Origin of the sequence: Leucobacter sp. PH1c, from assembly GCF_000633415.1 — a bacterium.
GTDB lineage: Bacteria > Actinomycetota > Actinomycetes > Actinomycetales > Microbacteriaceae > Leucobacter.
In genome coordinates, this window is the sequence record NZ_AYMV01000015.1 from 1 (window position 1) to 56,926 (window position 56,926).

At 72.6% G+C, this 56,926-nt stretch carries 45 protein-coding genes, 2 tRNA genes and 1 riboswitch (1 of these 48 cut by a window edge); of the genes, 23 read left to right on the forward strand and 24 right to left on the reverse strand.

From position 1 onward, the window contains the following. Positions 1–34: 34 nt before the first annotated feature. On the reverse strand, positions 35–1,441 hold the full coding sequence (locus U874_RS0104795) for a dicarboxylate/amino acid:cation symporter (RefSeq protein ID WP_025133410.1): 1,407 nt from the start codon (positions 1,439–1,441) through the stop codon (positions 35–37). A 131-nt stretch (positions 1,442–1,572) separates the two neighbouring features. On the opposite strand from U874_RS0104795, the gene U874_RS0104800 reads away from it, so the two are divergent. The 3 genes from U874_RS0104800 to U874_RS0104810 all read left to right on the forward strand — a co-directional run bounded on the left by U874_RS0104800 (position 1,573) and on the right by U874_RS0104810 (position 3,349). Continuing rightward, a complete protein-coding gene (locus U874_RS0104800; protein WP_025133411.1) occupies positions 1,573–2,061 on the forward strand; it encodes a YajQ family cyclic di-GMP-binding protein in 489 nt (162 codons plus the stop codon). A gap of 61 nt (positions 2,062–2,122) precedes the next feature. Continuing rightward, positions 2,123–2,899 carry a hypothetical protein gene (locus tag U874_RS0104805; protein ID WP_025133412.1) on the forward strand — a complete coding sequence of 259 codons (777 nt, stop codon included), beginning with the start codon at positions 2,123–2,125 and terminating at the stop codon, positions 2,897–2,899. A 42-nt stretch (positions 2,900–2,941) separates the two neighbouring features. After that, a complete protein-coding gene (locus U874_RS0104810; RefSeq protein WP_025133413.1) occupies positions 2,942–3,349 on the forward strand; it encodes a DUF3151 domain-containing protein in 408 nt (135 codons plus the stop codon). A 21-nt stretch (positions 3,350–3,370) separates the two neighbouring features. Here U874_RS0104810 and U874_RS0104815 read toward each other — a convergent pair whose 3' ends face one another. Continuing rightward, positions 3,371–4,846, reverse strand: coding sequence for a peptide MFS transporter (locus U874_RS0104815; protein ID WP_025133414.1), 1,476 nt, complete (start codon positions 4,844–4,846; stop codon positions 3,371–3,373). A gap of 25 nt (positions 4,847–4,871) precedes the next feature. Next, positions 4,872–5,888 (reverse strand): epimerase, encoded by a 1,017-nt coding sequence (locus tag U874_RS0104820; RefSeq protein WP_025133415.1) that lies wholly within the window; start codon positions 5,886–5,888, stop codon positions 4,872–4,874. Positions 5,889–6,087: 199 nt separating this feature from the next. Between U874_RS0104820 and U874_RS0104825 the strand changes: the two genes are divergently transcribed. The 3 genes from U874_RS0104825 to U874_RS0104835 all read left to right on the forward strand — a co-directional run bounded on the left by U874_RS0104825 (position 6,088) and on the right by U874_RS0104835 (position 9,728). After that, complete coding sequence (locus tag U874_RS0104825) at positions 6,088–7,386, forward strand: adenylosuccinate synthase (RefSeq protein WP_025133416.1); 1,299 nt, start codon at positions 6,088–6,090, stop codon at positions 7,384–7,386. Continuing rightward, positions 7,383–7,679 carry a chorismate mutase gene (locus U874_RS0104830; RefSeq protein ID WP_025133417.1) on the forward strand — a complete coding sequence of 99 codons (297 nt, stop codon included), beginning with the start codon at positions 7,383–7,385 and terminating at the stop codon, positions 7,677–7,679. Before U874_RS0104825 ends, U874_RS0104830 begins: the two co-directional genes overlap by 4 nt. Positions 7,680–7,811: 132 nt before the next feature. Further along, the gene (locus U874_RS0104835; RefSeq protein WP_025133418.1) at positions 7,812–9,728 is read left to right on the forward strand and encodes a heavy metal translocating P-type ATPase; all 1,917 of its coding nucleotides are present in this window, start codon (positions 7,812–7,814) and stop codon (positions 9,726–9,728) included. On the opposite strand, the gene U874_RS0104840 is transcribed toward U874_RS0104835, so the two are convergent. Next, positions 9,709–10,626 (reverse strand): hypothetical protein, encoded by a 918-nt coding sequence (locus U874_RS0104840; RefSeq protein ID WP_025133419.1) that lies wholly within the window; start codon positions 10,624–10,626, stop codon positions 9,709–9,711. The genes U874_RS0104835 and U874_RS0104840 overlap by 20 nt on opposite strands. Continuing rightward, positions 10,623–10,991 carry an RNA-binding S4 domain-containing protein gene (locus U874_RS0104845; RefSeq protein WP_025133420.1) on the reverse strand — a complete coding sequence of 123 codons (369 nt, stop codon included), beginning with the start codon at positions 10,989–10,991 and terminating at the stop codon, positions 10,623–10,625. The genes U874_RS0104840 and U874_RS0104845 overlap by 4 nt, the downstream gene beginning before the upstream one ends. A gap of 87 nt (positions 10,992–11,078) precedes the next feature. Here U874_RS0104845 and U874_RS0104850 point away from each other — a divergent pair, with 87 nt between their 5' ends. The 5 genes from U874_RS0104850 to U874_RS0104870 all read left to right on the forward strand — a co-directional run bounded on the left by U874_RS0104850 (position 11,079) and on the right by U874_RS0104870 (position 15,866). After that, positions 11,079–11,705, forward strand: a complete 627-nt coding sequence (locus U874_RS0104850; protein WP_025133421.1) for a YigZ family protein — start codon at positions 11,079–11,081, stop codon at positions 11,703–11,705. 43 nt (positions 11,706–11,748) lie between these two features. Then, positions 11,749–12,966, forward strand: coding sequence for a DNA polymerase III subunit delta' (locus tag U874_RS0104855; RefSeq protein WP_025133422.1), 1,218 nt, complete (start codon positions 11,749–11,751; stop codon positions 12,964–12,966). Further along, positions 12,966–14,531 (forward strand): alpha/beta hydrolase, encoded by a 1,566-nt coding sequence (locus tag U874_RS0104860; RefSeq protein WP_025133423.1) that lies wholly within the window; start codon positions 12,966–12,968, stop codon positions 14,529–14,531. Before U874_RS0104855 ends, U874_RS0104860 begins: the two co-directional genes overlap by 1 nt. A gap of 77 nt (positions 14,532–14,608) precedes the next feature. Continuing rightward, positions 14,609–14,684: transfer RNA gene (locus tag U874_RS0104865), tRNA-Thr, on the forward strand. 81 nt (positions 14,685–14,765) lie between these two features. Continuing rightward, positions 14,766–15,866, forward strand: a complete 1,101-nt coding sequence (locus tag U874_RS0104870) for an acyltransferase family protein (protein ID WP_025133424.1) — start codon at positions 14,766–14,768, stop codon at positions 15,864–15,866. A 45-nt stretch (positions 15,867–15,911) separates the two neighbouring features. On the opposite strand, the gene U874_RS14690 is transcribed toward U874_RS0104870, so the two are convergent. The 8 genes from U874_RS14690 to U874_RS0104910 form a co-directional block, all read right to left on the reverse strand. Further along, positions 15,912–16,856, reverse strand: coding sequence for a helix-turn-helix domain-containing protein (locus U874_RS14690; protein ID WP_025133425.1), 945 nt, complete (start codon positions 16,854–16,856; stop codon positions 15,912–15,914). Between the two features lie 28 nt (positions 16,857–16,884). Further along, positions 16,885–18,879: an ABC transporter ATP-binding protein gene (locus U874_RS0104880; protein WP_025133426.1), complete on the reverse strand. Its 1,995-nt coding sequence runs from the start codon at positions 18,877–18,879 to the stop codon at positions 16,885–16,887. Between the two features lie 104 nt (positions 18,880–18,983). Beyond that, positions 18,984–19,505 carry a 6,7-dimethyl-8-ribityllumazine synthase gene (gene ribH, locus U874_RS0104885; RefSeq protein ID WP_025133427.1) on the reverse strand — a complete coding sequence of 174 codons (522 nt, stop codon included), beginning with the start codon at positions 19,503–19,505 and terminating at the stop codon, positions 18,984–18,986. A gap of 42 nt (positions 19,506–19,547) precedes the next feature. After that, positions 19,548–20,831 carry a bifunctional 3,4-dihydroxy-2-butanone-4-phosphate synthase/GTP cyclohydrolase II gene (locus tag U874_RS0104890; RefSeq protein WP_029987674.1) on the reverse strand — a complete coding sequence of 428 codons (1,284 nt, stop codon included), beginning with the start codon at positions 20,829–20,831 and terminating at the stop codon, positions 19,548–19,550. After that, a complete protein-coding gene (locus U874_RS0104895) occupies positions 20,828–21,514 on the reverse strand; it encodes a riboflavin synthase (protein ID WP_025133429.1) in 687 nt (228 codons plus the stop codon). Before U874_RS0104895 ends, U874_RS0104890 begins: the two co-directional genes overlap by 4 nt. Continuing rightward, entirely contained in the window at positions 21,514–22,629 is a 1,116-nt protein-coding gene (gene ribD / locus U874_RS0104900) for a bifunctional diaminohydroxyphosphoribosylaminopyrimidine deaminase/5-amino-6-(5-phosphoribosylamino)uracil reductase RibD (RefSeq protein WP_025133430.1), read from the reverse strand. Before ribD ends, U874_RS0104895 begins: the two co-directional genes overlap by 1 nt. A gap of 56 nt (positions 22,630–22,685) precedes the next feature. After that, a riboswitch (FMN riboswitch) is annotated at positions 22,686–22,826 on the reverse strand. Positions 22,827–22,975: 149 nt separating this feature from the next. Continuing rightward, entirely contained in the window at positions 22,976–23,746 is a 771-nt protein-coding gene (locus U874_RS0104905) for a DUF1345 domain-containing protein (protein WP_025133431.1), read from the reverse strand. Then, positions 23,743–25,920, reverse strand: coding sequence for a bifunctional lysylphosphatidylglycerol flippase/synthetase MprF (locus U874_RS0104910; protein WP_025133432.1), 2,178 nt, complete (start codon positions 25,918–25,920; stop codon positions 23,743–23,745). The genes U874_RS0104905 and U874_RS0104910 overlap by 4 nt, the downstream gene beginning before the upstream one ends. A gap of 107 nt (positions 25,921–26,027) precedes the next feature. On the opposite strand from U874_RS0104910, the gene U874_RS0104915 reads away from it, so the two are divergent. Then, complete coding sequence (locus U874_RS0104915; RefSeq protein WP_025133433.1) at positions 26,028–27,065, forward strand: alcohol dehydrogenase catalytic domain-containing protein; 1,038 nt, start codon at positions 26,028–26,030, stop codon at positions 27,063–27,065. On the opposite strand, the gene U874_RS0104920 is transcribed toward U874_RS0104915, so the two are convergent. After that, positions 27,062–28,162 carry a glycosyltransferase gene (locus tag U874_RS0104920; RefSeq protein WP_025133434.1) on the reverse strand — a complete coding sequence of 367 codons (1,101 nt, stop codon included), beginning with the start codon at positions 28,160–28,162 and terminating at the stop codon, positions 27,062–27,064. The two genes, U874_RS0104915 and U874_RS0104920, sit on opposite strands and share 4 nt — an antisense overlap. Before the next feature lie 102 nt (positions 28,163–28,264). On the opposite strand from U874_RS0104920, the gene alr reads away from it, so the two are divergent. Then, positions 28,265–29,413, forward strand: coding sequence for an alanine racemase (alr, locus tag U874_RS0104925; RefSeq protein ID WP_025133435.1), 1,149 nt, complete (start codon positions 28,265–28,267; stop codon positions 29,411–29,413). Beyond that, the gene (locus U874_RS0104930) at positions 29,410–30,504 is read left to right on the forward strand and encodes a D-alanine--D-alanine ligase (RefSeq protein WP_025133436.1); all 1,095 of its coding nucleotides are present in this window, start codon (positions 29,410–29,412) and stop codon (positions 30,502–30,504) included. Before alr ends, U874_RS0104930 begins: the two co-directional genes overlap by 4 nt. On the opposite strand, the gene U874_RS0104935 is transcribed toward U874_RS0104930, so the two are convergent. From U874_RS0104935 to U874_RS0104965, 7 genes are all read right to left on the reverse strand, one after another. Further along, the gene (locus tag U874_RS0104935) at positions 30,485–32,032 is read right to left on the reverse strand and encodes an amidohydrolase (protein WP_025133437.1); all 1,548 of its coding nucleotides are present in this window, start codon (positions 32,030–32,032) and stop codon (positions 30,485–30,487) included. The two genes, U874_RS0104930 and U874_RS0104935, sit on opposite strands and share 20 nt — an antisense overlap. A 5-nt stretch (positions 32,033–32,037) precedes the next feature. Further along, positions 32,038–33,681 (reverse strand): amidohydrolase, encoded by a 1,644-nt coding sequence (locus tag U874_RS0104940; RefSeq protein WP_025133438.1) that lies wholly within the window; start codon positions 33,679–33,681, stop codon positions 32,038–32,040. Next, a complete protein-coding gene (locus U874_RS0104945) occupies positions 33,678–35,453 on the reverse strand; it encodes an ABC transporter ATP-binding protein (protein ID WP_025133439.1) in 1,776 nt (591 codons plus the stop codon). Before U874_RS0104945 ends, U874_RS0104940 begins: the two co-directional genes overlap by 4 nt. After that, complete coding sequence (locus U874_RS0104950; RefSeq protein ID WP_025133440.1) at positions 35,450–36,427, reverse strand: ABC transporter permease; 978 nt, start codon at positions 36,425–36,427, stop codon at positions 35,450–35,452. The genes U874_RS0104945 and U874_RS0104950 overlap by 4 nt, the downstream gene beginning before the upstream one ends. 4 nt (positions 36,428–36,431) lie before the next feature. Continuing rightward, complete coding sequence (locus U874_RS0104955) at positions 36,432–37,382, reverse strand: ABC transporter permease (RefSeq protein WP_025133441.1); 951 nt, start codon at positions 37,380–37,382, stop codon at positions 36,432–36,434. Positions 37,383–37,476: 94 nt separating this feature from the next. Further along, on the reverse strand, positions 37,477–39,087 hold the full coding sequence (locus U874_RS14170) for an ABC transporter substrate-binding protein (protein WP_025133442.1): 1,611 nt from the start codon (positions 39,085–39,087) through the stop codon (positions 37,477–37,479). A gap of 9 nt (positions 39,088–39,096) precedes the next feature. Beyond that, positions 39,097–40,362: a cyanophycinase gene (locus tag U874_RS0104965; RefSeq protein ID WP_025133443.1), complete on the reverse strand. Its 1,266-nt coding sequence runs from the start codon at positions 40,360–40,362 to the stop codon at positions 39,097–39,099. Between the two features lie 257 nt (positions 40,363–40,619). Here U874_RS0104965 and U874_RS0104970 point away from each other — a divergent pair, with 257 nt between their 5' ends. Both U874_RS0104970 and U874_RS0104975 read left to right on the forward strand, forming a co-directional pair. Then, positions 40,620–41,822 (forward strand): M20 family metallopeptidase, encoded by a 1,203-nt coding sequence (locus U874_RS0104970; RefSeq protein WP_025133444.1) that lies wholly within the window; start codon positions 40,620–40,622, stop codon positions 41,820–41,822. 59 nt (positions 41,823–41,881) lie between these two features. Beyond that, complete coding sequence (locus U874_RS0104975) at positions 41,882–42,793, forward strand: MurR/RpiR family transcriptional regulator (protein WP_025133445.1); 912 nt, start codon at positions 41,882–41,884, stop codon at positions 42,791–42,793. 58 nt (positions 42,794–42,851) lie between these two features. Here the strand turns inward: U874_RS0104975 and trpS are convergent, their stop codons facing one another. The 3 genes from trpS to U874_RS0104990 are packed head-to-tail and all read right to left on the reverse strand — an operon-like array spanning position 42,852 to position 45,718. Further along, positions 42,852–43,859 carry a tryptophan--tRNA ligase gene (trpS, locus tag U874_RS0104980; protein ID WP_025133446.1) on the reverse strand — a complete coding sequence of 336 codons (1,008 nt, stop codon included), beginning with the start codon at positions 43,857–43,859 and terminating at the stop codon, positions 42,852–42,854. Between the two features lie 60 nt (positions 43,860–43,919). Continuing rightward, positions 43,920–44,786, reverse strand: coding sequence for an exodeoxyribonuclease III (locus U874_RS0104985; protein WP_025133447.1), 867 nt, complete (start codon positions 44,784–44,786; stop codon positions 43,920–43,922). A 53-nt stretch (positions 44,787–44,839) separates the two neighbouring features. After that, positions 44,840–45,718 carry an exodeoxyribonuclease III gene (locus U874_RS0104990; RefSeq protein ID WP_025133448.1) on the reverse strand — a complete coding sequence of 293 codons (879 nt, stop codon included), beginning with the start codon at positions 45,716–45,718 and terminating at the stop codon, positions 44,840–44,842. A gap of 120 nt (positions 45,719–45,838) precedes the next feature. On the opposite strand from U874_RS0104990, the gene U874_RS0104995 reads away from it, so the two are divergent. The 7 genes from U874_RS0104995 to U874_RS14695 form a co-directional block, all read left to right on the forward strand. Further along, positions 45,839–48,553: a helix-turn-helix transcriptional regulator gene (locus U874_RS0104995; RefSeq protein WP_157834209.1), complete on the forward strand. Its 2,715-nt coding sequence runs from the start codon at positions 45,839–45,841 to the stop codon at positions 48,551–48,553. A 109-nt stretch (positions 48,554–48,662) separates the two neighbouring features. Beyond that, the gene (locus U874_RS0105000) at positions 48,663–49,952 is read left to right on the forward strand and encodes an LCP family protein (protein WP_025133450.1); all 1,290 of its coding nucleotides are present in this window, start codon (positions 48,663–48,665) and stop codon (positions 49,950–49,952) included. Between the two features lie 82 nt (positions 49,953–50,034). Further along, positions 50,035–50,126 (forward strand) — tRNA-Ser (locus U874_RS0105005). 423 nt (positions 50,127–50,549) lie between these two features. Continuing rightward, entirely contained in the window at positions 50,550–51,497 is a 948-nt protein-coding gene (locus U874_RS0105010; protein ID WP_025133451.1) for a class C sortase, read from the forward strand. A gap of 119 nt (positions 51,498–51,616) precedes the next feature. Further along, entirely contained in the window at positions 51,617–53,134 is a 1,518-nt protein-coding gene (locus U874_RS0105015) for a SpaH/EbpB family LPXTG-anchored major pilin (RefSeq protein ID WP_025133452.1), read from the forward strand. Positions 53,135–53,234: 100 nt separating this feature from the next. Continuing rightward, the gene (locus tag U874_RS0105020) at positions 53,235–56,087 is read left to right on the forward strand and encodes a SpaA isopeptide-forming pilin-related protein (protein ID WP_198525816.1); all 2,853 of its coding nucleotides are present in this window, start codon (positions 53,235–53,237) and stop codon (positions 56,085–56,087) included. 418 nt (positions 56,088–56,505) lie between these two features. Continuing rightward, positions 56,506–56,926, forward strand: the start of a protein-coding gene (locus U874_RS14695; RefSeq protein WP_025133454.1) for a sigma-70 family RNA polymerase sigma factor. 1,427 nt of this gene lie beyond the right edge of the window; 421 of the gene's 1,848 nt are visible here — the first part of the coding sequence; the start codon lies at positions 56,506–56,508; its stop codon lies beyond the right edge, outside the window.

Sequence of the window (56,926 nt, forward strand, 5' to 3'; positions counted from 1 at the left end):
GATCGCACTCGCCTGAGTGCGTTGGGGCGGGGTGCTACGCGGGCTGCTCCGCGCGGGGCGCGGGCGGGGCGGAGTCCACATCCTCGTTATCGAAGGCCTGGCCGCGGCGCGGCGCGTTGTAGAGCTCCTCGTCGAGGATGCCCTCGCGCTTCGACACGATCGCTGGGACGAGCGCCTGGCCTGCCACGTTCACCGCGGTGCGGCCCATGTCGATGATCGGATCGACGGCGAGCAGCAGGCCGACGCCCTCGAGGGGCAGGCCGAGCGTCGAGAGCGTGAGCGTGAGCATCACGGTCGCGCCCGTCGTGCCGGCCGTCGCGGCCGAGCCGACCACCGAGACGAGCACGATGAGCAGGTACTGCACGAGCGTCAGGTCGATCCCGAAGAACTGCGCGATGAAGATCGCCGCCACCGCCGGGTAGATCGCGGCGCAGCCGTCCATCTTGGTCGTCGCGCCGAGCGGCACCGCGAAGGAGGCGTAGCCGCGCGGCACGCCGAGGTTCCGCTCGGTGACGCGCTGAGTGAGCGGGAGCGTGCCGATCGACGAGCGGCTCACGAAGCCGAGCTGCACGGCGGGCCACACGCCCGAGAAGTACTGCTTCACGGACAAGCCGTGCGCGCGGACGAGGATCGGGTAGACCACGAACAGTACGATCGCGAGGCCGAGGTAGAGCACCCCGACGAAGGCGGTGAGCGAGCCCATCTTGCTCCAGCCGTACTCGGCGACGGCGTTGCCGATGAGGCCGATCGTGCCGAGCGGCGCGATCCGGATGATCCACCACAGCACCTTCTGGATGATCGCGAGGGCCGACTCGGTGAGCGTGATGAACGGCTCGGCCTTCTCGCCGATCTTGAGCGCGGCGATACCGACCGCGACCGAGACGACGATCACCTGGAGCACGTTGAAGCTCGGGCTCGCGCTCAGGGCGCCGGTCTCGAGATCGGCGGATCCGCCGACCGTGAGGCCGAGGAAGTTGCCCGGCACGAGGCCCGTGAGGAAGTTCCACCAGGTGCCCACGGTGTACGGGTCGCCCGTCGCGAGCTCCGTCTGCGAGGCCACCGCGCCCGGGCGCAGGACGACGCCGAGCACGATTCCGATCGTGACCGCGATGAGCGCCGTGATCGCGAACCAGAGGAGCGTCTGGCCGGCGAGGCGGGCGGCGTTCGTGACCTTGCGGAGGCCCACGATGCTCGACACGATCGCGGTGAAGATGAGGGGCACCACGGCGGCGCGCAGCAGCGAGACGTAGCTGCCGCCGATCGTCGCGAGGGTGGCGTGCAGGCCGTTCGGGTTGTCCTCCGCGTCGGGGCCGATCGACATCGCGATGCCGCCGAGCACGAGGCCCAGCACCAGCGCGGCGAGGATCTGCCAGCCGAACGAGGTCATCCAGCGGGGGAGCCTGCGGCGGGTCGGGGGAGCGGATACTGCGGGAGAAGCCATGAGTGGGGGAGTCCTTTACGTGCGACAGCGGCGCGAACGCGCCTGGCCAACGGAGAGTGTAGCAATACATTCGCTTCGGTTATTCCAGCTATTGCAAACTGTTTCCCCGGCGGCCCCACTAGGCTGGGGGTATGGCTGATTCTTCGTTTGACGTGGTGAGCAAGATCGACTCCATGGAGGTCGAGAACGCGGTGAACCAGGCCCGCAAGGAAGTCGAGCAGCGCTACGACTTCAAGGGCGTGGGTGCCGACGTGACCCTGTCCGGTGAGACGATCCTGATCAAGGCGAACACCGAGGAGCGCGCACTCGCCGTGCTCGATGTGCTCCAGTCCAAGTTCATCAAGCGCTCGCTGTCGCTCAAGGCGCTCGACACCGGCGAGCCCTTCGCGAGCGGCAAGGAGTACCGCATCGAGTCGAAGCTCAAGGAGGGCATCGACCAGCCCACCGCGAAGAAGCTCAACAAGCTCATCCGCGACGAGGCGCCGAAGAGCGTGAAGTCGCAGATCCAGGGCGACGAGCTCCGCGTCTCCTCGAAGAGCCGCGATGATCTCCAGGCGACGATGGCGCTGCTCAAGGGCGCCGACGTCGAGGTCGCGCTGCAGTTCGTCAACTTCCGCTAGGCGGATGATGCCGGGCGTCGCGGTCCGCGACGCCCGGCGGCCCAGGCCGATTGGGGGAGCCATGCAGTTCGGGATCACGCGGCACGCCGCATCGTTCGGGATCGCCCCGCGCATCGCGCGCCGGGCCTCGGCGTTCGCGGCGGCGACGCTCCTTCTCGCGAGCGCGGGGCTGCTCGCGGGCTGCGCCCCCGAACCCGAGGCGAAGCCCACGCCCCCGACACAGACGAGCACCCCCAAGCCGAGCCCCGAGCCGGAGCCGACGACCCCGGAGGAGCCGGAGGAGGCGCCCTGGACGCGCTTCACGGATGCTCGGTTCCCGCAGAGCTTCGAGCTGCCCCCCGGGTGGAGCGCCGTCGAGCTCGGTGGGGACGCCGATCAGGGAATCTTCCAGTTCAGCATCGTCGACGCCCAGGGGGCTGAGCAGCTGTTCTTCGCGACCCGCATGACGGGGCTCGGCGGCGCCTGCGGCACGCTCCCGCAGCTCGAGCTCGTCGAGCTCGACAGCGTTCCCGTCGAGCTGCCCGGCTACGTCGCCGCACCCGACGGGGTCACGCAGCTCGTCGCGCCCCGCGTCGTCTTCCGCGCCGGGCAGGTGGCGGAGGGCGTCATCACGAGCCTCGCGCTCGCCGACGACGTGCCCGTCAACTCGTGCATGTTCTACAACCTGCTGCACACGCCCGAGGGGCTCGGCGTCTTCGCGGATCGCGGACAGGTCGACACGTACGACCCCGCGTCGCAGCGGCTCTTCGCGTCCATGGACGAGGCGCGCGCCTTCACGGAGACCGCGGAGTACGCGCAGCTCGTGCGGATCCTGAGCTCGCTGCACCTCGCCGGGTAGACGCGCGGCCGGGGCGGCCGGGCCCGCGGCTACACTGGCGACATGATCGGTGAGAACCTCCTCGGACCTGAACCCACGCGCCTCGCGCCCGATGCCGCGGCGGACGCGCTCGCCGCGGGCGCCGAGCCCGAGCAGGTCGTGCGCGCGCACCCCGAGTCGCCGCTCGCCTGGGCCGTGCTCGCCGACGCTGCCGCGGCGGAGGGGCGCGAGATCGAGGCGTACGCTTTCGCGCGCGTGGGCTACCACCGCGGCCTCGACGCGCTCCGCAAGTCGGGGTGGCGCGGCGCCGGTCCCGTGCCCTGGTCGCACGAGGCCAACCGCGGCGTGCTGCGGGCGCTCTACGCGCTGCGCCGGGGTGCTGCGGCGATCGGCGAGGATGCCGAGGTGGCTCGGCTCACCGAGTTCCTCGACGGCGCGGACCCGGACGCGATCGCGGCGATCGAGGGCTGATCGCGGGGGCGCGATCCGGCGCTACCGCACCCCCTCCATGAGGCGGAGGATCGGCTTCCGCGCGAGAAACAGCGCGGCGGCCACGACGATCGATGCGCCGCCGATCGTGAGGAAGTACGGCACCTCATCGCTCGGGTCGTAGAACGCGGAGAGCGAGCCCGATGCTGCCGAGCCGAGCGAGATCGACAGGAAGAACAGCGCCACCATCTGGGAGTGGAAGGCGCGGGGCGCGAGCTTCGTCGCGAGGGACTGGCCGACCGGAGACAGGCACAGCTCCGCGATCGTGAAGAGCAGCAGGATCCCCGCGAACGCGATGAGCGGGATCGTGCCGTTCGCGCTCCCCGCGAGCGGGATGAAGCACAGGAACGCGAGGCCCATGATGCCGGCGCCGAGCGAGAACTTCACCGGCGTGCTCGGCTGGCGGTCGCCGAGCTTCACCCACATCGCGGCGAAGACGCCCGCGAGCACGATGATGAAGACCGGGTTGATCGACTGCACCATGCTCGGCGGCAGCTCCCAGCCGAAGACGGTGCGGTTGAGCCGCTGATCCGCGTAGATCGCGAGCACGGTGAACTGCTGCTGGAACAGGGTCCAGAACACCGCCGAGGCGAAGAACAGCGGAATGAACGACGTGACCTGCCGCCGCTCCACCCGCGAGATCGAACGGCTCGAGAGGATCACGATGAACAGCGTGATCACCGCGATGACGATGAGCACCACGACGATGTCGGAGAGGTTCTCCGCCGTGACCCAGCCGGCGAGCACCGTCGCGGCGATCACGACGAGCGCCGCGCCGAAGATGAGGAGCCAGCGGGTGCGCTCGCGGGGCGAGAGCGGGTTCGCCGGGGCCGAGCTCGCCTCGCTCCGGGTGTGGCGCCGCAGCGCGACGTACTGGATGAGGCCGGCGGCCATGCCGATGGCGGCCAGTCCGAAGCCCCAGTGGAAGCCCTGCCAGCCCCAGAGCGCGCTCGTGGCGAGCGGGCCGAGCAGGCCGCCGATGTTGACGCCCATGTAGTAGATCGAGAACGCGGCGTCGCGGCGCTGGTCGGTCTTCTCGTACAGGTCGCCGAGCACGGTCGAGGTCGTGGTCTTCAGCGACCCCGATCCGAGCGCGACGCACACGAGGCCAACGGCGAGACCCGTGACGCCCGGCAGCAGCGCCAGCGCGATGTGCCCGGCCATGATGAGGCAGGCCGCGGCGAGCAGCGTGCGCTCAGCGCCGAGCACGCGGTCGGCCACCCAGCCGCCGAGCACTGCGGAGAGGTAGACGAGCCCGCCGTACGCGCCGACGATCGAGGTGGCCGCGGTCTGCGAGAGGCCGAGGCCGCCGTCGGTGACGGAGTAGTACAGGTAGTAGGCGAGGAGCGCCTGCATGCCGTAGAAGCTGAAGCGCTCCCACATCTCGACGCCGGCGAGGTTCGCGAGCCCCCACGGGTGGCCGAAGAAGCCGCGTGACCGGGGTCGTTCGGCGGACGTGGAGGCGTGGTGAGTAGGCATGTGTCCCTTCAGGGGACGGCCCCCTTCACGCTCCAGGGTACTCGCGCACCGGTGGGCGGCGCAGGCGGGCGTCGATGTCGCGCAGCGCGGGCTCGAGCTCCGGCCAGGCGAACGTGTAGCCGGCCTCGAGGAGCGCGGCGGGCGGCGCCCACCGGCTCTTCAGCACCATCTCCGTCTCCGTGCGCAGTGCCCACGTCGCCGGCTCGAGCATCCAGCGGAACGCGGGCAGGCCGAGCGGGACCCCGACCGTGCGCCGCAGGGTGCGCATGAGCGTGCGGTTGTCGCTCACGCCCGGCGCGGCGACGTTGAGGGGCCCGCTCAGCTGGGGCGAGGCGAGCGCGAAGCGCACGACCCCCACGAAGTCGTCGATGTGCACCCAGGTGAAGCGCTGCCTGCCGTGGGTGCGGCGCCAGTTCGGCCGCTCGGCGGACGTCGGCTGCTCGCCGATGCCGCGGTACCGCCGGTGCCCCCACCAGGGGCCGTCGATCTGCGTTCCGCCGATGCCCCAGCGGGCGAGGCGGAAGAGCAGCCGCGTCGCCGGGCCGTTGCCGAGCACGATCGAGGTGCGGAGGGCGACCCGGCGTGTCTCCGGCAGCTCCGCGGCGAAGAACGCCCGCTCCCACGAGCGCGCGACGTCCACGGAGAACCCCGTGCCGAGCTCGCCCCCTGCCTCGGTCTGCGGTCGGTCCATCGCGTGCCGATAGATCGTGGTGGTGCTCGCGTTGAGCCAGACCCTCGGGGGCCGCGTGCTCGCCGCGATGGCGTCGGACAGCGCCCGGGTGGTGTCGAGGCGCGAGCGGAGGATCTCGTCGCGGTTCGCGTCCGTGTACCGGCAGTCGACACTCTTTCCGGCCAGGCCGATCACGGCGTCGGCGCCGTCGACGAGTGCAAGGATCCCCACCGGATCGTCCCAGGCGGCGTCGGCGCCCGCGCGGCCGATCGTTGCGACCTCCCAGCCGTCCGCCGCGAGCTCCGCCGCGAGCCGGGTGCCGAGGAAGCCGGACGCGCCGCCGATCACGAGTCTGCGCGGTGAGTGTGGCATGACGCTCCTCCCGGGCCGCGGTGCGGCCGCTCCGCTCAGCCTAGCCGGGGTCGTGCCGGAACGGGGCCGCACCCGATTGCGGGCGCCGGCTCACGCAAAATCCCTGATCCACTGCCGGAAAGGCCGGATCCGGGTGAGCTCGTCCGGGGCTCCGGGTAGACTGGGTCGGTATCTGCCTAGTGCGAAGGAAGGGGCTGAAATGCCCGCAGTGCTCATCACCGGTGCCCAGTGGGGCGATGAGGGCAAGGGGCGCGCGACCGATCTGCTCGGAAGCCGCGTCGACTACGTCGTCAAGTTCAACGGCGGCAACAACGCCGGTCACACTGTCGTGATCGGAGACCAGAAGTACGCCCTGCACCTGCTCCCGTCGGGCATCCTCACGCCGGGCGTCGTGCCGGTCATCGCGAACGGCGTGGTCGTCGACCTCGCCGTGCTGAAGCTCGAGCTCGACGCGCTCAAGGAGCGCGGTGTCGACGTCTCGAAGCTGAAGGTGAGCGCCAACGCGCACGTCATCACCGAGTACCACCGCACGCTCGACAAGGTCACCGAGCGCTTCCTCGGCAAGCGCCAGATCGGCACGACGGGGCGCGGCATCGGCCCCGCCTACGCCGACAAGATCAACCGCGTCGGCATCCGCATCCAGGACATCTTCGACGAGGGCATCCTGCGCCAGAAGGTGGAGGCAGCGCTCGAGTTCAAGAACCAGGTGCTCGTCAAGATCTACAACCGTCGCGCGATCAACGCCGACGAGGTCGTCGCCGACCTCTTGAGCTACCGCGAGCTGCTCGAGCCGATGGTGTGCGACACCGGGCTGCTGCTCCACAACGCGCTCGCCGAGGACAAGACGGTGCTCTACGAGGCCGGCCAGGCGACGATGCTCGACATCGATCACGGCACCTACCCGTTCGTCACGAGCTCGAACGCCACCTCGGGCGGCGCGGCCACCGGCTCCGGGGTGCCCCCGCACAAGATCGACCGCATCATCGCGGTCATCAAGGCGTACACCACGCGCGTGGGCTCGGGCCCGTTCCCGACGGAGCTGTTCGACGAGATGGGCGAGTTCCTCCAGACCAAGGGGGGCGAGTTCGGCGTCACCACCGGTCGCGCCCGCCGCTGCGGCTGGTACGACGCTCCCATGGCCCGCTACGCGGCGCGCATCAACGGGGTCACCGACTTCGTGCTCACGAAGCTCGATGTGCTCTCGGGGCTCAAGACCATCCCCGTCTGCGTCGCCTACGACGTGAACGGCGTGCGCCACGACGAGATGCCGGTCAACCAGTCCGACTTCCACCACGCCGTGCCGGTGTACCAGGAGTTCCCGGGCTGGGACGAGGACATCACGGGCTGCCGCAGCTTCGACGAACTGCCGAAGAACGCGCAGGACTACATCGTCGCCCTCGAAGCGATGAGCGGTGCGCGCTTCTCCGCGGTCGGCGTCGGCCCGGAGCGCGAGCAGGTCGTCGAGCTGCACGATCTCCTGGATTCGGCCGCGGAATGAGCGAGCCCACTCCCGTCGAGCGGCTCGACCGCCTGCGCTCCAGCATCGACAACATCGATGCGGCGCTCGTGCACATGCTCGCCGAGCGCTTCCGCTGCACGCAGGAGGTGGGCCTCCTGAAGGCCGAGAACGAGATGCCCGCGTCCGATCCGTCGCGCGAGGCCCGGCAGATCGCCCGCCTGCGCAGCCTGGCAGAGGACGCGCACCTCGATCCCGAGTTCGCGGAGAAGTGGTTCAACTTCGTCGTCGCCGAGGTGATCCAGCACCACACGCAGATCGCCTCCGAGCGCTGACGCGCGGGGCTCGATCCCGCTCGGAGCGCGCAGCGCCCACCCGCGATCGGGTGGGCGCTGCCGCGTTTTCCCCTGAGTGAGGCATGCCTGTGCTGTGCTGCGAGAATGCCTCTCCTCGGAGACAATAGGGGCATGAAGAAGCTCCGCCGCGCCGCGCGCGCGTACCCCGCCGTCGCCGCAACGCTCGTCGTCGGCGTCGTCGGTCTGCTCCTCCTGGCGACGCCGGGGCGCGACGCGGCGCCGGGCATCGTCGGCGGCTACGCGCTCCTCATCGCCGCCTGGCAGGCCGTCGAGATGGTGCGGCAGCTGCTCCGAGGCCACGCGGGCCTCGACATCCTCGCGGTCACCGCGATCGTCGCCGCCGTGCTCGTTGGCGAGCCCTGGGCCGCCCTCGTCGTGGTGCTCATGCTGACGGGCGGCGAGGCTCTCGAGGACTACGCGGAGAACCGCTCGAAGCGCGAGCTCACGGCCCTCCTCGACCGCGCCCCGAGCCGGGCCACGCGAGTGCTGCCCGGCCAGCTCGACGAGGACGGGGGCGAGCGCACCGAGGACGTTGAGGTGCAGGAGATCCTCGTCGGCGACACGCTGCTCGTGCGCCCGGGCACGCTCGTGCCGGTCGACGCGATCCTGCTCGATCACGGCGCCTCCTTCGACGAGTCGTCCCTCACGGGCGAGAGCCTGCCCGTCGAGCGCGCGGCGGGGGAGAAGATCGCCTCGGGCGTGATCAACGGGCCCGTCGCGGTGCGGATGCGGGCGACCGCGCTCGCGAGCGACAGCCAGTACCAGCAGATCGTGCGGCTCGTCGAGGAAGCGCAGGGGAGCAAGGCGCGCACGGTGCGCATGGCGGACCGCTACGCCGTGCCGTTCACGCTGCTCTCGCTCGCGATCGCGGGCATCGCATGGGCGGTGAGCGGCGACGCCGTGCGCTTCGCGGAGGTGCTCGTCGTCGCGACGCCCTGCCCGCTCCTCATCGCGGCCCCCGTCGCGTTCCTCGGGGGCATGAGCCGCGCCGCGAAGGCCGGCCTCATCGTGAAGGGCGGCGGCACGCTCGAACAGCTCGCGCGGGTGCGCTCGGCGGCCTTCGATAAGACGGGCACGCTCACCACGGGCAAGCCCGAGCCGCGGCGGATCGTAGCGCAGCCCGGGTTCTCCGAGGACGAGGTGCTGCAGCTCGCGGCCTCGGCCGAGGTCTTCTCCTCGCACGTGCTCGCGAGCGCCGTCGTCGCCTCGGCGAAGGCGCGCGGCCTCGCCCTCCTCGGCGTCGACGCGGCCGAGGAGTACGCCACGAACGGCGTCGAGGCGGGCACCCCGGCCGGCACGGTGCGCGTGGGCAAGCCCGCCTGGGTCGCCGAGGCCGCGCCCGAGCTGCGCCACGTGGGCCTCGAACCCGGCGAGCTCGCCATCTACGTGGCGCTCGACGACCGCTTCGCCGGCACGCTCGTGATGCGGGACCGCCTCCGGGACGATGCCGTCGAGACGGTCTCCGAGCTGCACGAGCTCGGCGTGGAGCGCATGATCATGGTGACGGGCGACGTCGCGGCCACCGCGAACCCCCTCGCCGCGCAGCTCCGGATCGGTGAGGTGCACGCCGAGTGCACACCGGCGGACAAGGTGCGGATCGTCGCCGATGTGCAGCCGCGCCCCCTCCTCATGACGGGCGACGGCCTGAACGACGCCCCCGTCCTCGCCGCGGCCGACGTGGGTTTCGCGATGGGCGCGCGGGGCTCGACGGCGGCGAGCGAGTCGGCCGACGTGGTCAACCGCTTCGACCGGATCGGCGGCGTGGCCGACGCGGTGCGGATCGGTCGCGACACGGTGCGCATCGCCGTGCAGAGCATCTGGCTCGGCATCGCGTTCAGCGTCGTGCTCATGCTGGTCGCCGCGTTCGGCTTCCTCCCGGCGCTGTTCGGCGCGTGGATGCAGGAGCTCGTCGACCTCGTCGCGATCCTGGGTGCGCTCCGGGCGATCCGGGGCCCGCGCGGCCCGCGTCGCTCGACGGACGCGGCGGTCGCGGGCGTCCCCGAGGCCGCTACTCGCCCGCGGGGCTGAGCGCCCGCGCCCGCGCGATCGCGTCGAGCACCCGCTCGCGCAGGGCGTTGCCGCGCTCCGCGAAGCCCCGCTGCAGCCGCGCGTACGTGCGCTTGCCGGCGCTCGTCTCGATCGGGATCGGGGTGAGCGGCGCGCCGTCGGCACCCGTGTAGCCCGTGACGTCGTAGGGGGACGCGCGCATGTCGACCTCGCGGATGTCCCTGGCGAGCACGAAGGTGTCGAGGAGCAGCTCGCCCGGCACGATGGGGCCGAGCTTCGACGCCCACTTGTACACGTCCATCCCGGCGTGGAGGCAGCCCGACTGCTCGAGCGCCGGCTGGGTCTCGCGGCTCGGGCGCAGCGTGTTGAGCGGCACCGCGTCGGGGGTGAAGAAGCGGTAGGCGTCGAAGTGCGAGCAGCCGATCGTGTGCGTCTCCACGACGGCATCCGTCGCCGCGTGCCCGATCCGGAGCGGCAGCGCGCTGTGCCGCAGCTGCTCGGGGGTGAGGCGGTAGACCATCGCCCACTCGTGCAGGCCGAAGCAGCCGAACTTCGGCGTGTGCGCGAGCGTGGCGGCGAGGAGCTGCTCCACGTAGTCGACCGTGCCGCCCCGCCGCGCGAAGAAGGCCGGGAGGTCGACCGCCGCCGCCGATCCCGCCGCGCGGTAGTGGCGCCACGCGGAGCGCTCCGCCGCGGCGCCGTCGAGCTGCACGCCGGCGCCCGGGTGCCAGCGGCGCAGCTCGCCGGGCTTCACGGAGTAGTACGTCCACAGGAAGTCCTCGATCGGGTGCTTCTCGCGGAGCCGGGTGCGGGCGCGGTGGCCCGCCGTGAGGGCGTCGGCGCGCTCCTCGTGCGCGCGCTCCCGATCGCGCCACGCATCCGCGGTGAGCAGCACCGGCGCCGGTGCAGCGGCGGTCATCGGCCGCGCAGCCGGTCGAGATCGCGCCGCTCGCGCTTGGTGGGGCGGCCCGCGCCGGGATCCCGCACGATCGCCGCGGGGCGCTCCTCCCGCGGCGGCGGGGGCGGGGTGAGATCCTCGAAGTGCTTGGCCGCGTCCGCGGCGCTCCCGCGGCGCACGGTGAGCCCCGTCACGCGGTAGATGCGCTCGAATCCGTGCAACCGCACGCGCACCTCGTCGCCGATCCGCACGGGCTGCGCGGCCTTCGCCGCGGCGCCGTTGACGCGCACGTGACCGGCCCGGCAGGCCGCGGTGGCCTGGCTGCGGGTCTTCGCGAGGCGCACGCCCCACACCCACGTGTCTACCCGCACACTGTCACCGGCCATAGACTCGATGGTACCGAGACATGATGAGCGTCGCGCTCGGGTGCCGCGGCGCCGCTCGGACAGGGATCACCGACCGCCGGGAGACGCATGGAGTACGAGACGATCGGCGAGCCGGTCGACACCGAGCTCGAGATCTCGCGATCCCGCTTCCTGACCCGGCTGGAGCGCGTCGAGTCCGAGGACGAGGCGCGCGCGGTGATCGCGCGGATCCGTGCGGAGCACCCGCGCGCGCGGCACCACTGCTCCGCGTTCGTGATCGGCCCCGAGTCGCGGATCCAGCGCTCGAACGACGACGGCGAGCCGAGCGGCACCGCGGGCGCGCCCATGCTCGACGCCCTCACCTCGGCCGGCGTGAGCGACGTCGTCGCCGTGGTCACCCGCTACTTCGGCGGCGTGCTGCTCGGCGCGGGCGGCCTCACCCGCGCCTACCGGGCCGCCGTCGCGGAGGCCGTGCTGCGCGCGCGGCGCGTGCCGCGCGCGATCCGGCACGAGGTCACGGTGCACTGCGCCTACGACGTCGCCGCGCAGATCGAGGCGGAGGCCCGGCGCCGGGGCTACGGCATCGGGACGGCGGAGTACAGCGACCACATCGCGCAGCGCTTCCACGTCGCCGAGCGGGAGATCGCTCCGCTCGCGGAGCTCGCGGCGGAGCTGAGCGCGGGGGCGGCGGAGCTCGATCGCGGCACGGCGGAGTACGTCGACCTCGCCACCTAGCCTCCGCGTCGGTCCTGTCAGGGGTGCGCGGTACGCTCGTGGGGTGGAGTACTGGGCAGAAATCGTCGGGCAGCCCGAGGCCGTCGGGGCGCTGCAGCGCGCCGCCGAGCCCGATGCTGTCGTCGCGCACGCGTGGCTCATCACGGGCCCGCCCGGCTCGGGGCGCTCGAATCTCGCGTTCCGTTTCGCGGCGGCGCTCATCGCCCGGCACGCGGAGGAGCGCGCGCACGTCTTCGAGCAGGTGCGCGCCCGCACGCACCCGGACCTCGGGGTGCTCACCACTCAGAAGCTGCTCATCGACATCCGGGCGGCCCGCGAGATCGTCACGACCGCGCACTACGCGCCGGCCGAGGGGCGCTACCGGGTGATCGTCATCGAGGACGCGGATCGGATGCCCGAGCGCACGTCGAACGTGCTGCTCAAGGCGCTCGAGGAGCCGCCGGAGCGCACGATCTGGATCCTGTGCGCGCCGAGCGAGGCGGATCTGCTCCCCACGATCCGCTCCCGCACGCGCTCGCTGCGCCTCGCGACGCCGAGCCCGGAGGATATCGCCCGCCTGCTTCACGAGCGTGACGGCATCGACCCGGACGCCGCGGAGCGCGCTGCCCGGCTCGCTCAGAGCCACATCGGCATGGCGCGGCGCCTCGCATCGGATCCGGAGGCGCTCGCGCGCCGGGACCGGAGCGTCGAGCTCGCGCTCGGCATCGCGACGCTCGGCGACGCGATGCGCGCAGCGGCGGCGCTCGTGAAGGTCGCGGAGGCCGATGCGGCGGCGCTCACGGAGGAGCGGGACGCGCGGGAGCGCGAGGACGCGCTGCGGAGCCTGGGGCTGGCCCCGGGCGCGGCGATCCCGCCGCAGATGCGCGCCCAGATCCGTGCGCTCGAGGAGGACCAGAAACGACGGGCGACGCGGAGCCTCCGCGACGGGATCGACCGGATCCTCACGGACCTGCTCTCCGTCACCCGGGACATCCTGCTGCTCGCGCTCACGACACGGGCGGCCGCAGACGCGGCCGAGCGCGCCCCCGGCGGGGCCGCTGCGGCCGGTGGCGCCGCAGCGTCCACCGAGCCCGGCTTCGAGGTGATCAACCGGGAGCAGCTCCCGCGGATCGCGGATCGCGCGGAGCGGTGGGGACCGGAGCGCGCGCTCGCGGTCGTCTCCGCCGTGGAGACTGCCCGCGAGCGGCTCGGCCGCGGCATCACCCCCGGGCTCGTGCTCGAGGCGCTGTTCGCGCGCATCATTGCGGTGGAGGAGGGCTGATGGCACGGATGACGACCGCCGCGCGGCGCACCGGGATCGTGCGGGCGGCGCTCGCCCTCGGTGCGGTCGCCGCGCTCGCGGGCTGCTCGCTGCTGCCCGGGCTCGGCGGCGCGCGCGAGGCCGCGGCCCCCGCGCTCCCCGAGGCCCCGAGCGGTTCGGCCGCGAGCTTCTCCGAGCAGGACCCCGAGTGGCAGTCCTGCGGCGACGGGATGCAGTGCGCCGATGTGTTCGCGCCGCTCGACTGGGCGGAGCCCGCGGGGGAGACGATCACCGTGCGCCTCGTGAAGCACCCCGCCACGGGCACGGAGCGGCTCGGCACGCTCTTCATCAACCCGGGCGGGCCCGGCGCATCGGGCGCCGGCTACGTGATGGACAGCATCGACCGGGTGGTGCAGCCGGAGCTCCAGGCGGCCTACGACGTCATCGGCTGGGACCCGCGGGGCGTGGGCGACTCCACCCCCGTGCACTGCCTCGACGCGGCCGAGATGGACCGCTTCTTGTACGGCGACGACTCGGCGACGGCCGGGCTCGAGCGCGGCAGCGACGCGTGGATCGCGGCGGCCCTCGCCGAGCGCGAGGGCTTCGAGGCCGCGTGCGCCGAGGAGAACGGCGCCCTGCTCGCCCACGTCGCGACGAGCGATACCGTGCAGGATCTCGAGATGCTGCGCGGGATCGTGGGCGACCCGAAGCTCTCGTACCTCGGGTTCTCCTACGGCACGTACATCGGTGCGCGCTACGCCGACGCGTATCCCGACCGCGTCGGCCGCCTCGTGCTCGACGGCGCGATGGACCCCACCGCGACCATGAGCGACGTGGTGCGCGAGCAGACGATCGGCTTCGAGCAGGCGCTCCGCGCCTACACCGCCGACTGCCTCGAACGGCGTGGCTGCCCGCTCAGCGGCTCCGTCGACGCGGGGATGGCGCAGATCAGCGCGCTGCTCGACCGGGTCGACGCGCAGCCGCTGCGCGCCTCCGACGGGCGCACCGTGACCTCGGGCGTCGCGGTCACGGCGATCGTGCTGCCGCTCTACTCGCAGGACATGTGGGGCTACCTCGACCGGCTCTTCTCCTCGCTCGCCGTCGACGACCCGGACGTCGCCCTGGCGCTCGCCGATGCGTACAACGATCGCGTCGACGGGGTCTACCAGAGCAACTCTTTCGAGGCGTTCTCCGCGATCAACTGCCTCGACTACCCGAACGAGTCCGATCCCGAGCGGATGCGCGCCGACGCGGCCGAGCTCGCCGAGATCGCGCCCACGATCGGCCGGTTCCAGGGCTACGGCGACCTGGCCTGCGCAACCTGGCCCGTGCCGAGCGTCGCCGAGCGCACGCCCGTGTCCGCCCCGGGGGCGGCGCCGATCCTCGTCGTGGGGACCACGGGCGATCCCGCGACCCCGTATCGCTGGGCCGAGTCGCTCGCGGAGCAGCTCGAGAGCGGCCACCTCATCACCTACGTGGGCGAGGGGCACACCGCCGCGACGACGAGCTCGTGCGTCGCCGACATCGTGAGCGAGTACCTCCTCACGGGGGCCGTGCCCGCATCGGATCCCCGCTGCACGGAGTAGACGCGCCGTCGGTGTGCGATGTGGCCCGCTCCTCGTGCTAGAGTTATTGCTTGTGCGCGAGAGCAATCCCGCGCCAGGCCGCCTTAGCTCAGTCGGTAGAGCGATTCACTCGTAATGAATAGGTCACCAGTTCGATTCTGGTAGGCGGCTCCACTCCGGCCCCGGTTCTCACCGGGGCCGTTTGCGTTCCCCGGCCGATTCGGGCGCCGCCGCTCGGGCGGTTAGGCTACCAGCGTGACCACGTCGTCAAAGCCCCGCATCGCACTCTGGGACAACGCGCGCTTCGCGCTCATCGTGCTCGTCGTGGTGGCGCACGCCGTGTCGACCGCGCGCTCGGACACGGCGCTCGGCTTCGGCCTCTACGCCTTCGTGTACCTCTTCCACATGCCCGCGATGATCCTCCTCTCCGGGCTGTTCTCGCGACCGGAGACGGACCTCAGGGGCGTGCGCTCGACGATCCAGCTGATCGTCACCTGGGGGCTCTGGGAGGGCATCTGGGCCGTGATCCGCTTCGCCGTCGAGGGGCGCACGCCGGGGTCGTCGTTCCTCGTCGGCCCCGCATGGACGCTCTGGTTCCTCGTGACGCTCGCCACGATGCGGATCATGCTCCCCTTCCTCGCCCGGCTGCGGCATCCCCTGCTGGTGTCGATCGGGCTCGCGCTCGGCGCGGGCCTGCTGCCCGGGATCGGCGGCGACTTCTCCGCCTCCCGCACCCTCTGCTTCCTGCCCTTCTTCGTGGCCGGCTGGCTCATCCGCGACCGCGGGTGGCTCGCCGGGGAGTGGTTCACGACGCCGAGCCGTGGCCTCCGCGCGGGCGCCTGGGCCGTGCTCGGCGCGGTGGCGCTCGGCTTCGCGCTCGTGCCCGGGCTGCGCGAGTTCTGGCGCATCGATCGCTGGCTCACCTGGCGCGACGACTTCGCGTGGCTGTTCGCGAACGCGCCGATCGGCGAGTGGCAGCCCGACTCCTGGGCCGGGATCGCGCTCGGCGGCCTGCTCGTGCGGGCGGCGCTCCTCCTCGCCGCGGCCGTGCTGACCCTCGCGGTGCTCATCGTCGTGCCGCGCGGCCACGGCGTCGCGACCGAGTGGGGCACCCGCACCCTCGCCGTCTACCTGCTGCACGGCCCGATCATCTACGCGCTCCGCGAGAGCGGCGCAGTGGCCGCGATCAGCGGCTTGGGCTGGCCCGGAGTCCTCGTGCTCGTCGCGATCGGCGCCGCCGTTGCGGTCGTGCTCTCGGGCGCGTGGGTGTCCCGGCTCGCCCGCCCGCTGATCGCGCCGAGCGTCGACCGGATCTGGGCGCCCGAGGCCGCGCCGCGGCGCACCGCGCGCGGGTGAGGCACGCGGGCGCAGAGCGCCCGGGTGCGACGCCGAGCGAGTCGGCTAGGCCGCGGCTCGGCGCGTGCGCAGCTCGCGTGCGCTGAGCCCGTAGAGCTCCTCGAGCGCGCGCCGCATGCTCGTGCTCGAGCCGAAGCCGGCGCGCTCCGCGACCTCGGCCGTGCTCATGCCGTCGAAGCGCGCGTCCTGCAGCAGGGCCCGCGCGACCCGCGCGCGCTCCCGCCGGATCTCGCCCGCGACCGAGCTCCGCGCCTCCGCGAAAACGCCCTGGAGGCGCCGCAGCGAGATGTTGAGGCCATCGGCGAGCTCCTGGGGCGAGAGCCGCACCTCGCCGCTGCGCTCGGCGATCGCCGCGAGCGCCCGCGAGCGCAGCGACCCGTGGGGGCCGCCGGGCCCGCCGTTCGGCTGCTGCCGCCCGAGCACGAGGGTGCCGGCCATGTCGAGCACCTGCCGGTCGACGATCTGGCTGTCGGACTCGGACGCTGGCTCGGGGTTGCGCACGAGGTCGGTGAGGAGCGCCTGCATCGCCCGCTCGGGCATGCGGAGCTCGGAGCCGATGCTGACGGTGTCGGCGAGCATCGGCACGTAGGCGAGGAGCGCCTCGCGCGGAACGCGCGCGACGATGAACCGCCAGTCGGTGATGAAGCGCACGCGATGGGGGAGGCCGCTCGGCGCGATCATGAGGGGGCCCGCCGAGGAGCGCCAGGCGCTGCCGTCGAGGTACTCGAACTCGCCCTCCTCGACGAAGATGATGTCGATCGTGGGGAAGCCGGGGCGCAGCGGCCGCCGCTCGATCTCCGACGCCGTACCCCACGCCTCGATCACGAGGAGCGCGCCGAACGCGCGGACGTGGGCGTTCACGCCGTGGGCGCCGCCCACCCCGCGCACGCCGGTCTGGGAGATCTCGCGGGAACCGTACGCGGTGATGGAGCGCGCGGGGAGACCCTCGACGCCGGGGGCGCTTCGCGCATCATTGGGAGCTTCTGCCACGGAGAAATCGTAGCAGCGGCGGCGGCCCCTAGGGCTGCGAATCCGGCACCAGCAGCTGGTGCCGCGCGAGCTCGCGATACAGCGGGGTGGAGGCGACGAGCTCGTCGTGCGTGCCCTCGCCCACGACGCGCCCGCGGTCGAGCACGATGATCTTGTCCGAATCGACGACGGTGGAGAGCCGGTGCGCGATCACGATCAGCGTGCGGCCCGTCGCGACCGAGTCGAGCGCGTCCCGCATGAGGCGCTCGTTGACGCCGTCGAGGCTCGCCGTTGACTCGTCGAGGAGGAGCACGGGCGGCGCCGAGAGGAGCGCCCGCGCGATCGCGAGGCGCTGCTTCTCGCCGCCCGAGAGCATGACGCCGCTCTCGCCCACCTGCAGGTCGAGTGCGGCGGCGAGCTCGGCGGGCGACTGCGCCGCCGGCTCGGAGTGGTTCGCCGAACTCGTGGCCCCGCCCGCGGCGCGGCCGAGGAGGCCGCCGAGGTTCACGGCCTGCAGCACGCGCGCGCACGCGGCATCGCTCGCGTCCGGTGCCCCGAGGCGGAGGTTGTCGCGGAGCGTTCCGGCGAGCACGGGGGCGTCCTGCTCGACGTAGCCGAGCTGGGCGCGCAGCTCGGCGCGGTCAAGCACGCGCAGTTCGGCGCCGAAGAGTGAGACGGTGCCCTGATCCGGGTCGTAGAAGCGCTCGATCAGGCCGAGGATGGTCGACTTGCCCGCGCCCGAGGGACCGACGAGCGCGACCCGGGTGCCGCGCTCCACCGAGAAGTCGACGCCGTGGAGGACGGGCGTCTCGACGATCTCGGCGGGCGGGACGTCGCGCGAGCCCCGGCCCCCGCGCACGAGCGCGCGCGCGTCGGCGCGCTCGGGCGCCGCCGAGCGATACGTGAAGTGCACGTCCGAGAAGCGGATCGCGGGGCTCGCGACGTCGCCCGCCTGCGCGAGCGGCACGATGCGGTGGAGCGGGGAGAGCTCAGCATCGTGCGCGGTCTCGGTGGGCAGCGCGGTGATCTCCTGGATGCGGCCGAGCGCGCCGAGCGCCTGGTTCACGGCGGTGATCGCGCCGAAGGCCTGGCCCAGCGGCATGATCATGAGGAACAGGAAGATGATGAACGTGACGAGCTGGGCGATCGTGATCGCGCCCGTCGCCACGCGGTACCCGCCGAGCCCGAGCACCACGAGGAACGAGAGCTGCATCGCGAGGAACGAGACGGGGACGATGAGCGCGGAGATCTTCGCGACCTTCACGCCGAGCCCGTAGGCCTCCTCGGCGTCGCGCACGGTGGCGCGCTCCTCGCGCTCGGCGGCGCCGGCGGCGCGGATGGTGCGGATCGACGAGACCGTGCGGTCCACCTGCGCTGCAAGATCGCCGACCTTCTCCTGGGCGCGCGCCACGGCGGGGCGGATGCGGCTGCCCACCACCACGACCACGACGAGGGCGAGGAGGATCACGCCGAAGGTGATCCCGAACAGCACGGGGTCGATCACGAGCATCCCGATCAGCGCGCCGACGAAGACGAGCATGCCGCTGATCGCCTCGACGAAGCCCTGGGTGAGCACCGCGCGGAGGAGCGTCGTGTCGCTGCCGATGCGCGAGACGAGATCGCCCGTGCGGCGCTGATCGAACTGCGCGATCGGCAGGTGGAGGATCTTCGCGATGAGGCGGCGACGGCTCGTGAGCACGACGCCCTCGCCCATGCGCTGCAGCACGTAGTGCTGCAGCCCGCTGAGCACCGCGCCGGTGACGACGACGACGCAGAGCACGGCGAGCAGCCAGCCGAGTGCTTCGCCCGCCTCGACCCGGCCGATCACCTGGCCGAGGAGCAGCGGCTGCACGAGCGACGCGGCCGCGCTCACGAGCCCGAGCCCGAGCGCGATGACGAGCAGTCGGCGCTGCTCGAAGAGATAGGGGACCAGCTGCGCGAGCGAGGCGCGCGGGCCGCGGGGCGTCGCCTCCGTGCGGCGTGCGGGGCCGCGGCGGCGCGGCGCCCGGCGAGCTGACGGGGAGGAATCAGGGAGCCCGGACATGAGCTCAACTCTACCGAGCGCGGCTGGGCGGCGACCGTGGTCGGTCGCCGCCCAGCCGCGCGGTCCCGCGGTGCGGGTCCGGTCTCTCGGGGCCGCCCTGCGGGCTACCCCTCGGGGACGAGCCGGAGGGTGGGGCCCTCCTCGCGGATGCGCCGCGCGGTGATCGCGAGATGGAGGGCGGCCTCGGCGGCCTCCTGGCCCTTCGACTCGGGGGCGCCGGGGCGGCCCGAGCGGTCGAGCGCCTGCTGCTCCGTGTCGGTCGTCAGCACGCCGAAGCCGACGGGGCGGCCCGCGTCGAGCTGCACGCGGGTGAGCCCGTCGGTCACGGCGTTGCAGACGTAGTCAAAGTGCGGCGTGCCGCCGCGGATGATCACGCCGAGGCACACGGCGGCGTCGAAGCCGCCGCCGCCCTCTGCGACGGGCGCGAGTGCGATCTGCGCCGCCAGCGGCAGCTCGAACGCGCCGGCCACGCGGAAGACGCTGTGCTCCGCGCCCGCGGCGTCGAGCGTGTCCGCTGCGCCCGAGACGAGGGAGGACATGATCTCCTCGTGCCAGCTGCCTGCGATGACGGCGACGCGCAGGCCGCTCGCATCGACGGTGAGATTGGGGGCTCCCGCTCCGCTCATGGGTTCGGTTCCTTCCGGTGGGGGTGATCGGGGGTGTGCGGCTCAGCCGACCTGCTCGGGCAGCTGGTGGCCCATGCGGTCGCGCTTCGCGTTCAGGTAGCCGACGTTCTGCTCGGTCACGCCGACCACGAGCGGCACCCGCTCGACGACGTCGATGCCGTGCTCCTCGAGCTGCGCCACCTTGTCCGGGTTGTTCGTGAGCAGGCGCACGCGATCGATGCCGAGGTCGGCGAGGATCTCGGCGGCAGCCGTGTAGTCGCGGTTGTCGGCGGGGAGCCCGAGCTGCAGGTTCGCGTCGAGGGTGTCGACGCCCTGCTCCTGCAGCTGGTAGGCGCGCAGCTTGTTCGCGAGGCCGATGCCGCGGCCCTCGTGGCCGCGCAGGTAGATGACGACGCCGCCGCGCTCGTGGATCCGGTCGAGCGCCGCGTCGAGCTGCGGCCCGCACTCGCACTTCAGCGAGCCGAAGGCCTCGCCCGTGATGCACTCCGAGTGGACGCGCACGAGCGCCTCCCCGCTCGGCATGGCGCCCTCGGGCGTCGCCGCGACGAGGGCGATGTGGTCGATGCCCGCGCGCCGGTCGCGGTACGCGAGCGCGCGGAAGTCGCCGCGCTCCGTCGGCAGCAGCGTGTTGGCGCGGAGGCTCACGCTACGGTTGCGGGTGGCGCCGGCCGGCGCGCCCTCCGGATCGTGCTCGTTCAGGTAGGCGATGAGCTGCTCGATCGTGATGACGAGCACCCCCTCGCGCGCGCCAAGCTCGATGAGGCCGGGCAGGCGCATCATCTCGCCGTCCTCGGCGACGATCTCGGCGATCGCCGCGACCGGGCGGAGCCCCGCGAGCTGCATGAGCTCCACGGCGGCCTCGGTGTGGCCGTCGCGGGCGCGCACGCCGCCGTCGACGGCGCGCAGCGGCAGGATGTGGCCGGGGCGGCGCACGTCACCGGGAACCGCGTCGACGTTCGCGAGGGCCTTCAGCGTGGTCATGCGATCGCTCGCGCTGATGCCCGTCGTGATGCCGTGCGCGGCGTCCACGGTCACGGTGTACGCGGTGCCGCGCACGTCCTCGTTCCGCTCCACCATCATGGGCAGGTCGAGCTGGTCGGCGACGGCGTTCGTCATGGGCGCGCAGAGGAGCCCGGAGGACCAGCGCACGGTCCAGGCGATCCACTCCTGGCTCGCGAGCTCGGCCGAGATGATGACGTCGCCCTCGTTCTCGCGGTTCTCGTTGTCCGCGACGATCACGGGACGGCCGGCCGCGATCGCCGCGATCGCGTCCTCGATGCGGGCGATGCCGGGCGTGCGGGGCGCTGCGGAGTCGGTGATGCTCATGCGTGGGATCCTTCGGTGGTCGTGGCGGCTGCGGCCGCGGCGGTCTGATGTGCGGCGGGCACGACGCCCAGGCGCAGCATGCGCGCGACGTGGCGCGCGAGGATGTCGGTCTCGACGTTCACGCGGTCGCCGGGCACGAGCCCGCCGAGCGTGGTCGCCGCGAGCGTCTCGGGGATGAGCGACACCTCGAACCAGGCATCGCGCTCCGCGGGGTCTGAGATCGCGGAGACGGTGAGCGAGACGCCCGAGAGCGTGACGGAGCCCTTGTCCACGAGGAGCGGAGCGAGCTCGGGGGAGAGGCCGAAGCGCAGGACCCGCCAGGCCTCGGCGGGGGTCGTGGAGCGGAGCTCGGCCGTGCCGTCGACGTGCCCCTGCACGATGTGCCCGCCGAGCCGGGTGTCGACGCGCACGGCGCGCTCGAGGTTCACGCGGCTGCCCGGGCGGAGTTCGCCGAGCGTCGACATGCGGATGGACTGCGCCATCACGTCGGCGGTGAAGGTGCCGCGGCCGTCGGCCGTCGCGCCCTGCTCGATCACGGTCAGGCACACGCCGGACACGGCGATCGACGCGCCGTGCTCGGCGTCGCTCGTGACGAGCGGGCCGGCGATCGTGAGCCGGAGCGAGTCGTCGACGGGATCGACCGCGACGATCTCCCCGATCTCCTCGATGAGTCCTGTGAACATCAGTTTCCTTCCCCGGCCGGCTGGATGACGGCCTTGACGAGCAGATCGGCGCCGAGTTGCGCGAGGTGGGTGATCCGGAGCCGCGCGATGCCGGGCATCGACGCGATCCCGAGATCGCCGAGCGCGGTGCGCGGGCCCCCGAGCAGCGCGGGCGCGATGTAGACGAGCACCTCGTCGACGAGGCCCGCGGCGATGAGGGCGCTCTCGACGTGCGGGCCGCCCTCGACGAAGATGTGGCGGATCCCGCTGGCGTGGAGCTCCGCCAGTTCGGCGGCGAGGTCGTCGCCCGGGATCTGGAGCGGCGCGTCGAGGCCGCGAGCCGCGAGCGCGGGGTGCCGGCGCACGCGCGCCGTCGCGGGGATCTCGCGGTGGCCGAGCACGATCGGCACGGGCTGCTCGGCCGCAGGGACCAGCAGCCCGCCGGTCTCGGCGCGCGCGGTGAGCGCCGGATCGTCGGCGAGGAGCGTTCCCGTGCCGACGAGGATCGCGTCGGCCTCGGCGCGCCTGCGGTGCACGTCGCCGCGCGCGTCGACGCCCGTGATCCACTGGCTCGTGCCGTCGCTCGCGGCGCCGCGGCCGTCGAGCGTCTGCGCCCACTTCACGGTCACGCGGGGGCGGGGGAGCGGCGCGGCGGCTGCGCCGGCGGGATCCGCCGTCCCCGCCGCGCCCTGCCGCGCGAGCCAGTCGGCGAGCAGCACGCGTGCCTCGCCCGCGAGGATCCCGCTGCGCACCTCGGCGCCCGCGGCGCGGAGCGTGGCGCTGCCGCCCGCGGAGGCCTGGCCCGGATCGCCGAGCGCGTAGGCGACCGCGCCGATGCCCGCCTCGGCGAGCGCGACCGCGCAGGGTCCCGTGCGGCCCGTGTGATTGCAGGGCTCGAGGGTCACGACGGCGGTGAGCTCGCCCATGCGGCCGCGCCACTCGGCGGGGAGCTGCGCGAGCGCGTCGACCTCGGCGTGCGGAGTGCCCGCGCCGCGGTGCCAGCCCTCGGCGACGATGCGGCCCTCGGGGCTCAGCAGTACGCAGCCGACGCGGGGGTTCTCGTCCGCGGCCGGGCCGCGGAGGGCGATCGCGAGTGCGCGGCGCATCCCCGCCTCGATGAGCTCCTGCTCCAGCATCCCGTCCGCTACTTCCTGCGATCCGGGTGCGCGCGGGGTCGCGGGGTCGCCGCGACTGCGCGTTCCTCTCATCCGGACTCGAACGGGTCTCCCCGTCCATCACCGTCGGTCTCGGAATTGCACCGAGTCAACCCCACGGAGTGGAGCTCGCGGACTGTCACCGCCGGTTCGGAATCACACCGACCCCGGAACACGGACCCATGGTACCCCGCGGGGCGGTGCGTGACCAGTGCGGAGGGGCGCTGTCCGCCGGTGGCGGAACTGCGCCGCGTGCGGGAAGACGCGGGGGCCCCGCGCTGTTGCACGGCCCTGCGCGGGCGCACGGCCGTGCGCTGCGCGGGAGCGCTCAGCTGAACAGCTCGGCGAAGAGCCGGCCGTTCGCGATCACGTTCATCGTGAGGCCGATGATGAGGGCGTTGAAGAAGAACGCGAGCGTGGTGTGCCACACGATCGTCCACCGCATCCGGGAGTCGACGACCTTCACATCGGAGACCGCGAAGGTCGTCGCGTTCGTGAAGGCGAGGTAGACGAAGTCGACGAGCCGCGGATCGGGGGTGCTCGGGAACTCGAGCGGCGGGGTCGCCGAGCGGTGGTAGCGCGAGAAGTAGATCCGCGCGTACCCCCAGTTGAACATGGCCCAGGCGAGGAGCATCGCCCACACGGCGGTGAACTCGCCCGCGGGGTCGTGGAGGTCCTGCCCGATGCTCGTGATGAGCTCGATCGCCACGCTGAGGCCCACGCCGCTGGCGCCGAGCGAGATGAGCGTCGACAGCGCGCGCGTGAGCGGATGGCCGACGAGCACCCGGGTCGCCGCGGGGTTCGGATCGCCGAAGCGCACGAGCAGGTTGAGCGCGAGCACTGTCGAGGCGAGGTAGATCGTCGCGAGGGCGCACCACGCGACCATGGGCAGGAGCATGAAGCCGTCGTCGGGTCCCCAGAGGAGGATGCCGCCGAGCCAGATGAGCACAAGCTGCACCGCGATGCCCACGATCTCGCCGCCCACGCTGATCGCGGTGCCGAGCGTGCGGGCGAGCGAGCGCGCGGGATCGGCGGCGTGGGGAGCCCCGGCGGGCCGGGCCGCCTCGGCGCCGGGCTCCCGCGTCGGATCCGCGGTCATTTCGCCCCCGCCCCGCCCGCGCGTGCGGGCTGCGCCGGTTTCGCCGCCGTCGTCGACGCGAGGAGGTCGCGCAGCGACGCGTCGGGCAGGTAGGCGCGCGTGAGCGCGATCCCGATGCGGGGAAGGTCCCCCTCATCGCGGAACAGGAGGTACAGCGGAGCCGAGCGCGGATTGAACTTCTGCTTGAAGCGGTGCAGCGACGTGAAGCCGTAGAGCGGCTCGATGAGCGCGCCCACCTGGTCGAGCACCTGATCCACGGGGCCAGCGGCGACCTCGGACGGGCGCACGAGCGGTGCGCCCGAGAGCGAGAGGAACGCGAAGCCCGCCTCGGAGAAGTGCTGCGCGGCGGAGGCGATCAGGAACTCCATCACCGGGCCGAAGCCGCCGTCGCGCCGCCGCATGAGATCGAGGGTCCAGCCGATGACGCGCGGTTCGCCCGTCTCCGGGTCGGCCGGGCCGTGCACCGGGAGCCACGATGTGATGCCGTGCAGGCTGCCGTCGGCGTCGACCGCGATGCCGACGGCGACGGCCGGATCCAGCGCCTCGTCGACCGTGCCGAGCGTGAAGCGCATCTCGGGCAGGCCCTTGTCCCCGGTCCACTGCTCCGAGATCGCGCGGACCTGGGCGAGCACGCTCCAGGGCTCGTCGGCGAGCCGCACCATGCGGAAGGAGATGCCCTCCCGGTTCGCGCGGTTGATCGCGGTGCGCACGGCCCCCCACGACTTGCCTGTGAACGCGAGCCCGGGCAGATCCACGATCGTGTCCTCGGCGATCACCACCGAGCGCCACCCCGCGGGCTTCGCGCGCTCGCCCACTTCGCTCGCCGAGAAGGCGCAGGGCACGAGGCCCGCGCGCTGCGCGATCCGCTCGAACTCCGCGAACGCGGCGCCCTCCTCGCCCGCGGCGACGATCGGGTCGCCCAGCATGATCGCCACGCCGGCGTGGGGCTGGAACGTGATCGCCCCGGAGCCCGCGGCGACGTGCCGGTTGCCGCGCCACGTGGTCATCCACGAGATGGTGCCGCCGCCGAAGCGCGCGAGCCGCTCGCGCGCCTGCGCGGTCGACAGGTGCTCGGCCGCGAGCGTCCGCCGCGAGCGCCGCAGCGGCACGCGGAACGCGCCCCGGCCCGCGATGATCACGACGAGGAAGAGGGCCCAGAGCGCGGCGGGGGCGATGAGCGCGCCGAGGTAGTCGCCTGCAGACCCGATCACGTCGAGCGCCTCGAGGAGCTTCAGCGCGCCGAAGCCGAGCGCCGCGGTCGCGATGTTGAACGCCGCGAGCACGATCGCGCAGATCCACGCGAGCCGCACGCCCTGGCGCACCCCGTTCGCGATGAGGGCGATCACGATCACGTCGAGCGCCACGTCGATGAAGGAGGCGACGGGCTGGTTCTGGCCGAGCGGGCCGTCGTACGGCACGACGAGGTCGATCACCTGGATCACGCCGATCGCGATGAGCCCCGAGAACGCGATGAGGCGCCACTCGCGCTCGCTCGGCCGGCCGGCCGGGCGCCGGAAGACCGGCAGCCAGCCGCTCACGGCGAGTGCGGCGACCATCGCGACCGCGTGCTCGACGTCGTGGAGCTGCCCGAGGTAGAGGAGCGAGATGCCGACCCAGATCACGACCGCGATGCGCGCGCGCAGGCGCCACGGTGCCGGGAGCGTGGCGATCGCGAAGACGAGCGCGGCGAGCGCGCCGCACGAGGGGCCGACGTCGGAGTGCTGCGTGAGCTGCTCCGCCCAGGGCCAGCCGGTCTGCGCGACGAGCAGCAGTAGCCCCGCGGCGCCGAGCACGCCGACGACGTGGCCGGCGGCGAAGAGCCCGATCGTGCGGAGCCCGCCGAAGCGCCACTCGGCCCAGCCGAGGCCCCCGACGACGAGGGGGAGCAGCGTGAGGTACACGAGCGGGTGGTCGACGAAGAACGGAGAGGTCGCGAGCGTCCACCAGCGCCCCTCCGCGAACGCGGGGATGCCGGTGGCGACCTGCCCGTACCAGGGGGCGTCGGCCGCGGGGCTGAGCAGCGTGCCCGTTGCGGCCCCGACGGCGATGAGCGCGACGACGAATGCGATCGTGACGGGCAGGCGGCGCAGCCCGGCGAGGAACGGGGGGAGCGCGCGCGGGGAGGCCTCCGGCGCGGGCGCGGCGGCCGGGGCGGGGACGGCGTCGTCGGTCATGGACACAGTCTAGAGTTCTCTGCCCCGGCCGCAGTAGCCTGGGGGCGAGGACGCCGTTCCGACGCCCCACGTGTCGCGGCCTTCCGTGGCCGCAGGATGGAGAACCGATGCGCGCAGTCACCTACGTCAAGAACAACACCGTCGAGGTGCGGGAGAAGCCCGTTCCGGAGATCGCGCCGGATCAGGTGCTGCTCCGCGTCGGCGGCGCCGGCGTGTGCCACTCTGATCTCACGATCATCGGGCTCGGCGACGACAACCCGCTCGTGGGCGGCACGCTCGGGCACGAGGTCGCCGGCACGGTCGAGCAGCTCGGCGCGAACGTCACGGGCTGGGAGGTGGGGCAGCGGGCCATCGTCGCACTCATCCTCTCGTGCGGCCAGTGCCGCGAGTGCCTGGCCGGGCGCGACAACCAGTGCGAGGTCGTCGCGCCGCGCGGCGGGCTCGCGCCGCTCTCCCCGGGCATTGGCAGCCCGGGCGGCATGGCCGACTACATCGCGGTGCGCGCGCACCACCTCGACCCGATCGGGGAGCTCGACCCCGTCGCGGCCGCCCCGCTCGCGGACGCGGCGCTCACGCCGATGCACGCGATCAACACCGTGCGCGACCGCCTCACGGGCGACGCCACGATCGTGACGATCGGGCTGGGCGGGCTCGGGCACATGGCGCTGCAGATCCTCGCCGCGACCACGGGCGCCCGCATCATCGCGCTCGACACCGACCCCGCGAAGCTCGCGTTCGCCGAGGCGCACGGGGCCGATCTCGCCCTCCCGAGCGACGGCGATGCGGCCGCGCGCATCCTCGCCGAGACGGGCGGGATCGGCGCCGACGTCGTGTTCGACTTCGTCGGGGTGCAGCCCACGGTCGATCTCGCGCTCGCGGTCGTCCGCGGCGGCGGAGCCATCCGCTTCGTGGGGCTCGGCGGCGGCAGCTTCACCTACACGGCGGGCACGAGCAGCCTGCCGTGGGGCGTGAACATCGAGCGCGCCTACGGCGGCACCCGCTCGGACATGCGCCAGGTCGTGGCGCTCGCGGAGGCGGGCAAGATCGGCGTCGAGGTGGTGCGGTACGCGCTCGACGACGCCGTGCAGGCCTTCGATGACCTGCACCACGGGCGCGTTCCCGGCCGGGCGGTGCTCGTCCCCTAGCGGGGTCCGCCGCTCCGACCGGCTGCTCGCGCCCGCGCCACGAGCGCGAGCAGCCGGTCGGTGCCGTCGCGGCTGCCGCAGCGCTCGGCCGCCGCGGCCATCCGGGCGCGCTCGGCCGTGTCCGCGAGCAGGGGGATCACCTGCGCCGACACCGCGGCGGGCGTGAACGCGCGGTCCGCGATGAGGCGCGCGCCACCGGCGGCGACGACGCCCCGGGCGTTGAGCTCCTGCTCCCCGTTGCCCACGGCGTACGGCACGTAGACGGCGGGGATCCCGAGCGCGCTGAGCTCGCTCACGGTCGCCGAGCCGGAGCGGCAGAGTGCGAGATCCGCGAGGGCGTACGCGAGGTCCATGCGATCGAGGTACGGCACGACCACCCGGTCGGGCGAGCCCGCGGGGTCCACCTCGTCGGCCCGCGCCCCGCCCGTCGCGTGCAGCAGCTGCCACCCGGCGGCGAGCACCTCGGGCCAGGCCGCCACGAGCGCGTCGTTGATGCGGCGGGCCCCCGCTGAGCCGCCGAAGACGAGGAGCACCGGCCGCTCGGGATCGAGCCCGAAGTGCCGGGCCGCGCGCTCGCGCGCCTCGGCCCGGTCGAGCCGCTCGATCTCGGCGCGCAGCGGCATCCCGACGACCTCGGCCCCGCGCAGCCGGGTCTCGGCGAACACCGTGCCGACCGCGGCGGCGCGGCGCGCGCCCCACCGGTTCGCGAGCCCCGGCCGGGCGTTCGCCTCGTGCACCACGACAGGAACGCCCGCGCGCTGCGCGGCCACGTAGGCGGGCATGGCCGCGTAACCGCCGAAGCCGACGACGACGTCGACGCCGCGCTCCCGGATGAGGGCGCGGGCATCCGCGACGGCGCGCGCGAACCGGGCGGGGAAGCGGAGCGCCGCGCCGTTCGGCCGCCGGGGGAACGGCACCCGCGGGATCGTTTCGAGCGTGTAGCCCCGCTCGGGCACGAGCCGCGCCTCGAGCCCCTCCGCCGTGCCGAGCACGATGATCCGGGCGTCCGGCACGGTCCCGCGGAGCCGATCGGCCGTCGCGAGGAGCGGGTTCACGTGCCCGGCGGTACCGCCGCCTGCGAGCAGATAGGTCGTCATCCGGGCAGCATACGAGCGCGAAGCTGACCGGCCGCCGCATATCGTCCGCGTATCGGAATCGCCATACGGGGTGGCAACACGCGTCCCGGGAAGCTGGGGCGCATGCACCCCTCCGGCTCCGAACTCATCGTGCACGACGCGGCGATCCGCGCGAACACGGCCGCCTTCGCGCGCCTCACGGGCGGCCGCGTCATGGCCGTGCTCAAAGCGGACGCGTTCGGCCACGGCGCGATCGCGCGATCCGTGCTCGACGCGGGAGCCGCGTCGATCGGCGTCGCCGCGATCCCCGAGGCGCTCGCGCTCCGCGACGCGGGGATCGCGGCGCCCGTGCTGAGCTGGCTCAACACGCCGGAGGCCGACTTCGCCGCCGCGCTCCGTGCCGACGTCGAGCTCGCCGTGCCGAGCGCCGAGCACCTGCTCGCGATCGGGCGTGCGGCGCGCGAGCTCGGGATCCCCGCCCGCGTGCACCTCCACGCCGACCTCGGCATGTCGCGCGACGGCTGCCCGCCCCGGGAGTGGGCTGCGCTCTGCCGCCTCGCCCGCGAGTTCGAGGCGCTCGGCGGGCTCCGCGTCGTGGGGATCATGGGGCACCTGTCCTGCGCCGACGAGCCCGCGCACCCGCAGAACACCCGCGAGCGGCTCGTCTTCGAGAGCGCCGTGCGCACCGCGGGCCGGCGCGGCCTCACCCCGCGCACCCGGCACCTCGCCGCGACCGCGGCCACGCTCACGGGCGCGGTGCCCGGCTTCGACGTGCACCGGATCGGCGCCGGCCTGTTCGGGATCGATCCCTCGCGCAGCACCTCGTCGCTGCGGCCCGCGCTCACGCTCCGCTCCCGCGTCGTGTCCGTGCGCGAGGTCGCCCCCGGCACGGGGGTGGGCTACGGGCTCGACTTCGTCGCCGAGCGGCGCACCCACCTCGCGCTCCTCCCGATCGGCTACGGCGACGGGCTGCCGCGCGAGGCCTCCGGGCGAGCCGAGGTGCTCGTGCGCGGTCGCCGCCGGCCCATCGTCGGCAGGTTCTCGATGGACATGATCGTCGTCGACACGGGGGACGAGGCGCTTTCCCCCGCCGAGCCCGTCACGCTCTTCGGGCCGGGCGACGCGGGCGAGCCGACCGTGGCCGAGTGGGCCGCGTGGTCGCGCACCATCGAGCACGAGATCGTCACGCGCCTCGGCAGCCGCGCCGCGCGCATCCATCGCAGCCACGACACCGCGCCCCGGGCGCAGACCGCAGGAGGACCCCGCACATGAGCCACCCCGAGACCCCTGAAGCCCCTGATACCCCTGAGACCCCCGCACTCGTCGCCGAGCCGATTCCCGCCCCGCTGCGCCGCCCCCGCGCCGGGCGCACCCGGCCGCAACCGGCCCGCATCGCCGTGATCGGCGGCGGCACGAGCGACGAGCACACGGTCTCGCTCGCGTCCGCGGCCGCGATCGCGGGCGCGGTGGGGGAGCTCGGCCTCACCGCCGTGCCGCTCACGATCGCCCGCGACGGCTCCTGGCGCGACGCTGCGGGGAGCCCGCTTCCCGCCCACGAGGTGGTGCGGCAGCTCACCGCGTGCGATGCCGCCGTTCCCGCGCTCCATGGCACCGACGGGGAGGACGGCACCGCAGCGGGATTCCTGCGGCTCTGCGGGGTGCCCGACGCCGGATCGCCCGTGCGCGCGGGCGCCCTCGCGATGGACAAGCAGGCCACGAAGCAGCTCGCCGCCTCGCTCGGGATCCGCACCGCGCCCGGCGCGCTGGCCCCTGCCCAGGGCGCCGCGGGCTCGGTCGCGGACCTCGTGCCGCCCCTCGTGGTGAAGCCCGCGTGCGGCGGTTCGAGCAACGGGGTGTTCGTCGTGCCGGAGCGCGCCGGGCTCGCCGAGGCGGTCGAGCTCGCGCGGGGCTTCGGCGAGCCCGTGCTCGTGGAGCAGTACGTGCGCGGCCGCGAGATCGACATCGCCGTGTTCCGCGACTGCGCGGGCGCGCTCCGGCTGGGCGCGACGCTCGAGATCGAGGTGGTGCCTGGCGGGGTGTTCGACCGGGCGGAGAAGTACGACGGCAGCGCCGAGTTCGTCGTGCCCGCGCCGCTCGACGAGCGCGAGGAGGCCGCGATCCAGCAGGCCGCCGTGCAGCTCTACGAGGTGCTCGGCTGCCGTGGGGTGGCCCGCTTCGATTTCTTCCTGACGCGGGAGGGGCTCGTGCTGAACGAGGTGAACACGGCGCCCGGCATGACGGAGCAGTCGCAGGTGCCGCGCATGTACGCCGCCGTCGGGCTCGACTACGCGAGCCTCGTCGCAGAGCTGATCGCGGCGGCGCTGATCGGTGTGGCGGCGCCGATCAGCGCGCCGGGGCGCTGAGTTCGGGCGCGCCCGGCTCCGGGGCGCCGAACTCCGAGGCGCCGAACTCCGGAGCGCCGAGCTCCGGCGTTCGGTGCGTGAGCACCCCGCCCACGAGGGTCGCAGCGACCGCGGTCTCGGACAGCCGCTCGGGATCCGTGCGCAGCGGGTCGCGGTCGAGCAGGACGAGATCTGCGAGCTCCCCGGCGGCGGGCCGCAGGGCGCCCCGCATGGATGCCGCGAGCGCGACGGCCGCGGGGAGCCGTTCCTCGGGCGTCCACGACGGCTCGCCGGGCCGCGCGCGCGTCACGGCGGCCTGGATCCAGCGCCAGGGGTCGAGCGGGGCGACGGGCGCGTCCGAGCCGAACACGAGTTGCGCGCCCGTCGCGTGCAGCGAGGCGAGGGGGAACGTGCGCCCGGCGCGGCCCGGCCACTGCAGCTCGGTCGCCTCGCGGTCGTCGACGAGGTGCTCGGGCTGCACGCTCGCCGTGATCCCGAGCTCGGCGAAGCGGGCGATGTCCGCCGTGCGCAGCAGCTGCGCGTGCTCCATCCGGCCGCCCCGGCCGAGCGCCGCGTACGCGTCGAGCACCTGCGCCACCGCCCGGTCGCCGATCGCGTGCAGGGTGAGGTCGAGGCCCGCCGCTGTCGCCCGCCGCATCAGCGCGAGCAGCTCGTCCGCGGCGACGAGGGAGCGCCCGTGCCCGCCGTCCGGGTACGGATCGCAGCACCAGGCGGTGCCCGTGCCGAGCGAGCCGTCGGTGATCATCTTGAGCGGGCCGACCGAGAGCCTGCCCGCGGTGCCGAGCGCGTCGCCCGAGCGGTAGCCCGCGTCGATCGCGCGGTCGAGCTGATTCGGGTAGATGCCCGCCTCGACGCGCAGCAGGTCGAAGCCCGCAGCCTCGCGGCGCAGCCAGTCGTCGATGCACCAGCGCATCTCGAGGTCGACGATGCCGACGACGCCGCGCGCGGCGGCGGCGCGGCCCGCGCGGGCGACGAGTGCGTCGAGCGCGGCGGGCGCGAGCGAGTCGATCTCCCGGAGGAGCGCGAAGCACTCGTCCTCGACGATGTGCCCGTCGCCCGTCACGGGCAGTCCGCGCGCGGCGAGCGCCGCCGAGTTCAGCCAGATGCCGTGCAGGTCCGCGCTGATCACCACGAGCGGGCGGGGGCCCGCGAGCGCGTCGAGCGCGTCCCGCGTGATGCCCGCGGTCCACGCGCCGGCCCGGGCGCGCACCGCGACGAATTCCGCGCCGGGGTGCGTGCCGGGCTCGGCCTCGTCCGCGCGGAGCCCCGCCGCGAGCAGCTCGAGCGCCGCGGCGGCGGACTCCGCCGCGCCGAGGTCGAAGCGGCTCGACTGCTGCGCCCACTGCCCGAAGTGCACGTGCTCGTCCCACAGGCCCGAGGTGAGGAAGCGGCCCTCGCCGTCGATCCCACCGGGCAGCCGGGGCGCGGCCCCGGCCGGGGTGATCCGCGCGATGCGGCCCGCTGCGAGCGTGATGTCGACGGGGGCGTCCTGCCCGAGCAGGCGGACGGAGCGGAGCTGCGAGATCATGCTCGCTACGGTACCCGGTGGGCGACCGTGCCGTTCACCACCGTGAGCAGCACCTCCGACTCGGCGAATCGCTCGGGTGGGGCGCTCAGCGGATCCTCCCGGAACACGGCGAGGTCGGCGACCGCGCCCGCGGCGACGACGCCGTCCTGCGGGCGGTCGATCGCGGCCCACGGGCCCCGGGTGATCGCGACGAGCGTGCGCTCGGGGGAGAGCGCCTGGTGCGCGTCGACGGCGGGCCGATCCGAGCCGTGCCTGCGGCGCGTCACGTTGGCGGCGAACACCCGCCGCGCGTCGAACTCCTCGACGGGCCAGTCGGAGCCGAGGGCGACGGTGGCCCCCGCGGCGTCGAGATCGGCGATCCGCCAGCCGTGCGCGGCGCGCTCCGAGCCGCGGCCGAGGAGCGTCGTCCACATGTCGCAGCCGTCCGGGCGCTGCGCGAATGCGTGGATCGGCTGCATGCTGGCGGGCACGCCGAGCTCGGCGAAGCGGGGCACGAGGCGGTCCGGGATCGTCTCGATGTGCTCGATCCGGTGGGTCACGCCGCGTGCGTGCGCGGGCAGCGAGGCGACGGCGTCGAGCACGAACTCGACCGCCCGGTCGCCGATCGCGTGCGTCGCGGTCGGCACGCCGCTCTCCGCGAGCGCGTGGATGGTGCGCGTGAATCGCTCGCTCGGCACCCAGTACGGCTCGAGCCCGCCGCCGCGGGTGTCCGCCTCGAAGAGCCAGGCTGAGCCGTTGTCGATGCTGCCGTCGAGCATGAACTTCACGCCCTCGATCCGCCAGCGGCGCCCGCCCGTGCCCTGGAGGTCGATCATGCGCCGCAGGGTCTCGGCCCACGGCTCGGTGGCGCGCCAGAGGGGGGACACGCGCACGCGGACGGGCAGCTCGCCCGTGTCCTCGAGAGCGCGGAGCACCTCGATGTCGCCCGCCTCCATGTTCATCTGGTGCAGCGAGGTGTAGCCGCTCGCCGCAAACTCGGCGAGCTTGTCGCGCACCGCGATCACCCGCTCGGCGAACGGCATGCGGGGGTACAGCTCGGTGACGAGGAGCTCCGCGTCCGACTCGATGAGGTAGCCGGTCGGAACGCCGGCGGCGTCGCACTCGATCGACGAGTTGTTGCCGAAGTCGCGCGGGCCGTCGATGCCCGCGAGTTCGAGCGCGCGCGGGCTCGCGATCACGGAGTGCCCGTCGAAGAGCAGGAGGTAGCCCGGGCGGCCGCCGAACGCGTCGGCGAACGGGGCGTTCGTGATCTCCTCGCCGACGAACAGGTCGAAGGACAGACCGAAGCCCCGGATCCACTCGTCGGGACCGAGCTCCGCGGCGAAGGCGGCGATGCGCTCGGCGACCTCTGCCACGCTCTCGCAGTCGTGGAGGAGGAGCGCGCGGTGGCGCGACTCCGCCCCCGAGAGGGGATGCACGTGCGCGTCGACGAAGCCCGCCGTGATGGTGGCCTCGCCGAGCTCGATCACGGCGGCGTCCGTCGTGTCCCACTCGGCGGCATCGACGCGGGTGCCCACCGCGGCGATGCGGCGGCCGCTCACCGCGACGGCCTGCAGCTCGGGGCGGTCGGCGGCGGCCCCGAGCCCCGTGCGGACCCGCCCGCCGAGGAGGACGAGGTCGGCGCGGATCGGGGTGTCGGTCGCGGTCATGCGGGCTCCTCGCTCAGCAAGATGGGGTGGGCGGCGTCGGCGCTCGCGGCGCGGCGCTGGCGCTGCACCGCCGGATCGGGCACGGGGACGGCGGCGATGAGGCGCTGCGTGTACGCGTGCTGCGGCGCGTGGAGCACGCGCTCCGTCGGGCCGATCTCCACGAGCTCGCCCTGCCGGAGCACGCCGACGCGGTGCGCGAGCAGCTCCACCACCGCGAGATCGTGCGAGATGAAGAGGGAGGCGAAGCCGAGCTCCCGCTGCAGGCCCGAGAAGATCTCGAGCACCTTCGCCTGCACCGAGACGTCGAGCGCGCTCGTCGGCTCGTCGGCGATCACGAGCTCGGGGTTCAGCGCGAGGGCGCGTGCGAGGCCCACGCGCTGGCGCTGGCCGCCCGAGAGCTCGAACGGGTGCCGATCGGCGTAGGAGGCCGGCAGCTCGACGGCGTCGAGGAGCTCGATCGCGCGGGCGCGCTGCTCCCGCTTCCCGCCGCCGACCCGGTGGATGCGCATCGGCTCGGTGATGCACTGCTCCACCGTCATGAACGAGTTGAACGACGCCGCGGGATCCTGGAACACGAAGCCGATCCGGCGGCGCAGCTGGCGCAGCTCGCGGCGCTTCAGCCGGGTGAGCTCGGCCCCGAAGACCTGGAGCGAGCCCGCGCCGACGGTCTCGAGCCCGCCGATCGCGCGGCCGATGGTGGACTTGCCTGAGCCGGACTCGCCGACGAGCCCGAGCACCTCGCCGCGCGCGATCTCCAGATCGACGCCGCGCACCGCGCGCACGGGGTGGGTGCCGAAGCCGCTCGTGTAGACGACGTCGACGCCGGAGAGCGTCACCGCGGGCGTTCCCGCCTCGGCGGCGGCCGCACTCTCGGCGGGCGTCGCAGTCTCGGTGCGCGTCGTGGGATCCGCGTCCGCGGCCGCCTCGGTCAGGCGTCCGCCCGCGCCCAGGCGGGGCACCGCGGCGAGCAACTGCTTCGTGTACTCCTCGCGGGGCCGGGCGAAGAGCTCGGCCACCGGGGCCTCCTCGACGAGGTCGCCGCGGTACATCACGGCGACGCGGTCGGCGAGATCGGCCACCACGCCCATGTTGTGCGTGATGAGGACGATCGACGCCCCGAACTGGTCGCGGCACTCGCGGAGCAGGTCGAGGATCTCGGCCTGCACGGTGACGTCGAGGGCAGTGGTCGGCTCGTCGGCGATGATGACCCGCGGGCGGAGGGCGAGCGCCATCGCGATGATGATGCGCTGCTTCTGCCCGCCCGAGAACTGGTGCGGGTAGTGGTGCATGCGCTGCTCGGGCTCGGGGATGCCGACCGCGCGGAGCATCTCGACGGCGCGTGCGCGCCGCTCGGCGCGATCCGTCATGCCGTGCGCGCGGAGGCCCTCCTCGAGCTGCCAGCCGACGGTGAACACGGGGTTCAGCGCGGTGGACGGCTCCTGGAAGATCATGGCCGCGCGGTTGCCGCGCAGCTCGCGGAGCTCGGTGTCGGAGGCGCCCAGCACGTCCGTGCCCGACAGCATGACGACGCCGGAGCGCCGCGTGTGCGGCGGGAACAGGCCGAGCACTGCGCGCGCGGTGAGCGTCTTGCCGGATCCCGACTCGCCCACGATGGCGAGGATCTCGCCCGGCTCGACGGTGAGCGACACGTCGTTCACCGCGTGGACCGTGCCGTGCGGGGTGTCGATGTTGAGGGTCAGCCGGTCGATCTCGAGCGGAAGCGCGGCGGCGCTCGCCGAGGGCTGGGCGGTGGGTGCGGTCGAGGCGGTCATGCCTGGAACTCCTTCTTCATGCGTCCCGGCGCGAACACGGAGACCATGCGGGCGAAGATCCCGGGCCGTCCGAGCGCGGCGCGCGAGCGCTGGTCGACGAGGTCGCGCAGCCCATCGCCGATGAGGTTGAGCGCGAGGACGGTGATCACGAGGAACCCGGCCGTGATGAGGATCATCTGGGGCGCCTGCATGATGACCGACTTGCCGTCGTAGAGGATGTTGCCCCAGCTCGCGTGCGGCGCGGGGACGCCCGCGCCGAGGAAGCTCATCGCCGCCTCCGTGATGACGGACTCCGCGAAGGTGAAGGTGGCCTGGACGACGAGCACGGACATGACGTTCGGCAGGATGTGGCGGAGCATGATGTGGAACATCCCGCCGCCCTGCATGGTGCTGGCGGTGACGAAGGTCTCCGAGCTCACGGCCAGTGCGCGCGCCCGCACGAGGCGCGCGATGCCCGGCGTGTAGACGATCGCGAGCGCGATCACGAGGTTGGTCACGCTGGGGCCGAGCGCCGCGGCGAGCGCGACGGCGAGCAGGATCGCGGGGATCGCCATGAGGCCGTCGCAGATGCGCATGAGGATCGCGTCGAGGACGGGGTTGAAGACGGCGAGGATTCCGATCAGCGTGCCGATCACGCCGCTCACGAGGGCGACGACGAAGCCGACGAGCAGCGACGTCGACGCGCCCGAGATGATGCGGGCGAAGAGGTCGCGCCCGAAGTTGTCGGTGCCGAAGATGAATTCGGCCGAGGGCTTCGCGAGGCGGTTGGCGGGGTCGACGGCGTAGGGGTCGAGGTGCAGGAGTGGCGGGAGCACGTACGAGATCACGAAGATCGCGAGGATGATGAGGAGCCCCATCATGAAGCCCGTGTTAGCGAGCGCGCGATGCCACAGGGTGTTCCGGGGCTGCTCCGGCTGCATCGACAGCACCGTGGTGCTGGGGGCCGGGGAGTTCTGCGGGCTGGTTGCGGTCATGTGCTCAGGCCTTTCCGACGCGCACCCGCGGGTCGACGATGCCGTACAGCAGGTCGATGAGCAGGTTGGTGAGCAGGTAGATGAGGGTGATGAACAGGATGACGCCCTGGATCACCGGGTAGTCGCGCCGCGAGATCGAGGTGACGAGCAGTTGCCCGAGCCCGGGGATGTTGAAGATCGTCTCGGTGACGGCCGCGCCCGTGACGAGACCGCCGAGCGAGAGGCCGACGATCGTGAGGATCGGCAGGCTCGCGTTCTTCAGCGTGTGGCCGAAGAGCAGACGGCCCTCGGTGACGCCCCGCGAGCGGGCGGCGTCGATGTAGTCGGCGTTCAGCACGTCGAGCACGGCCGCGCGCGTGGTTCGAGTGATGAGCGCCGCCGTGATCGCGCCGAGGGCGATGCCCGGCATGAGGAGCGTTTTCACCCCGTCGCCGAAGTCCTCGAACGGGTTCACGTACCCGGAGATGGGGAGCCAGCGGAGCGTCAGCCCGAAGAGCAGCATCATGCCGATCGCGAGCACGAAGCTCGGGACGGTCATGCCGAGCAGCGTGAAGCCGGTGACCATCTTGTCGAAGCGGCCGCCCCGGTAGCGCGCGGCGATCGTGCCGAAGGGGACCGAGAGCAGGATCGCGACGATGATCGCGATGAGCGCGAGCTGGATCGTGGGGACCGCGTTGTCGCTGATCGCCTCGACCACGCTCTTGCGGAGGAAGTAGGAGTCCCCGAGGTCGCCGGTGAAGACGCCGCCGACCCACTTCAGGTACTGCATCACGATGGGCTGATCGAGGCCCATGGTGGCGTGCAGCGCGGCGACCTGCTCGTCGGAGGCCTTCTCGCCGAGGATGCGCCGTGCGGGATCGCCCGGCGTGAGGTGGATCAGGGAGAAGATCACCACCGACACCACGAACAGCACGGGGATGAGGCTCAGGAGCCTGCGGAGAATGAATCGAAGCATCGGTGTTCCGGATTCGGTGTCGAGGTGGGGTGTGGGGGTGCGTGTGGCCGCGCCCGGACGGGCGCGGCCACACGAGAGCGGGGGTGCCGCTCCGTTAGTTCTTCCAGTGCGCGTTCCACCACGTGAAGTGGCCGTCGAACCAGGCGAGCTCCAGGTCCTTGTTGGCTGCGTATACGTTGTGGGCGTCGCCGATGCGGCTCATGGGACGGGTGTCCTCGATCCACTGCTGCATCTCGCTGAAGAGCGCGCTGGCCTCGGCCTGCGTCGGGGCACCGCGGAAGTCGGCGAGCAGCTGCTGCAGCTCGGGGCCGTCGAAGTAGCCCGCGCGGGTCGGGAGGAAGCCGATCGTCTGCGTCGGGTCGAGCTCCGTGCCGAAGGGGAAGACCACGAGGTCCCACTCGTCGCGGCGCTCGCGGTACTTCTCGCTGAACGCGCCCCACTCGTAGGCGTCGAGCGTCGCGTCGACGCCCATGCCCTTGAGCTGCTCGACCACCACGACGGCGGAGTTGTAGGCCTCGGAGTAGTCCTTGTTCGCGAGGACGGTGACGGGCTCGCCCGTGTAGCCGCCCTCCGCGAGCATCCGCTTCGCCGCGTCGACGTCGGCGCGGTTGAAGTCGGCCTTGCCGACCTCGGTGTCCCAGATCGCCTGCTGGCCGAGGGTCATGTTGTGGTGCACGAGGTCGTACAGCTCCTCCGAGCCGACCGCCGCGAGCATGATCGGATCCCGATCGAGGCCCGTGTTGATGGCCTGGCGGTTCTCGACCTTCGAGAACGGGCTCGACGCGTCGTCGCTGTAGACGAGGTTGATCGGGCCGACCATGTAGGTGTCGAGCGTGAGGTTCTCGTCGTCCGCGAACTGGTCGAGGCTGTCGAAGGGGAGCTCCGTCGTCGCGTCGTACTGGCCCGACTGGAGGCCGAGGGTGCGGGTCGATGCGTCGGGGACGAAGTTGAAGACGACCTCGGAGAGACTCGCCTCCTTCGCTCCCGCGCGGCCGCTCGACGGGGCGTCGACCGGCTGGTAGTCGTCCCACTTCGCGATGACGATCTTCTGGTCGGCGTCCCACTCGGTGAGCTGGTACGGGCCGGTGCCGATGATGTCCTCGACCGCCTCGATCGGGCCGTCGCCGACCTTGTCGAGCACCTCGGTCGGGAGGATCGCCGGGTAGGCCGTGGAGACCTGCGAGAGGTAGAGCAGGTGGAGGAAGCTCGGCGAGGTGACCGTGAGCTTCACGGTGGTGTCGTCGACCTTCGTCCACTCGGAGCCGGCGAACGCCTCCTGAGCCGCGACGGACACGCGCGTCCAGCGGTTCATCGACGCGACCACGTCGTCGGCGTCGAGCTCGCTGCCGTCCTGGAACTTCACGCCCTCGCGGAGGTGGAAGGTGTACTCGAGCGCGTCGTCGCTGACCTCGTAGGACTCCGCGAGCATCGGCTGCACCTGGAGATCCGCGTCGGCGGTGACGAGGGTCTCGAAGATCGGGCCGGTGATCTCGCCCATGATCGAGTCGGTCGAGATCTGGGGGTCGAGGCTTTCGGGCTGCGCCGGGGTGACGAGGTTGACGATGTTCTTCGCCTCGTCTCCGCCGCCGGAATCGCCCGAAGCGCAGCCGGCGAGCACGAGCGCGCCCACCGCGAAGGCCGCGGTCGCGCTGCCCACGCGGCGCAGTGCGCGTGCGCGGCGTGGAGAGGGTGCTGGAGTGGACATTGATGGCTCCTAGTGAGTCGGATGGGTGGGAGTGATGGAGATGATGAGCTCGGCGAAGCCGCCGGTCGGCAGCGCCGTCGTGCGCTCGTCCCGGTGCAGCGAGGTGCGATAGCGCGGGGCGCGGTCGCCCGCGCTCTCACCGCGCGCCGTGCTGTCGGAGGACGCGAGGAGACGCTGGGCCAGCGCGAGGAGCGGCCGGCTGCCGTCGTCGGCCCAGATGTCAGTCGCCGCGGTCAGCGCCGTTCCGGCCAGGCTGAGCTCGGCCGTGCGCTCACCGCGCAGCGTGACACCGGTCGCGAAGTCGTGCCGGTCTCCCGGGACGAGGTAGCTCCAGCGTGTGCCGAGCACGGAGTCGCCGCGGCCCTCGGCGCCGTCGAGGTCGATGAAGGAGACCCCGCGGAGGCCCACGACCTCGGCGACCCGGCTCGCGCGGTCGTAGACGAACGCCGTGTGCTCGTCGACGCCGATGCAGCGCCGCCGATCCGTGTCGCGGGTAAGACGGATCGCGCGGGCCGGGCGGCCCCACTCGGAGAAGTGCGAGTCGAGGAGGGCCTCGGGGAAGAGCCCGAGCCCGCCGAGCGGGTCGTAGCTCAGCGCCTCGACGCCGCCGATGTCGCGCTCCGACCCGGGGGCCGCGCCGTGCACCCACGCCGTGTGGATGTCGGCGCCGCCGCTCACCATGTGCGCGCCCTGCTGCACCGCGAGGCCCGCGCTCGTGCCTGCGACGACGCCGCCGCGGTCGAGTACCTCGCGGAGGGCCGTGAGCACGGCCGTCTCGGAACGCGCACCGGTCGCGGGGTCTGTGCCGCGGAAGAGTGCGCGCACGTAGTGGTTCTGATCGCCGCCGCCCAGGAAGATGCCGTCGGCGCTCCGCACGAGCTCGGCGACCGCGGGATCGTCCGCGCGGGCCGCGTGGTACTCGGCCCCGGGATAGGGCGGCGCAGCGCTCGCCCCGACCGGGATCGGCAGCCCGATCGCGCCGTGGCGCGCGAAGAGCTCGACGTAGTACTGCCCGTCGGCCGCGTCGTTCTCGAGGCCGGGATCCGCCGCGGCCGCAGCCGACGGCGCGGGCGCGGAGGCCGTCGTGAGGATCGCGATGCGCGGGGCGCCGCTCGCGCGGCGGGCGTCGGCGAGCGCGACGATGCGGGACAGGATCTCGGCGCTCTCGTCAAGCGCGCCGCCGATCAGGACGAGGGTGCCCGCGGGGCGGGAGGCGTCGGCTCCGGGAGAGAATGCGGGATCCGTGCGTGGACCAGATGGAGCGTGCGCGTTCACGGTTTCCCTTTCCGAGGCCTCGTCGATGAAGTGATCGAAATCATTTCATAAATTCCCTCTTGCTGCAAGAACTGCAACATTCATTTCATAAATTCGTGATTTCGGGATAGTGTTCTCGTGCCGGTGAACGTCCCCCGCAGCGCCTCATCGTTGAGCCGAGTCGGGGGAGCATCGCCCAGGCCCAGCTCCCTCACGCCCCGCCCCGCGCGCACCGCCCGGACCGGGGCTCACCCCCGGCACTTGGAACGAGATCTGCAATGAACACCTCCGCACGTGAGCTTCCCGCCGCGCTCGCCGCACGCTTCGCCGACGCCGCGCTCGCCGCCCAGCCGGCGTACGAGCGAGACCTCGCCGCGCTCGTGGGGATCGACTCCGGCTCGCACGACCCCGCCGGGGTGAACCGGGTGGCCGACTGGGTGGAGCAGCGGCTCGACGCGCTCGGCTTCGCCGTCGTCCGCCACGTCGACCCGAGCGGGGCCTGGGGCGACGCGCTCGTGGCGACGCGGCGCGGGACCGGCGCGAAGCGCATCGTGCTCTTCGCCCACATGGACACGGTCTTCGCGGAGGGCGACGCCGCGGCCCGCCCCTTCCGCATCGACGAGCGGGGGCACGGGCGCGGCCCTGGCGTCACCGACGACAAGGCGGGCGTGATCGCGAGCCTCCACGCTGCCGCGCACCTCAGCGCGCACGACGCCGAGACCTACGGAGAGCTCGTGCTCGTGTTCACGCCCGACGAGGAGGTCGGCTCGCCCTTCGGCGCGGGCGTGCTGCGCGCGGCGAGCGCGGGCGCGGACGTCGCGCTGTGCATGGAGTGCGCCCGCGAGAACGGGGACCTCGTGACCGCGCGGAAGGGCGTCGCGGACCTCGAGGTGATCGTGCGGGGCAAGGCCGCCCACTCGGGGATCGAGCCGGAGCGCGGCGCCCACGCCGGGGTCGAGGCCGCGCACCTCACGCTGTTCCTCCAGGGCCTCGCCGACCCCCGCGCCGGGGTGACAGTGAACGTCGGCGTGCTGCGCGCCGGTGAGCGGCTGAACATCGTGCCGGATCACGCCTCGCTGCACGTCGAGGTCCGCGCCACCGCAGCCGCCGATCTCGACGCGACGCTCGCGCGGATCCGCGCCCGCGTCGCCGCCCCCGAGACCGCGGGGACGAGCGTCGAGATCGCGAGCATCGAGCACTGCCCGCCCATGGAGGAGAGCCCCGCCGGGGCGGCGCTCGCCGCGCGGGCCGTCGCGATCGCGGGCGAGCTGGGCCTTGCCCCGGGGCTTGCGCGCACGGGCGGCGTCTCGGACGCGAACCGCATCGCCGCGCGCGGGGTGCCGACCCTCGACGGCCTCGGCCCGGTCGGCGGCGGCGACCACTCGGAGACCGAGTGGCTCGACCTGGCCTCGGTGCCGCAGCGGATCGCGCTGCTCGCGGCGCTGATCGCCGACCTCGGCGCCGCATCGGAGATTGTTTGATCCCGCTCGGCTCGGTAGGGTTTCCGGGACAGCCAGGAACGCGGAGGGAAGTGCGGAGGATGACGGATCAGCCCGGCCCCCGGCCCGCTGCCGCCCCGGGCGAGACGCCCGCCGAGGGTGACTCTCCCGCCGCGCGCATCCGCGAGCGCCTCGGCGAGTGCACCCCGGGGGAGCGGAAGGTCGCCCGGGCGCTCCTCGCCGCCTACCCCGCCGCGGGCTTCGAGAGCGTCGCCGGCCTCGCGGAGATCGCGGGGGTGAGCGGCGCCACGGTCGTGCGCTTCACCACCAAACTCGGCTACGCCGGCTTCCCGGACTTCCAGCGCGCGCTTCGCGAGGAGCTGGAGCAGCGCAGCGCCTCGCCCGCGGCGCTGTACGCGCGGACGAACGCCGACCAGCGGCCCCCGCACCCGGACGATCTCGCGGCGCTCGCCGAGCCGGCCGTGGGGAACCTCCGGGCCACCTTCGGCGGGCTCTCCGAGCATGACTTCTCGACGACGGTGCAGGCGCTCGCCGATCCGAAGCGTCGCATCTGGCTCGTCGGCGGGCGCTACAGCATGTTCCTCGCCGAGTACTTCGCCGCGAGCCTCCAGCAGCTACGCGGCGCGGTGCACATGGTGCCGCAGATGGCGAGCGTGCGCGCCGCCGCGGTGGTCGGCTTCGACGCGAAGGACGTGCTCGTCGCCTTCGACTTCCGCCGCTACGAGAGCGAGACCCGCCACCTTGTGCAGCACGCCAAGGCGCACAGGGCGACCGTCGTGCTCGTCACCGACAAGTGGGTGTCTCCCTGCGCGAGCGACGCCGACACCGTGCTGACGAGCGTGGCATCGGAGCGCGGGCCTTTCGACTCGGTCGTGCCGGTGATGGCGCTCATCGAGTCGCTGTTCGAGGCGACGCTCACCCGCATCGGAGCGCCCGCGCGTGAGCGCATGGAGGGCATCGAGCGGACTGCGCAGGAGCTCGACCTGCTCTAGAACCGGCAGTGGCGCCCGGGACGAGAACGTCCCGGGCGCCACTCGACGTGCGCGTGACTCAGCGCAGCAGGCCGATGCGCTCGTAGACGGCGGACAGCGTGCGGTCGGCGACCTCGCCCGCGCGCTCGGCGGCGCCCGCGAGCAGGCGGTCGAGCTCGGCCGGATCGGCGAGCAGCTCCTCGGTGCGCTCGCGCACGGGGCCCAGGCCGGCCTCGACGACGTCGACGAGCCCCTTCTTGAGATCGCCGTAGCCGCGGCCCGAGTACTCGGCCTCGACGGCGGAGATCGGCTCGCCGCTCAGCACCGAGTAGATGGTGAGGAGGTTCGCGACGCCTGGCTTCGCCTGGCGGTCGAAGCGGATCTCGCCGTCGGCATCGGTGACGGCGCGCATGATCTTCTTCTTCGTCACGTTCGCCGGATCGAGGACCTTGATGAGCCCCGCCTCGGTCTCCGCCGACTTCGACATCTTGGCGGTCGGATCCTGGAGGTCGTAGATCTTCGCGGTCTCCTTCTGGATCTGCGCCTCCGGCACCACGAACGTCTCGCCGAAGCGGTGGTTGAAGCGCGCAGCCAGGTCGCGGGTCAGCTCGACGTGCTGGCGCTGATCCTCGCCGACGGGCACGGACGCGGCCTGGTACAGGAGGATGTCCGCGGCCATGAGGATCGGGTATGTGAAGAGGCCCACCGACGCCGTATCGGCGCCGAAGCGCTGCGACTTGTCCTTGAACTGGGTCATGCGGCTCGCCTCGCCGAAGCCGGTGAGGGTGTTGAGCACCCACGCGAGCTCCGCGTGCGCCGGCACGTGGGACTGGACGAACAGCGTCGACTTCGCCGGGTCGATGCCCGCGGCGATGTACTGGGCGGCCGTGCGCCGGGTGCGCTCGACGAGCTCCTTCGGGTCCTGCGGCACGGTGATGGCGTGGAGGTTCACGACGCAGAAGAACGCGTCGAAGTCCTCCTGCATCTGCGTCCACTGGCTGAGCGCGCCGATGTAGTTGCCGAGGTGCAGCGAGTCGCTCGAGGGCTGCATGCCGGAGAAGAGGACGGGCTTGGGGGTGGGGTTCATGAGATTCCTGGTTCCCTGGACGTGGGGGTGACGAGAGCGGGGGCCGCGGGGGCCGGGGTGCTACGCGCCGAGGCGGTAGTCGACGACGACGGGTGCGTGATCCGACCAGCGCTCGGCGTACGATGCCGCGCGATCGATCGTGTACTCGGTGACGCGCTCCGCGAGCTGCGGCGTGACGACGTGGTAGTCGATGCGCCAGCCCGTGTCGTTGTCGAACGCCTGGCCGCGGTTCGACCACCAGGTGTAGGGGCCGTCGACCTCGCCGGCCCAGCGGCGGCCCACGTCGGCCCAGCCGTGGCCGGGGCCCTCGGAGCCGTCGACGCCCGTGATGGCGGCGCCGCGCTCGCCGAAGAAGCGGTCAAAGTAGGCGCGCTCGCGCGGCAGGAAGCCGGCGCGCTTGACGTTGCCCTTCCAGTTCTTGATGTCGAGCTCGCGGTGGCCGACATTGAAGTCGCCCACGATGGTGACGAGCTCGCGCTCGGCGGCCAGCTCATCCATGCGGACGCCCATCGCGTCGAGGAACGCCCACTTCGCCTCCTGGCGGGGCGTATCGACCTCGCCCGAGTGCGTGTAATTCGAGACGACCGTGAGCGGGGTGCCGCCGAAATCGAAGTCGGCCTCGAGCCAGCGCCCGGACGACTGGATCGCCTCCTGCTGATCCGCGGGGCCGAGGCCCACGCGGTGCGCGGTCGCCGGGACGCGGCTCGCGATCGCGACGCCGGCGCGGCCCTTGATGTCGCAGGGGTCGTGCAGCCAGTGCCAGCCCTGGCTCCCGAGGAACTCCTCGAGATGCTCGTCCGCGGCCCGCACCTCCTGGAGCGCGAGCACGTCGACGTCGCGATTCGCGAGCCACTCGCCCATGCCCTTGCGGTAGGCAGCACGGATGCCATTGACGTTGACGGACGCGACGCGCAGGGTTTCGACCATGCGCCCTAGTCTACGCGGGGCCACCGACACCGCGGGGCGCGGGTGCGCGATCCCTAGAAGACCATCGGGCGGTCGTACTCGTCCTCGAAGGTGCCGCCCAGCAGCGAGGGATCGATCTCGCACACCACCGGCACGTGATCGCTCGGGGCGTCGCCCTTGCGCTCCTCGCGGTCGATCGAGGCCCCCGTCACGGCGTCGGCGAACGCGCGCGACCCCATGATGAAGTCGATCCGCATCCCCTCGTCCTTGGGGAAACGGCCGGCCTTGTAGTCCCAGAAGGTGTAGCCCTCGGGCGCGATCGGCCGCACGACGTCCTCGACGTGCGGGGCGAACGCCGCGAACGCCGCCCGCTCCTCGGGGGAGACGTGCGTCGAGGAGCCGAGTGTGAAGCTCGGATCGCCCATGTCGCTGTCGAGCGGCGCGATGTTCCAGTCGCCCATCAGCGCGAGCGGCAGATCGGGATCCTCCTCGAGCCACTCGGCCGTATCGCGCCGCAGCGCGTCGAGCCACGCGAGCTTGTACTCGAGGTGGGGATCGCCGAGCGCGCGGCCGTTCGGCACGTACAGGCTCCACAGGCGGAGGTCGCCCACCGTCACGCCGAGCGCGCGCGCTTCGAGCGGCAGCCCGTTCGGTCCCGTGCCCTGCACCGCCTCCTGGCCCTTGATGGGCGCCCCGAAGCCCGGCATCTCGGCGAAGCCGCGGGACACCTCGGTCATCTCGTGGCGGCTCGCGAAGGCGACGCCGTTCCACTGGTTGAGTCCGTGGATCTCGAGGTGGTAGCCCGCCTGCTCGAAGGCCTCGACCGGGAACTGATCCGGTCGGCACTTGATCTCCTGCATGGCGAGCACGTCGATGTCCTCGCGGACGAGCCAGTCGACGACCCGGCCGAAACGGGTACGGATCGAGTTGACGTTCCAGGTGGCGATGCGCATGCAGCCAGCCTAGCGGGCTGGGTTTCTTCCCAAATTGTTGCAATCCGGGTTGGGGATTGCGGGCTGCACACCGCACAATTGCTTACACGGATCCACACCCAGGACGCGAGGAGCGGTGCGATGGAGGATTCACGAAGACCCGGCCCCGGCGCTCCGCGCGCCGCATGGAGCGGTGACGGGGCTGCCCTCCACACCCGGCGCCGCGCCGGCATGACCGCCGCGGTTCCCGAGCGCCTCGACCGCGCGGTCGACGCGCTCGACCCCGAGGGCGCCGTTCTCCTGCTCCTCGGCGAGGCCGGCACTGGGCGGCTCGTCCTCGCCGAGGAGGCGGCCAGCGTGGTGGCCGCGCGGCTCCCCGGTCCGGGCCGGGTGATCGTGCTCCCCAACCCGCCGCACGCCGCGAGCGGGCACACCTCGGTGTTCGCCGAGCACTTCGCGGTCGCGCTCGAGGGCCGCACGGAGGCGGGGGAGATCGCCGAGCGGATCCTCGCGGGCCTCTTCGCGACGCCCGGGGCGGGCCCCGTCGTGCTCGTCGCCCCGAACGCCGATGGCTACTCGCCGCGCGACACCCGGCTCCTTGAACTCCTGCTGCAGGACGAGCGGGTGCGGGGGATCGTCACCGCGAAGCAGCCGACGGGCGCGCTCGAGCGGCTCGGCGTCGGATCGGAGCGGCAGCAGCTCTCCGTCGCCCCGCTCGACCGGGTGGAGGCCGAGCGCTTCCTCTGCGCACTGCTCGGCGTCGACCGCATCGAGGCGGAGACTCTTCGCGGCTGGCTCGAGCTCGCGGCGGGGAACAGCTACGCGCTGGCGATGCTCGCGCTCGCCGCCGACAGTGCCGGTCGCCTGCGCCGCAGCCGCGGTGCCGCGTGGGCGCCGCACGAGCTCGACGCGGTGCCCGGCGAGTACACGCGGGTGATCCTCGACCCCTGCACGCCCGAGGAGATCGAGGCGCTCGAACTGGTCGCCCTCGCCGAGCCCATCACCGAGACCGGGCTGCTCCGGAGCATCGACGCGACGCTGCTCGCCGCGCTCTTCGACCGCGGGCTCGTCGTCTCCCGGCCGCTGCCCGACGGCGTCGCGCTCGTCACGGGCCACCCGCTGCTCGCCACCGTGCTCCGCGCGGGGATGTCGCCCGTGCGCAGGATCCAGCTCAACGACCGGATCTTCCGCGTGCTCTCCGACGGGCTCGGCGGCGTCGACCCCGTGTACACGCCCGTGCGGCTGATGCGCCTCGTCGTGTTCGGGATCGAGAGCGGGCAGCACCTGCCCTTCCCGTGGCTGTGGGCCGCGTTCGAGCTCACGGTGCGCGGCGGCGATCCCCGCCTCGTGCTGAACGTGGCGCGCGCCGTCGCCCTGCACCCTGACGCCGACCCGATGCAGGCGGGATCGGGGGCGCTCCGCGCCTGCCGCACCGCGCGCCTCATCGGGGACGACGGCAGCCTCCGCCCCCTGCTCGGCGTCGTGGAGCGCCTGCTCGCCGACCCCGAGCGGGTCGCCGGCATGACCCCGATGCTCCGCGTGCGCCTCACGACGAGCCTCATCGAGCAGGACCTCCGCGACGACGGAGACGTGGACCTCGCGCTCGCGGCCCTCGACGCGCTCGAGGACCGGCTTGCAGCGGATGAGCAGCCCGTGCGCGAGGCCGTGCGCGGCAGCCGGGTGCTCGCCCTCGCCTACACAGGGCGGTTGCGCGCGGCGACGATCGCCGCCCCCGACGAGGCGGTGTCCGCCGACCTCAAAGCGGAGTGGATCCGCTCGCCGGCGCGGGCGCTCAACGGCCTCATCCTGGATCAGCGCGGCGCTTTTGGGCGCGCGGTGGTGAACGCGGAGCACACCCGCCGCCTCAGCCGGCTCGGCCCGCGGGCCCGGCCCGACGTGATCGACATGCAGGGCTTCTGCTGGCTGCTCGGGCACTGGGTCGGCGGCAGCGCCGAGCTCGCGCGGCGCGTGCTCGACGAGCTCGCGAGCGAGGCCTCCTCCGACACGCACGCGGAGGCCCACTACTCGGGCTTCATCGAGGCGGGGGCCGTGCTGCTCGCCGTGCAGGAGGGACGCTGGGCCGACTCGGCGCAGAGCGCGGAGCGGCTGCTCGACCGGCTGGAGCGCCACGACAGCTACGGGATCGCGCCGCTCGTGCAGGCGGCGTTCGCGCTCGCGCTCGCGGTGCTGGGGGAGCGCGACGCCGCCGCCCGCGCGCTGCGCGCCTCGCTCCGCGGGACGCGCGGCATCGGCGAAGCGGTCGGCGGGCACCGCCGCATCCTCGCGCTCCGGGCGCGGCAGTGGCTCCGGGACCGGGACGTCGTCGCGGAAGCGCAGAGCGCCGCCGAGTGGGCGCACGCCGAGGGGCTCGAGCTGATCGAGCTGCAGGCCCTCCACGTCGCGGCGTTCGAGACGCGCACCGCGGGGCCCGGGGTGCTCGAGCGGGCCCGGGAGCTCGCGGTCGCGGTCGACCCGCCGCTCGGGGGCGCGTTCCTCGCGCACATCGAGCGCATCGCGGTGGGGACCGAGGCCACCGCCGCCGACACCGACGAGCCCGAGGTGCGGCTCCTCGCCGAGCTGGGCGTCTGGCTGCCGCTGCCGCCCGCCGCCGAGCTCACGGCCCGCGAACGCGAGGTCGCCCTCCTCGCCTCGCTCGGCCACAGCAGCCGCTTCATCGCGGCGCGGCTGCACATCTCCGCGCGCACCGTCGAGACGCACCTGTCGAACGTGTTCGGCAAGCTCGGGGTGGAGAACCGTGACGAGCTCAGGTTGTGGGCGGCGCGCGACCGGGCGAGCGCCCCCGATGCGCCGCCCACGGAGGCCCCCGCGCCGGATCCGGTGCCCGAGCGCGGCTGAGCGCCCGCCGCCAGGATCGCGCTTCCGAGCGCTCATACAGAGGTCTCGGGTACATTGGGCCTCTGCCGCTGTGCGTCCGACCCGGGCGCCCTGAGGAACGGGAAACTCTATGGCCAAGAACACCGCAGGCGATGCCGCGCGCCCCGCATTCGTGCGCCACGGCAAGCTGCGCCGATCGAACGCCTGGGGCAACGCGCTGCGCGTGCTGCTCACCACGGTCATCGTCGTCGCGCTCTCCGGGGTCGCCACGGTCGGCTACGCCGTCTGGGGGCTCACCCAGAACCTCAACACCGTCGACCTCGGCACCGAGGCGAGCGGCGTGGGCGTGGGCGCGCAGTCGGTGGACGGCGAGCTCACGATCCTGCTCGTCGGCTCCGACACGCGTGCTGGCCAGGAGTACGACGACGGCGAGGAGGGCGAGCTCAACGACGTGAACCTGCTGCTTCACGTCTCGGCCGACCACCAGAACGCGACCGTGCTCAGCCTGCCGCGCGACCTGATGGTGCCGTTCCCGAGCTGCCCCGGTCCGAACGGGGAGCCCGACTACTTCCCGCCCATGAGCGAGCAGCAGCTCAACAGCGCCATGATGTACGGCGGCCTGCCCTGCGTGGCGCGCACCATCTCCGAGCTCACGGGCATGGAGATCCCCTACGCCGGGCTCATCACCTTCGACGGCGTCGTGGGTGTCTCGAACGCGCTCGGCGGCGTGGACGTCTGCCTCACGCAGCCCATCGTCGACGAGAAGGCCGACCTCGATCTCCCCGCGGGCATGAACACGCTCGTGGGCTGGGACGCGCTGCAGTTCCTCCGCACCCGCCACGGCGTGGGCGACGGCGGCGACACGAGCCGCATCAGCAACCAGCAGGTCTTCATGTCCGCGCTCGTGCGGAAGCTGAAGAGCGCGGACACGCTCTCTGATCCCGTGAAGGTGTACGCGCTCGCGAAGGCCGGCGTCGAGAACATGACCCTCTCGAGCAATATGGCGAGCGTCGAGTTCATGCAGGCCGTCGCCGGCACGGTGAAGGACATCGACCTCGACCGCATCAACTTCGTCCAGTACCCCACCGAAACCCATCCGTACCAGGAGGGTCGCCTGCGGCCCGACTACGTGAACGCCGAGATCCTCATCAACCTGATGAAGAGCGGCGAGCCGTTCGCGGTGACCGGCGTGGGTGAGGGCGTCGCGGCGCAGGGCGCCGAGGGCGACGCGGCCGCGACGGACGCTCCCGCGACGGACGTCCCCGCCACCGACGACCCGGCGGCGGAGGTCCCGGCGACCGACGGCACCGGCGAGACGCCGGCCACGCCGCAGGACACGGGGCCGACCAAGCTGCCCGAGAACATCACGGGCCTCCAAGCGAGCAACGAGGCCTGCTCGGCCGGCAGAACGGTCTTCTAGCCGGGCCGCTCCGGGCCCGCCGCGCAGTCGATTTCCGCTGCGCGGCCTCGGTCCGGTAGAATGGCTCACGTTGTTCGCGTATGGAGACGTGCCGGAGCGGCCGAACGGACTTCACTGCTAATGAAGGGTCGGGGTTAAACTCGACCGGGGGTTCAAATCCCCCCGTCTCCGCCAGATGAACAACCGAAATCCCCGATGATACTGAGGTAGCATCGGGGATTTTGCTGTCTGCGGGAGGTGCTCGCATCCCAGGGCGCTTCGGGGCGGCCGGTGTACGCCGTTCATTTTGCGCCAATGTTCTGTCAATTCGCGCACGTTCGGCGCGAACGGGCCCCTCCGCGCCGCTGCACGCGCTATCGTCTGCGCTGAAGCGGGTCACGGCTGGCGAAGGCCCCGAAGTCTCGACCGCGGAGCGCTGAGTGCGCGCCTCCGCGATGCGCGGGATAGGCGGAGGCGACTCGTCGGCCGGGACCGGGGTTCGGCAACAGTGCGGTTGCCGCTGCGCTGCGTGCGGCTCTTGGGGGGTCGCGTCAGATTGCCGCGGCGGATCGTGTCTGAATGCATGAAGGTGTGCAGTGCGATGCGGATTGGGGAGCTATGGGGAAGCGTGCGCAGACGGGCGGATCCGAGGGGCCGGCGCGATGGCGGCCGAGTGGGCTGACCTGGAGCATCGTGGTGCTCGCGCTCGGTGGAATGGTCGCGGGACTGTATCCGATGACCGCCGCATGGGTGTCGTCCTACAACCAGTCGCAGGTGATCCGCAGCGCGGATCGAGCGCTCGACGTGATCGTGCCCGGCCGCGAAGAGCAGCTCGCGGCCGCGCGCATGTACAACGAGGCCCTCGCGGCCGGAGTGCGTCTGGAGGCCGGGGGGAATGTTCCCGTCGGAACGGGCAACGCATCAGGCACCGACCTCCGCTACGAGGATCTGCTCGTCGCGAATGACGACGGGCTGATGGCGCGGATCCAGATCCCCGGCATCGGTGTGGACCTTCCCGTATATCACGGGACTTCCGACGAGACCCTGCTCCGGGGCGCGGGCCACCTGGAGGGCTCGCACCTGCCCGTGGGAGGGGCAGGAACGCGCTCGGTGATCACTGCGCACCGGGGCCTGGCGAACTCGACCATGTTCTCCAACCTGGATCGGGTGCGGCGGGGGGACACGTTCGCGGTCGAGGTCATGGGGGAGGTGCTGAGCTACCGCGTCACGGAGATCGAGGTGATCGATCCCAAGGAGACGAGCTCGTTGCGGGCGAGGCCGGGCAAGGATCTCGTGACGCTCATCACCTGCACGCCCCTCGGCGTGAACTCGCACCGAATCGTGGTGACCGGCGAGCGGACGACGCCGACGCCGCCCGCCGACCTCGATCGCGCGAGGCAGGCGCCGCAGATTCCGGGGTTCCCGTGGTGGGCCGTGATCGGCGGCGGTGGCGTGCTCGTGGCCGGCGCGTACCTCGTGTGGCAGGGCCGCGCGGACGGGCGCCGCGCGGCTCGGCCCGGTCGGGAATCCGCGGGCGCACGCGACAGGAATGTAACGGATAGGTAACGGGCGTCAGATGCCGCTCCGCAGTGGTGTCTGAGTGACCGGACGCCGGAGGTGTGCAGGCCGGCGTTTTTGCATCAGGGCCTGAACGAGGGCTCTGTCTGAGGGAAGGAGACGTTCAGGTGACTGAACGCAACACGAAGCGGCGAATCGCCGCACTGCTCGGTACTGCGGCCGTGGGGATCACGGCCTTGATGGGGGCTGGCTCGGCCGCATTCGCGGCTCCCCAGAGCTACGGAGACATCGATTTCGATCGGGACGGCTCGCTCACGGTCCACAAGTACCTGCACCAGAAGACCCCGGGCTCGGGCGACATCAGCCAGGCTCCCGCGAACGGTGACTTCACCGACCCGGTGCAGGGCGTGGTCTTCACCGCGTACCCGCTCCTCAAGGACGGCGCGGCCATCGACCTCACCCGCGCCGGCAGCTGGGACACGCTCGCCGCCCTCACCCCCGGTGACGCGTGCACCGCGCCCTCCGGCTACTCGCTCGGTGCGCCGATCGTGCTGCCGACCACCGACAACACCGGTGCGGCGAACGTAGCGCTCCCGATCGGGGCGTACCAGGTCTGCGAGACGTCGGCTCCGTCGAACATCATCGATGCGGCCTCGCCGTTCATCGTGACGATCCCGATGCCGCATGAGACGGGCTGGGTCTACGACGTACACGCTTACCCGAAGAACGGCGAGGCGACGATCGAGAAGTCGATCGAGCAGCAGCAGGAGACCGGTCTCGGCTCCGTCGTGAAGTTCCCGGTGACCGCGCCGATCCCGACGGTGGGCGACGCGTGGACCGGCTTCGCGATCCGAGACACCCTCGATGCGCGTCTCGCGCCCGCTGCGGCCGCAGACATCGCGGTGACCGCGGATGGCACGGCGCTCGACGCCTCGTACTACGAGATCACGATCTCGGGCCAGCAGATCACCATGAACTTCACCGCGGCCGGTGTCGCGTGGCTGAACGAGGGCCCGAACGCGCAGGCCGGGACGAAGATCCAGGTCGTCTTCGCGGGCACCGTCACCTCGCTCGGCAACGGGACGATCACGAACGACGCGCAGCTCTGGGTGAACAACCCGGGCTTCGATCCGAGCACGAACCCCCCGATCCCCTCGAACGAGGTCGAGACGCACTGGGGCTCCCTCGCCGTGCAGAAGCGCGCGGCCGGTACCACGGGCACCGAGGGGCGCCTGAACGGCGCCGTCTTCGAGGTCTACAACGCCGTCGACCCCTACGCGGCTGACTGCTCGACCGCCGAGGCGACCGGCGACGCCGTGGTGGTCAACGGTGAGACGAGCTTCGCCTCGCAGAACGGCGGCGTCATCGCCATCCCCGGTCTCTTCGTGAGCGACAACGTGAACCCCGTCATCGATGCCCAGCAGCGCTGCTACGTGCTGAAGGAGATCGCGGCTCCGGCCGGCTACGTCCTCCCCGCAGACCCGTTCACCGCTGTTGTGGTGAAGATCGGGCAGACCACGGTGTCGGACAACGTCGAGATCCTGAACACGCAGCAGGACGTCCCTGAGCTCCCGCTCACCGGTGCGGCCGGTCAGGTGATGCTCATCGCTGCCGGTGCTGCCGCCGTCGCGGTTGCGGCAGGTCTGGTCCTGATGAACCGCCGCCGTCAGTCGGCTGACATCTAGTCAAGTCGGGAGCGGTGCGGGAGGGCGCCAGGGGGCGCCCTCCCGCACCGCACTCCGCCCGTGGGGCGGGTCAATTCGGGTGTCGGTTGGGGTGGAGCGTGTGAGTAAGGAAGCAACGAACATGAAGACGAAACGGCGGGGCACGGGCCTCCGCGGTGCAGCACGACGGCAGGGGATCGGCGCCGGCGTCGCGTTCGGAATTGCGCTGACGCTGCTGGGCGGGTCACTGGCCCCCGCGCTTGCCGTCGGCAACGAGCCGGTTCCCGTTGACGAGACGAGTGCCACGACTGACGGGCCGGTGCTCGACGCCGAATGGCAGGTCAGCGAGGGCGCCTCGGGCGAGGCCGCAGCGCCCCCCGCGGCGGAGCAGACGGGCGAGCCGTCGGACGAAGCGGCGAACGAACTGCCGGACGGAGCGTCGGGCGAGTCCTCCGGCGAACCGGCGGAGGCGCCGCAGGTGTCGCCGCTCGCCATCCCGCAGCCCACAGCGAGGACCGCGGTGATCACCGTGAAGGTCGGCGGCGATCGGCGGGCCGACGGCTCGGTGGCGCCCCTCGCCGGGGTCCGCCTCGCCCTCCACGGCGCCGGGACCGGCACGGGTGGAGGCGGCGCAAGCGGCGCCGGCGTGATTCCTCCGCAGGGCTCGGCGGGCGCGCGGTACAACGCGGCCTGGAGCTGGACCACCTGTACCTCCGACGCCGACGGCGACTGCAGCTTCGAGGTCCCGGTCCGAAGCGGATCGATCTCGAGTACGGGCGTCCCGCAGGACACCCGGTTCTGGGTCGTGCAGGAGGCGGCACCGAGCGGGTGGTACATGAACCCGAACGTGCGGATCGGCTCGTTCGGAGCCTCGCCTGAGCTCACCTGGCAGTACCGCTTCCGCACCGACACTCGGCTGCGGGCCGGCGAGACCTACGCCTCGACGACGGCCATGCCCTGGAACACCACCGCGGCGGATCCGGACCGCTACTTCATGCGGAACCGCGTCGATGCGAACACCGAGGACTGGTACGCCGCGAACGTCGGACGCACCACGGGCGTGTGGAACCAATCACGGGAGAACCCGCCCATGATCGGCGGATGCCCCATCGACATCGCGCTGATCGCCGACACCTCGGGCTCGTTGGGCGCGACCGGCATGGCCGGCCTCAAGGAGACCATGTCCTCCTTCGTCGCCGCGTTCCAGGGGACGAACGCGCGCATGGCGGCGTTCTCCTTCTCGAACCTGTCGCCCGGAGGCGGAGCGAGCAACCATCCGACGCTCATGCCGGTCACCACTTCGGCGCAGGCCGCCGCGTTCACCGCGCAGTTCGCCTCCTGGACGCCCGGCGGCGGCACCAACTGGGACGCGGGGTTCGCAGCGGCGGCGAACGCCCAGCCGCACTACGACCTCGCGATCCTCCTGACGGACGGGAACCCGACCGTTCTGCGCGACAACCCCGGCTCGGGTTCGAGCGCGTACAACTCCATCCAGGACGTCGACGCCGGAGTGTTCTCCGCGAACCAGCTGAAGCAGGAAGGCACCCGCGTGCTCAGCCTCGGCGTGGGCCCCGCGCTCACGGTCGCGAGCGAGGCCAACCTGCGGTCAGTGTCCGGCCCCGCCAAGAACACCGATTACTTCCGGGCCGGCAGCTTCGATGAGGCCACGCAGGTGCTGGTCGAGCTCGCCCAGAAGCGCTGCACCGGCAGCATCGGCGTGCAGAAGCTCATCATCCCCGAGGGCGGCACCGTCTCCGACGCCGTGCCCGCTCCCGCGGGCTGGGAGTTCGGAGCGGGAACCACGACCGATGCGGCGCGGCTCACCCCGGCGGCACAGACCACCGTCGCCGGTGGCGACGGCAAGGTCGACTTCGGCCTGAGCTTCACCCCGGGCGCACGGAGCGTCGGCGTGCAGATCCACGAGGTGCAGCAGGACGGCTACACCCACGTGCCCGTCGGCGGGCAGAACGCCGTGTGCGTGAACCGGAACAGCGGGGCGCAGGTCGCCGTCACCAACTCGGGCGACGCCGCACGGCCGGCCTTCGGAGTGGTGGCGAACGAGAACGAGCGGATCGAGTGCAAGATCTACAACCAGCCGAAGTCGCCTGGCGCGATCGACGCGGTGAAGTCCTCGGACCCCGCGTCGGGGACCGCGGTGACGCCGGGCCAAGAGGTGAGCTACACCCTCACGTTCACGAACTCGGGCGGCCAGGCAGCCCCTGTTGAGTATGACGACGTGCTCACCGGTGTGCTCGACGATGCGGATCTCATCGGCACGCCCACTGCGCAGTCGCCCCTCGCGGCGAGCTACGATGCGGGCACCCAGCGCATTCGGGTCACCGGCACGCTTCCCGCCGGGGACGTCAAGACCGTGACCTACCGCGTGAAGGTCAAGGAGGAACTGCCGGAGACGAGCGACGGCCGACTCGGAAACTTCATCGTGACGACCGGGGAGGAACCGCCGACCGAGTGCGAGCCGGAGGATCCGCACTGCACCGAGCATCCCGTGGTGGCCACGCTCTCGTGGAGCAAGATCGACGGCGCCGAGCCGGCGAACCTGCTCAGCGGATCGACGTGGGTCCTCACGCCGTACGATGCCGCTGGGCAGCTCGTCCCTTCGGCCGCGATCACCGTCGAGGATTGCGTGGCGGAGACCGAGGCCGAGTGCACCGGCGCGGACACGGACCCGCGTGCCGGGAAGTTCCGTCTCGAGCAACTCGCCCCCGGGCGGTACTCCCTGACGGAGACCGTGGCCCCGCCCGGATACCAGTTGCTCGACGCGCCGATCGAGGTCGTCCTGAACGCGAACCTCGCCCTCGGTGGGATCGTGAACACGCAGTCCGAGGTTCCCGTGCTGCCGCTCACCGGCGGCCTGGGAGCGTCGTCGATCTTCCTCGGCGCCGCGGGCCTCGGCACGCTCGTCGTCCTCGGCCTGCTGCTCCAGCGCCGTCGCTCGATGATGGAGCGCGCATAACCGGGGCCGGGAGGCTCGCGGCCGGTCGGTCTTTCCCCGTGCGGGGGAGGGCCGACCGGCCCTTGGGCGTTTCTCGGGGCTGCGTCCGACCGGACGTGCGCGGCCCCGCGCTCGGGCCCGCGGTCGAGTTCGAGGACTGCCCGCCGAGTGTGATGGGGGGACATCTCGGCGGGCAGTCGTCGGGCGGCCCTCGACACGAACTCGGAGTTCGAATGGCGAGGGAAGATCCGCTCCACGCAGGAGCACAGCGCCGGGGGAGGGCATCTGCGCTCCTGCACCTCTTGAGACACCGCTTGCCGCGGGAATCTGACGCGGCGAAGGCGAGTTTTTCTGACATCTCGCGCTCTGATCGGCCCCGCACCGGCCGGGCGGCGCGCACACCCGAAGTTGACGGACGCGAAGTGAAAGGGCTCCACCGTTGAAGAACATCGATCCTGCTCAGGCCTCCGACATCGCCCTGGTCGAGCTCACGCGGAGTGGCGTGAACGAGGCCTACGCCGAACTCTGGAAGCGGCACGCTCCCGCCGTCGTCACGGCCGCCCGATACTTCACGGGATTCGATCCCGAGGATGTCGCCCAGGAGGCGTTCCTCCGCATCCTGCAGCAGATCCAGGCCGGCCGGGGCCCGGATACCGCGTTCCGGGCCTACGCGATCATGACGGCGCGGAACGTTGCCACGAACATGGCGAGAGACCGGAAGAGCACCGAGATCACCGGCGTCGATGACAGCGCCTTCGAGGCGGCGAGCGCCGAGATTCCCGGAACCGAGGCCCAGGTCCTCAGAAGCGCCTTCACGCAGCAGGTGTTCGCATCGCTGCCGACCCGGTGGCAGGAGGTGC

What these genes read in the sequence shown, in the direction of transcription:
- ribD (WP_025133430.1), bottom strand. Translation starts at nt 22,629, where the DNA reads ATGCTGGAGCAGGAGCTCATCGAGGCGGGGATGCGCCGCGCACTCGCG.
- U874_RS0104795 (WP_025133410.1), bottom strand. Translation starts at nt 1,441, where the DNA reads ATGGCTTCTCCCGCAGTATCCGCTCCCCCGACCCGCCGCAGGCTCCCC.
- U874_RS0104930 (WP_025133436.1), top strand. Translation starts at nt 29,410, where the DNA reads ATGAGCCACCCCGAGACCCCTGAAGCCCCTGATACCCCTGAGACCCCC.
- U874_RS0104825 (WP_025133416.1), top strand. Translation starts at nt 6,088, where the DNA reads ATGCCCGCAGTGCTCATCACCGGTGCCCAGTGGGGCGATGAGGGCAAG.
- U874_RS0104945 (WP_025133439.1), bottom strand. Translation starts at nt 35,453, where the DNA reads ATGACCGCCTCGACCGCACCCACCGCCCAGCCCTCGGCGAGCGCCGCC.
- U874_RS0104915 (WP_025133433.1), top strand. Translation starts at nt 26,028, where the DNA reads ATGCGCGCAGTCACCTACGTCAAGAACAACACCGTCGAGGTGCGGGAG.
- U874_RS0104970 (WP_025133444.1), top strand. Translation starts at nt 40,620, where the DNA reads ATGAACACCTCCGCACGTGAGCTTCCCGCCGCGCTCGCCGCACGCTTC.
- U874_RS0104880 (WP_025133426.1), bottom strand. Translation starts at nt 18,879, where the DNA reads ATGTCCGGGCTCCCTGATTCCTCCCCGTCAGCTCGCCGGGCGCCGCGC.
- U874_RS0104890 (WP_029987674.1), bottom strand. Translation starts at nt 20,831, where the DNA reads ATGAGCATCACCGACTCCGCAGCGCCCCGCACGCCCGGCATCGCCCGC.
- alr (WP_025133435.1), top strand. Translation starts at nt 28,265, where the DNA reads ATGCACCCCTCCGGCTCCGAACTCATCGTGCACGACGCGGCGATCCGC.
- U874_RS0105000 (WP_025133450.1), top strand. Translation starts at nt 48,663, where the DNA reads ATGGCCAAGAACACCGCAGGCGATGCCGCGCGCCCCGCATTCGTGCGC.
- U874_RS0104860 (WP_025133423.1), top strand. Translation starts at nt 12,966, where the DNA reads ATGGCACGGATGACGACCGCCGCGCGGCGCACCGGGATCGTGCGGGCG.
- U874_RS0104990 (WP_025133448.1), bottom strand. Translation starts at nt 45,718, where the DNA reads ATGCGCATCGCCACCTGGAACGTCAACTCGATCCGTACCCGTTTCGGC.
- U874_RS0104820 (WP_025133415.1), bottom strand. Translation starts at nt 5,888, where the DNA reads ATGCCACACTCACCGCGCAGACTCGTGATCGGCGGCGCGTCCGGCTTC.
- U874_RS0104950 (WP_025133440.1), bottom strand. Translation starts at nt 36,427, where the DNA reads ATGACCGCAACCAGCCCGCAGAACTCCCCGGCCCCCAGCACCACGGTG.
- U874_RS14170 (WP_025133442.1), bottom strand. Translation starts at nt 39,087, where the DNA reads ATGTCCACTCCAGCACCCTCTCCACGCCGCGCACGCGCACTGCGCCGC.
- U874_RS0104995 (WP_157834209.1), top strand. Translation starts at nt 45,839, where the DNA reads ATGGAGGATTCACGAAGACCCGGCCCCGGCGCTCCGCGCGCCGCATGG.
- U874_RS0104935 (WP_025133437.1), bottom strand. Translation starts at nt 32,032, where the DNA reads ATGATCTCGCAGCTCCGCTCCGTCCGCCTGCTCGGGCAGGACGCCCCC.
- U874_RS0104975 (WP_025133445.1), top strand. Translation starts at nt 41,882, where the DNA reads ATGACGGATCAGCCCGGCCCCCGGCCCGCTGCCGCCCCGGGCGAGACG.
- U874_RS0104840 (WP_025133419.1), bottom strand. Translation starts at nt 10,626, where the DNA reads ATGACCGCCGCTGCACCGGCGCCGGTGCTGCTCACCGCGGATGCGTGG.
- U874_RS0104835 (WP_025133418.1), top strand. Translation starts at nt 7,812, where the DNA reads ATGAAGAAGCTCCGCCGCGCCGCGCGCGCGTACCCCGCCGTCGCCGCA.
- U874_RS0104810 (WP_025133413.1), top strand. Translation starts at nt 2,942, where the DNA reads ATGATCGGTGAGAACCTCCTCGGACCTGAACCCACGCGCCTCGCGCCC.
- U874_RS0104940 (WP_025133438.1), bottom strand. Translation starts at nt 33,681, where the DNA reads ATGACCGCGACCGACACCCCGATCCGCGCCGACCTCGTCCTCCTCGGC.
- U874_RS0104905 (WP_025133431.1), bottom strand. Translation starts at nt 23,746, where the DNA reads ATGACCGCGGATCCGACGCGGGAGCCCGGCGCCGAGGCGGCCCGGCCC.
- U874_RS0104800 (WP_025133411.1), top strand. Translation starts at nt 1,573, where the DNA reads ATGGCTGATTCTTCGTTTGACGTGGTGAGCAAGATCGACTCCATGGAG.
- U874_RS0104985 (WP_025133447.1), bottom strand. Translation starts at nt 44,786, where the DNA reads ATGGTCGAAACCCTGCGCGTCGCGTCCGTCAACGTCAATGGCATCCGT.
- U874_RS0104815 (WP_025133414.1), bottom strand. Translation starts at nt 4,846, where the DNA reads ATGCCTACTCACCACGCCTCCACGTCCGCCGAACGACCCCGGTCACGC.
- U874_RS0104910 (WP_025133432.1), bottom strand. Translation starts at nt 25,920, where the DNA reads ATGACCGACGACGCCGTCCCCGCCCCGGCCGCCGCGCCCGCGCCGGAG.
- ribH (WP_025133427.1), bottom strand. Translation starts at nt 19,505, where the DNA reads ATGAGCGGAGCGGGAGCCCCCAATCTCACCGTCGATGCGAGCGGCCTG.
- U874_RS0104955 (WP_025133441.1), bottom strand. Translation starts at nt 37,382, where the DNA reads ATGCTTCGATTCATTCTCCGCAGGCTCCTGAGCCTCATCCCCGTGCTG.
- trpS (WP_025133446.1), bottom strand. Translation starts at nt 43,859, where the DNA reads ATGAACCCCACCCCCAAGCCCGTCCTCTTCTCCGGCATGCAGCCCTCG.
- U874_RS0104845 (WP_025133420.1), bottom strand. Translation starts at nt 10,991, where the DNA reads ATGGCCGGTGACAGTGTGCGGGTAGACACGTGGGTGTGGGGCGTGCGC.
- U874_RS0104895 (WP_025133429.1), bottom strand. Translation starts at nt 21,514, where the DNA reads ATGTTCACAGGACTCATCGAGGAGATCGGGGAGATCGTCGCGGTCGAT.
- U874_RS0104830 (WP_025133417.1), top strand. Translation starts at nt 7,383, where the DNA reads ATGAGCGAGCCCACTCCCGTCGAGCGGCTCGACCGCCTGCGCTCCAGC.
- U874_RS0104805 (WP_025133412.1), top strand. Translation starts at nt 2,123, where the DNA reads ATGCAGTTCGGGATCACGCGGCACGCCGCATCGTTCGGGATCGCCCCG.
- U874_RS0104920 (WP_025133434.1), bottom strand. Translation starts at nt 28,162, where the DNA reads ATGACGACCTATCTGCTCGCAGGCGGCGGTACCGCCGGGCACGTGAAC.
- U874_RS0105010 (WP_025133451.1), top strand. Translation starts at nt 50,550, where the DNA reads ATGGGGAAGCGTGCGCAGACGGGCGGATCCGAGGGGCCGGCGCGATGG.
- U874_RS0104850 (WP_025133421.1), top strand. Translation starts at nt 11,079, where the DNA reads ATGGAGTACGAGACGATCGGCGAGCCGGTCGACACCGAGCTCGAGATC.